A 56,838-nucleotide genomic window follows, 5' to 3' on the forward strand; every position below is an offset into this window, starting at 1 on the left:
TCCAAGGGCAATTTCCCCGGCCCGCTCTTCGCCGCCGTCCCCCCCGTGGAGATGGAATGGCCCGAGAAGCGCAAGCTCGCCGAGAACGCGCCCGAGCGGCCGGTTGAGTATCGCGACCTGCTCGCCTCCGCCGCCTCCGGCAAGTTCCGCCCCTGGCATGAGCGCTTCCTGTTCGGCTCGGTGGCGGACCGCCTCGCCGACAAGTTCGGCACGCAGGGCCAGCCCATCTCCCTGTCCACCGCCTGCGCCTCCGGCGCCACGGCCATCCAGCTCGGCGTGGAGGCCATCCGGCGCGGGGAGTGCGAGGTCGCCCTCTCGCTCGGCACGGACGGCTCGGTGCACCCGGAAGCGCTCATCCGCTTCTCGCTGCTCTCGGCGCTGACCACAGCCAATGACAAGCCGGAGGAGGCCGCGCGCCCCTTCGCCAAGAACCGCGACGGCTTCGTCATGGCCGAGGGCGCGGGCGCCCTGGTGCTGGAGAGCCTCGACCATGCGCTGGCGCGCGGCGCGCGCATTCTCGGCGTGCTGGAAGGCTGCGGCGAGATGGCGGACAATTTCCACCGCACCCGCTCCAGCCCGGACGGCAAGCCCATCATCGGCTGCATGAACAACGCCATGGCGGATGCGGGCGTGACCCCCGGGGACATCGACTACATCAACGCCCACGGCACCTCCACGCCCGAGAATGACCGCATGGAATATGTGGGCCTGAAGGCGGTGTTCGGCGAAGAGGTGCTGGCGGGCATCCCCTGCTCGTCCAACAAGTCCATGATCGGCCACACCCTGACGGCGGCGGGCGCCATCGAGGCGGCGGTCTCGCTGCTCACCATCGCAAACGGCCGCATTCCGCCCACCATCAACTACCATGTGCCCGACCCGGCCATTCCTTTGGACGTGGTGCCCAACGTCGCCCGCGACGCGCAGGTGCGCCGGGTGATCTCCAACTCGTTCGGCTTCGGCGGCCAGAATGTCAGCCTCGTCATGGCGGGGGAGCCGGCGTGAGGGATGTGTCCGCCGCGGCGTTCATCTCTTCGGGCGATAGTCCGCTTAAAGCGGGACGCGCCCCCTCTCCCCTCGCGGGAGAGGGATGGGGTGAGGGGGCCACGTCGCTTGGTATGACCTCTCAGGATGACGCCAAGCGGTGCCTAACCCCTCACCCGCCTCGCTCCGCTCAGCACCCTCTCCCGCAAGGGGAGAGGGGAAGGCTGCACCCATGAGCCGCCGCGTTCTCGTCACCGGCGGCGGGCGCGGGCTGGGCGCGGCCATCGTGCGGGCGCTCAGTGCCGCGGGCTTCGACGTGACCTTCACCTATCGCAGCGCCCGCGCGGAAGCCGAGGCGCTGCTGGAGGAACTGAAGGCCCGCCCCGGCGCGTCTCCGCTCGCCGTGGAACTGGATCTCGCCGACCGCGCGGCGGTGGACGCCTTCGCCGAGGGCCTGGAGGCCGAGGACGGTCCCTATTTCGGCTTCTGCCACAATGCCGGCCTGTCCTACGACACGCTGGCCGCCATGGTGGACCAGGACAAGGCCGAGGCGGTGATGCAGGTGAATCACTTCGCCTTCGTGCGCATCACCCGCGCGCTGGTTCGCCCCATGACGCGGGCGAGGGAGGGGCGCATCGTCGCCATCGGCTCGGTGGCGGCGCTGCTCGCCAACCAGGGCAATGTGGCCTATGCGGCCTCCAAGGCGGCGCTGCTGGCCCATGTGCGCGGCCTCGCCATCGAGACCGCCCGGCGCGGCGTGACGGTGAATTACATCGCCCCCGGCTTCATCGACACCGCCATGCTCGCCAAGTTCGCCGACCACCGCGAGCGCATGGCCGCGCAGATCCCGGCCGGGCGCTTCGCGCAGCCGGATGACGTGGCGCAGGTGGCAGCGTTTCTTTTCTCCCCTGGCGCGGGCTATATCACCGGCGCCGTGATCCCGGTGGATGGCGGCCTCTCGGCCCAGCTCGCCGCCCATCGCTGAGTTTCAAGGACAATCATGCGCGCCCTCCAGCTCGTCACCGACCGCAAGCTCGAAATCGTGGACATGCCCGAGCCCGACGCCCCCGGCGCTGGCGAGGTGCAGGTGCGGGTGAAGGCCCTGGCCCTCAACCATATCGACGTGTGGGGCTGGCGCGGCATGGCCTTCGCCAAGCGCAAGATGCCCCTCGTGGTGGGCGCGGAAGCCGCCGGCGAGATCGTGGCGCTGGGCGCGGACGTGCGCGGGCTGAAAGTGGGCCAGACGGTCGCCATGTACGGCGCGCTGACCTGCGGCCATTGCCGCAACTGCATGAAGGGCCGCGACAATCTCTGCGAGAATGTGGGCGGCGTTCTGGGCTTCCATATCGACGGCTTCGCCCGCGACGTGATCAACATGCCCGAGCGGCTGGTGATCCCCGCCCCCGAGGGCGTCTCCTTCGAGGACGCCGCCTGCGCGGGCATCACCTTCTCCACGGTCGAGCACATGCTGTTCGACAACGCCCTGCTTGAGAAGGGCGAGACCGTGCTCGTCCATGCGGGCGGCTCGGGCATCGGCTCCGCCGCCATCCGCCTCGCCAAGGATGTGGGCGCCACCGTCATCACCACCGTGGGCGACGACGACAAGGCCATCAAGGCGGAAGTGCTGGGCGCCGACCACGTCATCAATTACCGCGAGGAGCGCTTCGAGCACATGGTCCGCAAGATCACCAAGAAGGTGGGCGTGGACGTGGTGTTCGAGCATGTGGGCGCGGACACCTGGAACGGCTCGCTGCTCTCCATGAAGCCGGGCGGACGGCTGGTGACCTGCGGGTCCACCTCCGGCGTGTCGGTGAACATGAACCTCATGCAGCTGTTCCAGCGGCAATATCGCATCCTCGGCTCGTTCGGCGCCACCATCCGCAACGTGGCGGACGGGCTGCAGAAGATGGGTCGCGGCGTGCTGCCGGTGATCGACAGCGTGGTGACGCTGGAGAATTTCAACGAGGGCCTGGAGCGCCTGGAAAGCCGGAAAGTGTTCGGCAAGATCGTCGTGCGCTTCTGAAACCGGGCGGGCTGGGACAAGAGACGTGTCGCCATTGAAGGCCATATGGGTGCGCATTGCGCGGCGCCTGCGCGCGCTGCTGGCGCCGGTGTGGGAGACCATCGTGGTCGGCACGCTGCGCGGCCTCGTCTGGTGGTCGCGCCTGTTCCCGGTCTCCTGGTCATCCACCATCATCTCCACCCTCGCCAAGCTGTGCGGGCCGTTCTTCGTGGTGAGCGGCACGGCGCGGCGGAACCTGCGCACCGCCTTCCCGGAGAAGAGCGACTGGGAGATCTGGTGGCTGGTGGTGGGCGTGTGGGACAATCTCGGGCGCATGGCGGCCGAGTTCGCCCATCTCGACCGCATCTGGGACTATGACCCGGTCCATCCCAACAGGGGCCGCATCGAGATCGTCGGCGCCGACATCATGGAGCGCCTGCGCGACGACGGGCGCCCGGCCCTGTTCTTCACCGCCCATACCGGCAATTGGGAGCTGAACGCCATTACCGGCGCGAAGCTGGACGTGCCGGGCGGCGTGCTCTACCGCGCCCCCAACATCAAGAAGGCCGCCGACCTCATCGCGGAAATGCGCGCGCAGACCATGCCCGGCCTCGTGAAGGCGAGCCGCAATGCGGGGCGCCAGATGGCCCGCATGCTGGAGGATGGCGAGCATATCGGCATGCTGGTGGACCAGTATTGGGGCCAGGGCGTGGTGGTGGACTTCTTCGGCCGCCCCGCCGCCACCAATCCCACCCTCGCCCGCCTCGCCCGGCAGTTCGACTGCCCGGTCCACGGCATGCGCGTCATCCGCCTGCCGCGCGGGCGCTTCCGCATCGAGATCACCGAGGAAGTGCCGCTGCCCCGCGACGCGGACGGCCGCATCGAGGTGGACGGCGCCATGCAGGCGGTGACGAAGGTGATCGAGGACTGGGTGCGGGAATATCCGAGCCAGTGGCTCTGGCTGCACCGCCGCTGGCGCTGAGCGGCGGCAGGCGGCTCAGCGCTGCTGCCGCTTGTGGTCGTTCCCCCTCTTCAGCCCATCGGGTCGATGAATACAAGCTGGGCGGATTCGTCATCCTCGATCGCGGCGGCGCGCTCGAGGATGACGCGGCCATTGTAGAGGCCGGCCAGTTCGTCGGTGGTCGAGCCCGGTAGCCTCGTGGCGAGTCGCCCCGTAATTGCCGATGGCGCCCACGGGGTCTCGGGTGCGGATGGGCACCATGACGAGGCTCTTCACGAAGGTGGGACGATAGCCAGGGCGGGACTGCGCGCATCCGCATAGATGTCCGGTATCGCCACGGACGTGCGGTTGCGCATCAGCGGCTATTCCTCATCTGGAGGGAGCCTGTTGTTAAAGCAGCCGAGAATCTGGAATGCCCCGCTCGCCCGCGCGCGGAATCGTCCCGGAGGTGAAATATTCTACACCCTCAGAAATTGAAGAACTTTACTTAGATCAATATTTTTGCTTTTCAGCACGCTAGACTGACCGCCCTAAGGGAACCGAAGGCCGCCTTGATGCGCGTAGTTTTGGTGGAGCCGGGCAAGGTCGGCTTGAAACTCATGTCGCGCATGATTGAGGAGATGGGGCACGTTGTGAGCCCCTTCACCGACGGCACGGGCGCCCTCGCCTATCTCCACAGCGGCGCCGATATCGACGTGCTCATGACGAGCTTCGAGATCGAGGGCGTTTCGGGCATCCAGCTCTGCTGGGAAGCGCGCACCATCGCCGATGGCGGGCGGCCCATCTATGTGATCGCCATGTCCTCCAGCAATGACAGCGCCCATCTGGTGGAGGCGCTGGACAGCGGGGCGGACGACTTCATCCGCAAGCCTCCGGACCGCATCGAGCTGGACGCGCGCCTGCGCGCCGCCGCGCGCCTCGTGCAGGCGCGGCGCGATCTGGTGCGGCTCGCCACGCGCGATTCCCTCACCGGCCTGCTCAACCGCCGCGCCTATTTCACCGAAGCCGAGGCGCTCATCCGCGCGGGCGGACCGGCATCGGTCCTGCTGTTCGACATCGACTATTTCAAGCGGATCAACGACACGTTCGGCCATGACGGTGGCGACGCCGTTCTGGTGGCCGTGGCCCGCGCGGCAGCGGACCTGCTGGGCTGCACCGCCCGCATCGGCGGCGAGGAATTCGCCGCCTTGCTTCCCGGCCGGTCGGAAGACGACGCCTTCGCGGAGGCCGAGCGCCTGCGCGCCCTCATTGCGGGCATGACTGTCGGCCTGCCGGACGGGCGGATGACATCCGTCACCGTGTCCCTGGGCGTGGCGCAGAACCGGCCCGGCCAGAATGCGGACGCCTGGCTGAAGCAGGCGGACATCGCCCTTTATGCCGCCAAGACGGGCGGACGCGACCGAGCGGTGAAAGCCCGGCAGGCGGTGACCGCAGGCGCACCCGGCACGGCAAGCGGGATCGTACGCGCGGAAAGCCGGGCCGCGCGCCCCACCTGAAGGAAATCGGACGCGAGACCTTAAGCCATATAAGCGCAGATAAGCGTTGCCCAGGAGGCACCCACTGCTTGACAACGAGCACTCGCACCTCCCCTGATTGCATTAATCGGGCTTGGAGTGCGTGTTGTGATAGCCGCCAATCAGATTGCTATCATTGTTGCTCTCGCAGAAGGGCGTGACCCATTCACGGGCGAAGCAATACCGCCGGAAGGTCTTCTAAACGATGCCCGTGTCGCAAGAGCACTTTTGTACGCCGTCCAAAAACTGAAACCCGAAGCATCTACTCCATTACGTGAAGCGGAGAACGTTGGTGCTCGCTGGGATGCAGTCCAAGAAGTGGAGCTGCTTAAACTCTTTGACGCGGGCATATCTCTCGATGAAATCGCTCGGACCATGGGGCGGAACCGTGGGGGCATTCGCGCCCGGCTTGTTCGTTTGGGGAGGCTGGAGCAAGAAACGTAGACACTCAAGCCTTGCTCTCCAGCCATCGATCCTTTAAAGCCGCGCTTTCCTTTGGCGCATAAGGATCACGACGATGGGTTCGCGGCCGGTGGCCGTCATCATGGGCAGCCAGTCCGACTGGGAAACGATGCGCCATGCCGTCGAGATGCTCGACGCGCTGGAAATCCCCTGCGACGTTCGGATCGTCTCGGCCCATCGCACGCCTGAGCGCATGTTCGCCTTCGCGCAAGGCGCCAAGGATGCGGGCTTCAAGGTGATCATCGCCGGTGCCGGCGGGGCCGCCCATCTGCCGGGCATGGTCGCCGCCCTCACCTGCCTGCCGGTGTTCGGCGTGCCGGTGGAATCCAAGGCCCTGTCGGGCGTGGACAGCCTGCATTCCATCGTCCAGATGCCCGCGGGCGTGCCCGTGGGCTGCCTCGCCATCGGCAAGGCGGGCGCGGTCAATGCCGCGCTGCTGGCCGCGAGCGTCCTCGCCTTGTCCGACGAGCCGCTGGCCGACCGGCTGGAATCCTGGCGCCGCGCCCGGACCGAGAGCGTGGCGGAGCGCCCGTCCTGAGCCTCATGATCAAGCCCGGCGCCACCATCGGCATCCTCGGCGGCGGCCAGCTCGGCCGCATGATCGCGCTGTCCTGCGCGCAGCTCGGGCTGAAGACGCACATCCTCTGCCCCGATGCGGACAGCCCGGCCTTCCAGGTCTCCGACGGCCATATCTGCGCCGCCTATGACGACGAGGCCGCGCTGGCGGAGCTTGCGTCCATCAGCGACGTGGTGACCTACGAATTCGAGAATGTGCCGCTGGCGACCGCCCAGTTCCTGCAGGCGCGGGTTCCCGTGCGCCCCGGCCCGCGCGCGCTGGCGGTCTCGCAGGACCGTCTGGCGGAGAAGACCTTCGTGCGCGATCTCGGCATCGAGACCGCCCCCTTCGCCCCGGTGGACAGCCTGGACGACCTGATCGCCGCCGCCGCCGCCATCGGCCTGCCCGCCGTGCTCAAGACCCGGCGCTTCGGCTATGACGGCAAGGGACAGGTGACCATCCGCCCCGGCGACGACCTTGCCGCCGCCTTCGAGACCATCGGCCGCCAGAGCGCCATTCTGGAAGGCTTCGTGAGCTTCCGGCGCGAAGTGTCGGTGGTGGCCGCGCGGCGCGAGGACGGCGCCTTCGCCGCCTATGACGTGACCGAGAACGTCCACCGCAACCATATCCTCCACACCTCCACCGCCCCCGCCAACGTGACGGCGGAGACCGCCCGCTCCGCGCGCGGCATTGCCTGCCGCATCGCCGGGGCGCTGGAATATGTGGGCGTGTTCGCGGTGGAGCTGTTCGTGGCCGACCAGGGCCTGTCCGAACGGCTGATCGTCAACGAGATCGCCCCGCGCGTGCACAATTCCGGCCATTGGACCATGGATGGCGCGGTCACCAGCCAGTTCGAGCAGCATGTGCGGGCCATCGCCGGCTGGCCTTTGGGCGACACGGCGTGCCTGGGGCGCGTGGAGATGCTGAACCTCATCGGCGACGATGTGGACGACTGGCAGCGTTTCCTCGCCGATCCCGCCGCCCACCTGCACCTCTACGGCAAGCAGGAAGCCCGCGCCGGCCGCAAGATGGGCCATGTGAACCGCCTGCTGGATCGCGACCCCGAAGGCTGCTGACGCCGGGCGGCTTTCCGCGCTGTCTTCTCTTCTCCCCTGACTACCATTTCAGTCCCTTGACAGGACCGGCCTGCCTCCATTCAAATCGTTTTAAACCGGCACGCCAAATTCAAAGCCGGACCTGGGAGGACACCAATGGCCATTACCCGTCGCGGCCTTGCGGCCGCGTTCGCCCTGAGCGTTGCGCTTTCCCTCGGTGGCGGCGTCGCGCAGGCCCAGACCAAGCTGAAATGGGCCCATGTCTATGAGCCCGCCGAGCCGTTCCACACCGCCTCGGTCTGGGCGGCGGCCGAGATCGCCAAGCGCACCAACGGGCGCTACACCATCGATGTCTATCCCTCCTCGCAGCTCGGCAAGGAAAGCGACATCAACCAGGGCCTGACGCTGGGCACCGTGGACATGATCATTTCCGGGTCCAGCTTCGCGGCCAAGGCCTACCCGCCCATCGGCGTCACCTATTATCCCTATACCTTCCGCGACGCGAACCACCTGCTGGCCTATGCCAAGAGCGACGTGTTCAACGACCTCGCCAAGGGATACGCGGACAAGACCGGCAACCAGATCGTCGCCGTGACCTATTACGGCGTGCGCCAGGCCACCTCCAACAAGCTGTTCAAGACCTGCGCGGAGATGAAGGGCCTGAAGATCCGCGTGCCGGACGCCCCCGCTTATCTCGCCATGCCCAAGGCCTGCGGCGCCAATATCGCCCCCATCGCCTTCGCCGAGGTCTATCTGGCGCTCCAGAACGGCACCGTGGACGCGCAGGAAAACCCGCTCACCACCATCGAGGCCAAGAAGTTCTACGAGGTGCAGAAGAACATCATTCTCACCGGCCACATCGTGGACCATCTCAACACCATTCTCTCCAAGCAGCTCTGGGACAAGCTCTCGCCCGAGGACCGCAAGATCTTCCAGGAGGTGACCCAGGAAGCCGCCGCCAAGGCCAGCGGCGAGGTGGCAGCGCGCGAGAAGGAGCTGATCGAGATCTTCAAGAGCAAGGGCATCAACATCGTCGAGGTGAACACCACCGACTTCAAGGACGCGGTGATCAAGAACATCACCTTCGAGAGCCTCGGCTACCGCAAGGCGGACTGGGACAAGATCCAGGCGCTCAAGAGCACCATGTGATCGCGCCCCCTCTCCCGCGCCCGGCGCGGGAGAGGGTTGTCCTCCCCGTCCCCTCCATCGCGGGATCCCCCATGGCCGAGCAGCCTCACCCCGAAATCCATACGCGCATCACCGGCGAAGAACTGGCCGAGACCTTCGAGCAGGAAGCCCCCGTGGACCTCTCCACCTATGGGGTCGAGGACTGGCTGACGCTCATCATGTTCTGGGTCATGGCGGGCCTCGTCTTCCTCCAGTTCTTCACCCGCTACGTGCTGAACGACAGCTTCGCCTGGACCGAGGAGTTGGCGAGCTACGCGCTGGTGGTGGTGGTGTTCTGGGGCGCGTCCATGTGCGTGCGGCTGTCACGGCACATCCAGGTGGACCTGCTCTACCGCTTCCTGCCCCCGCGCGTCGGCCGGGTGCTGGCGCTGCTGGTGGACGTGCTGCGCACGGCCTTCTTCGCCTACGCCGTGTGGCTCATGTGGCGCTATGTGGGCCTCGTGGGCGACGAGCCCATGGTGATGGTGGAGGCCTCCAAGGGCCTCGTCTATATCGCCGTGCTCGCCGCCTTCGCCCTCATGCTGGTGCGCTCGGTCCAGGTGACCATCGCCAATGTCCGGCGCGGCTACGGGGTGCTGGAGCGCCCCGAAGCCTTCGACGCCCTGGAGGCGTGACATGTGGCTGCTCATCGGATCCTTCCTCGGGCTGATGCTCATCGGCGTGCCCGTGGCGCTGGCGCTGGCGGGCGCCTCGCTGCTCTATATCCTCGTCACCGGCACGGCGCCGGACGTGGTGATCGCCCAGCGCATGATCGCGGGCGTGGAGAGCTTCCCGCTGCTGGCGGTGCCGTTCTTCATCCTGGCCGGCAACCTCATGAACATCGCCGGCGTGACCGGGCGCATCTATGCCTTCGCGGTAGCCCTGGTGGGCTGGATGCGCGGGGGCCTCGGGCAGGTGAACATCATCGGCTCGGTGATCTTCTCCGGCATGTCCGGCACCGCCATCGCCGATGCCGCCGGGCTCGGCACCATCGAGATCAAGGCCATGAAGGACCATGGCTATTCCACCGAATTCTCGGTGGGCGTCACCGCCGCCTCGGCGACGCTGGGGCCGATCATCCCGCCGTCCTTGCCGTTCGTCATCTACGGCATGCTGGCCAATGTCTCCATCGGCGCGCTGTTCCTGGGCGGGCTCATCCCCGGCGCGGTGATGACGCTGCTGATGATGGGGACGGTGGCCTATTTCGCCCGTCGCAACAATTGGGGCAGCGACGCCAAATTCTCCTGGCGCCAGCTCGGCGGGGCGGCGCTGGAAGTGGCCGTGGTGGCCTGCTTCCCGCTGGGCGTCTATGTGCTGACCGCGCTCGGCCTCTCCTCCAACGCCGCCGTGCTCATCGCGCTGGCGGTGCTGATCGCGGCGGACTGGTATTTCGACTTCTCCGCCGTCATGGCGCTGATGACCCCCGTCATCCTCATCGGCGGCATGACGCTCGGCTGGTTCACGCCCACGGAGGCGGCGGTGGCGGCGGTGATCTGGTCGCTGTTCCTCGGCCTCGTGCGCTATCGGTCCATGACCATGCGCACGCTGGCCAAGGCCACGTTCGACACCATCGAGACCACCGCCTCGGTGCTGTTCATCGTCACCGCGGCCTCCATCTTCGCGTGGCTGCTCACCGCCAGCCAGGCGGCGCAGGCGCTCTCCGACGCCATCCTCTCGCTCACCGACAACAAATGGGTGTTCCTGCTGCTGGCGAACCTGCTCATCCTGTTCGTCGGCTGCTTCATCGACACCATCGCGGCCATCACCATCCTGGTGCCCATCCTGCTGCCCATCGTGCTGAAGCTCGGCATCGACCCCATTCATTTCGGGCTGGTGATGACGCTGAACCTGATGATCGGCCTGCTGCATCCACCATTGGGCATGGTGCTGTTCGTGCTGGCGCGGGTGGCGAAGCTCTCGGTGGAGCGTACCACCATCGCCATCCTGCCCTGGTTGGTGCCCCTGATGCTGGCGCTGATCGCCATCACCTACATTCCGGAGCTGACCCTCTGGCTGCCGCGCATGGCGGGGATGGGGCGGTAGGGGGCTCTCCAACCGCTCCTCTTATGGGCCATCGCCTTGCCCCCTCCCAACCCTCCCCCGCAAGCGGGAGAGGGCTTTTGGGGCCCAAGCAACGCTGGGTTCTACCCCGGTGGGAGGGCGCGCTTTCCCATCCGCAACGCTCAGCCCCCTCTCCCGCTTGCGGGGGAGGGCCGGGGAGGGGGAAATCGGGAAGAGCTGTGGCGGGAAGGGATGGAGCCTGCCCGCCCCGCCTCACACTTCCAGCGAGGCGCGTACCAGGGCGCTCACCATCCAGCGCACGGTCTCTTCCGTGTCCTCGCTGGAGAGTTCGCAGACATCGCGCAGCACCACCACCGTCTCGATGCCGGCGAGCACGCTGAGCGCGGTCAGCAGCCGCTCGAAGCGCGCCTGGGGCATGGCCTGCGCCAGGGGGGCGAAGGCCGCGCGGAGCCAGCGCAGGCGGCGGCTGCCCAAAGCGGAGGCCCCGTCGCCGCGCGCCGCCAGCGCCATATAGGCCCGGAACAGCGGCTCGTTGCGCATCACCATGGAGAGATAGCGAGCCATGGCCTCGGCTGCCGCCTGCTCGGCATCGCTGTCCCGGCCAAGATCGGCGGCGATGGTCTCCATCTCCGTGGAGAGGCGGTCGAGGGCCGCCTCCTGCGCCAGGGTCTCGGGGGTGGAGAAATAGCGATAGGCGGTTGCGCGCGAGATGCCCGCATAGTCCGCCGCCTCGGTGACGCTCGGCGAATGGCCGAGGTCGAGGAAGTAACGGGCCGCATCCAGGAGAGCCTGACGGGTCTTCTGCTTCTGCGCGACCCGGCCCCGGCGCATGTAATTCATCCCGCGCCCCACGCGATCGTGATCGTTTGTCAGACGCTCGTATCACGGTGCAACCGGTCCCACAACGCGGCCGCGCCGGCCAGCGCGAGATGCGGCGATTTCGCCCGCCAGCGTTAACGATGTGCGCAAGTCATGGGGCGCGGGGCACTGCGATGACGGGGAGCGTCTGATAGTCTCGGGGGTGTCCGGCACAGTGTCTGGCCGGACGGGCGAGGCGCCGATGTTCTTCCTGCTGCGACTGGCATTCTGGCTCGGCATCGTGCTGCTGCTGCTGCCGCTCTCCACTTCGGAGGACGGCACGCGGCAGATCGGCGCGTGGCAGGCACTCAGCGCCGCCCAGTCCGCCATCGCCGATGCCAGCGGCTTCTGCGAGCGCCAGCCTCAGGCTTGCGCCGTGGGCGGGCAATTGCTGTCCCATCTGGGCGACAAGGCCCAGGCGGCCGCGGAATGGCTGTTCGCCAATGTCAGCATCGGCGAAGGCGCGCACGCGCCCGCCACCGCCGACAAGACCGGCGGCCATGCTCTCACCCCGCAGGATCTGGTCCCGGCCTGGGGCGGGGACGCCGCCGATGCGCCCAAGGCCACCGGCTCCATACCCACCGGCGCCGCGCCCGCCGCTCCCGCGCCGGGCTCCATCCCCCTGCCCCCGCGCCGCCCGGCCTGAGACCGGCCGCCCGCGCGCAGGCTGCATGTGCGTGCGGCGATTGACCGTGCGGAGATCGCTGCGCACGAACCGCGCCTCTTGGTATAATGAAGCTTCGCATGCGGCCCCTGTGCCGCATGACATCCTCGCCCCGTTGCGCGGATTTTCCCTTCATGCCGGACCTGCGGCGGCGCCGAGCGCCCGCACCGGTCCGCGCCGAGACCCGGTAGACCCATGGACGTCGATGCGCTGATCGCCGATTTCGAATTGCTGGACGACTGGGAGGACCGGTACCGCTTCGTGATCGAACTGGGACGCGCTTTGCCGCCCTTCCCGGACGCCGAGCGGACGGAAGAGAACAAGGTCCAGGGCTGCGCGAGCCAGGTGTGGCTCGTGTCCCATCGCCGGGACGAACCAAGCGGAACCATCCTGGAATTCGAGGGGGATTCCGACGCCCATATCGTGCGCGGCCTCGTGGCGGTTCTGCTGGCGCTGCTCTCGGGCCGCAGCCCGAAGGAGATCCTGGCCACCGATGCGCTGGCCATCTTCCGCCGCATCGGCCTGGAAGGGCATCTGACCCCCCAGCGCTCCAACGGCCTCAATTCCATGATCAACCGCATCCGCGCGGACGCGCAGGCGGCGCTCTGAGGGCGGATCGCCCTTCTGAGCGATGGATGGCTGGCGGTTTGTCAGGTCCGGCAAGGTCGTTGCCTGCTTGCAAAGCCGTCCGGGCCGCTTGAATGCCCAACCGTGCAGACCTAACGGCCATCCACGCGGTTCCGCTGGGTGCCCGTTCGGCAGAGAGGCGTGGATACCCGGGACACGCCGAGGCAGACCGCTGGAAAAGCGTTATCGGGCTCTCAATCATCGGGAGAGTACGATCCGGGCAGGGAGGCGCCCTGCCTGGATCTCGCGCGCCTCAGGCGGGCGCGTAGGTGCGCGGATCGGGGCCGAAGCGGTTCGGCCCCTGCGTGCCGGGCAGTACGTTGAAGATGAAAAGCACGATCATGCCGATGCCGGTGAAAGCGATGAGCAGCCACCAGCCGGTGCGGTCGATGTCGTGCAGCCGCCGCACGCCGATGGCAATGCCGGGAATGAGGTGGACAAGCGAGGCGATGGCCGAAATGGGCCCGCCATCGGCCGCATTCATGCCGAACAGCGCCGCATCCAGCACGCCCGCCACCAGCAGGATCACAAAATAGATGAGGATATAGAGCCAGAGCCCCGCGCGGCTGGTGCGTCCCGTGAAGGTCGCATAATGGCGCATGGCATCGAGATAGGCGTTCATGTCCCCAAGCCCCCGGTGAAAAGGAATCCCCGGCCGATCATCGCCCGGCCGGGGCTGCGCGTCACTCCCCGTAAGCGTGCCAGGATCACGCGCAAGGATCACGCGCCGGGTTCGCGCGCCGCAACGTGGCCTTGGTGTCTTTGCTGTTTTGATTGAACAGCACGGCGGTCTTCCCTCCCCTCTTGCGGGAGAGGGTGCCGAGCGACAGCGAGGCGGGTGAGGGGTTGGGCATCGCTTGGCGCCTCCAGTCCGGCGTTCGCGCGAGTGCCCCTCACCCCACCCCTCTCCCGCATCGAAGCCGGATGTTTCCGACTTCGGCACGTCAGCCATCCGAACTCGGCACCAGCCGCGTTCGGGCGGGAGGGGGAGGAACGGTGAGCCCCGCAGGGACAGGCCTGTGCGGTTCCATCAAGCACTCCCCCTAGACCTGCGCGCGCCAGGATTGGGTTCGCGCCCGCTCGCGCCCGCGCGCCTCGCTGGACAGGCCGTAATGGGCCGCGAGCCGGTCCAGGGCGAGGCCCAGCACCACCTTGCCCGCGCGCGGCGGCCAGCCGCGCTCCTGCTCCACAAGCTCGATCCCCTTGAGGAAGCAGCAGACATCCAGCAGCGCGCCGGACAGTTCCGGCCCCACCGCCGCCAGCGCCGCCTGGACCCGGCTGCGGGCGGCGATCACCGCATCGGTGAAGCTTTCGGGGCCACCCGTGCCTTGCCCGGCCGGGGACCAGTTGGTGGTGACGCGCGGGGTCAAGCCCGCGCGGGTGAAATCGAGCCGCAGCCGCTCGCCCGCCAGCAATTGGGGGGCGCTGATCAAGGCGCGCCCGTCGCGGCCCTTGCGGGTGGCGAGCCAGCCGAGCGGGCTTTCCGCCAGATCCAGCTCCACGAGCCCATGCGCCCCTTCCACCATCACGCGCGAGGCGGACACCGCCCGGCGGGCCTGTTCGCGGGCGGCCCCGGCCGGGCGCGCCTTGGATCCCCTCTCCCTCACCATTGCCCGGCGCTCCATTGGTCCCCAGCCCCCTTGCACATGTGCCGCACCTGCGCCTCGGCCCGCTCCATGAGCGTGTCGAAGGCCGAACTCTCCCGCGCCGCCTCGATGCGGCGGACGGCATAGGCCACCGATGCGGGATGGAGGCCGTCGAGCCGCGCCACCTGCCGCAGCCCCAGCCCGCACGCCACATGGGCGAGATAAAGGGCCACATGGCGGGCGAAGGCGGGCTGACGGCCAAGGCCGCGTGCCGCGCCGGCGGCGGGAGCGGCGGCGGCACAGCCCCCGACCTCCCGGCAGAGCGCGGCGAGCGCCCCAGCCGGCTGGCGTGGCGCGGCACGGGGCATGCCCCCCGCCGGACGCGGGGAGAGAGAAGAAGGATGAAGGGACATTGGCGGCTCCGTTTAGGATTTAAATCCTACAACCATGCCGAAGCATTTGACAATAGCGGTAACCCAAGAGGACGCGCTCCTTCAATCGGAAATTTTTCTTAGGACACTTATCCGACACCCCATGCCCCGGCCGCATACTGACGGGCGAAACCGGGAGACAGGACATGACCAGACGAACACGGCCCCAAACGACGGGGCGCGGCGGGCGCATCCGGGGTTTCTCAGCGGGCGGACGCCATACGGACATCGCCGCGCGCATGACCGCCCTCGCCGTCTTTACCGGCGACGATCCGGCGGCGCTCCGCAGTGCCCTGCGGGCCTGTCGAAGGGCGAGCCTCCAGACCCCGCAGGCTTATGACGCGGCCCGGCACGCCGCGCTGCTGAGGCTGCTGCGGCAAGGTTCGGCACCCCTGCGGGACGATGCGGGACGGGCCCGGAACGGCAGGGCAGAAAAGGAAACGGCGCCGTCCGGGGGACGGCGCCGTTGAAGGCGGAAGCAATGCTGTGCCTGAGCGGGGTCGGCCGCCCTGCGGCGGCCCACCCTGCCAAGGACCGCTGAACGCTCAGCGGCGGCGGCGACGCTGCTGGCCGAGGCCCATCTGCTTGGCAAGCTCGGAGCGGGCAGCCGCATAGTTGGGCGCCACCATCGGATAGTCGGCCGGCAGGCCCCACTTCTCGCGATACTGCTCGGGGCTCATATTGTACTGCGTGCGCAGGTGCCGCTTCAGCGACTTGAACTTCTTGCCGTCTTCCAGGCAGATGATGTAGTCGGGCGTCACCGACTTCTTCAGGGGAACCGCCGGCTTCAGCGGCTCGGGGGCCGGCTCGGCCTCACCCTTGGACACGCGCTGCAGAGCGGCATGCACATCACTGATGAGGCTCGGCAGATCGGCCGCCGCGACCGAATTGTTGCTGACGTACGCAGAGACGATGTCCGCGGCCAGTTCGATATAGGTGGTCGATTCCATTGTTTCGCTCATGACACTTTCTTTTGGTTCGGAACGAAATTCGCAGTGGCCGACTGATTGAAGCCAGCATTCGACGACGAACGCTGCAACCTCACCCTGTCGCCATCGGCGCAGCGATTCGATGTCCACACCGTATTTGCTAGTTATGTTGTTCAGATATGAATTGCAAGTTCATTTTCGAGTTAAGCGCGCCTCTTCTTCCATCATATTTTCGTCTGGATTGCGAAAGCGCACGCTGGACTAACAGACGCAAGTGCAGTGAAACTTCTGACAGGTATGCCGCATATGCCCCTCGGGCGCCCCGCGCCTTGCGCGAAGCCGCATCCATACTTACCTCACTGCAAATCAGGCGGGCCCGGCGGGCCCGCCATGCCGGACCGGGAGGTTGTTCGATGGCTGATGAAACCCTGCCAGAGAAGATCGTGAAGACCGAGACCGAGTGGCAAAGCTGCCTCACACCCGAGCAGTTTCGCATTGCCCGGCAGGCCGGCACGGAGCGCGCCTTCACCGGCCCCTATTGGGACGAGAAGCGGGACGGCCTTTATTCCTGTGTCGCCTGCGGCGCGCCTTTGTTCCGCTCCGAGGCGAAGTTCGACAGCGGCACCGGCTGGCCGAGCTTTTTCGCCCCGGTCTCCGCGGACGCCATTTCCAGCCATGAGGATGTCTCCCACGGCATGCGGCGCGTGGAGATCCGCTGCGCGCGCTGCGAGAGCCATCTGGGCCACGTCTTCCCGGACGGCCCGCGCCCCACGGGCCTGCGCTTCTGCATGAACGGCACGGCGCTCGCCCTCGCGACGGATGCGGGCGAGGACGGCCAATGACCGCTGAGCCGCCCCGCGCCCAGCGCCGCCCCACCACGCGCAATGTCCACGGGGTCACCCTCGCCGACGATTATGCCTGGCTCCGGGCCGAGAACTGGCGCGAGGTGATGCGCGATCCCACCGTTCTGGACGCGGACATCCGCGCCTATCTGGAAGCCGAGAATACCTATAGCGACGCCTATTTCGCGCCCGAGGCGGAGCTGAAGACGCAGCTTCTCACGGAAATGCGCGGGCGCATCAAGGAAGACGATGCGGGCGTGCCCTCCCCCGACGGGCCGTTCGCCTACTACACCCGCCACCGCACCGGCGGGCAGCATCCGCTCATCTGCCGCAAGCCTTTGCCCGAGGGCGAGGAAGCCATCCTGCTGGACGGCGACCGCATGGCGGAAGGACGGGCCTATTTCCATCTCGGCCATGTGCGCCACAGCCCGGACCATGCGCGGCTTGCCTATGCGGTGGACGAGCAGGGATCGGAACTGCATGTCATCGGCGTGCGCGACCTTACGACCGGCGCCGACCTGCCGGACCGCATCGAGGAGACCACCGGCGACCTGCTCTGGTCGCAAGACGGCGCCTTCCTCTATTACATCCGCCGCGATGCCGAGCACCGCCCCTCCAAGGTCTACCGCCACCGGCTGGGCGACAATGCGTCCGAAGACGAGTTGATCTATGCGGAGGCGGACAAGGGTTTCTTCGTCTCCCTCGCCGAGACCCAGTCGCACCGCTTCGGCCTCATCGCCTGCGGCGATCATGAGACCTCGGAAGTCCATCTCCTCGACCTCATGGCGCCGGAAGCGCCGCCCCGCGTGGTGGCGCCGCGCAGCCCTGGCGTGCGCTACGAGGTGGAGCACCATCCCGACCTCGGCGGGGAGGACCAGCTCGTCATCCTCACCAATGCGGACGAGGCCGAGGACTTCAAGATCGTCATGGCGCCCAGCGCCACGCCCGGCCGCGACTTCTGGCGCGACCTCGTGCCCCACAGGCCCGGCCGCATGATCCTGAGCCAGGTGGCCTATCGCGGCTTCCTGGTGCGCCTGGAGCGCGAGGACGGGCTGCCGCGCATCGTCATCCGCACGGTGTTTTCCTCCGAAGAGCATTCCATCGCCTTCGCGGAAGAAGCCTATGCGCTGGGCATCGACGACGGCTACCAGTTCGACACGGCACAACTGCGCTTCAGCTACGCCTCCATGACCACGCCCGCGGAATTGTGGGCCTATGACATGCACAGCCGCGGGCGCACCCTGCTGAAGCGCCAGGAGGTGCCGAGCGGCCATGAGCCGGCCGACTATGTCACCCGCCGCCTGTTCGCCCCCGCCGGTGACGGCGAGAGCGTGCCCGTCACCCTGCTCTACCGCGCCGGGACGGCGCTGGATGGGTCGGCGCCCTGCCTGCTCTACGGCTACGGCGCCTACGGCATCGCCATGCCCGCCAATTTCTCCACGAACCGCCTGAGCCTGGTGGATCGCGGCTTCGTCTATGCCATCGCCCATGTGCGCGGCGGCACGGACAAAGGCTGGCGCTGGTATGCGGACGGCAAGCTGGACAAGAAGACCAACACCTTCACGGACTTCATCGCCGCCGCCGAGCATCTGGTGCGCGAGAAGATCACCACGGCGGACCGCATCGTCGCCCATGGCGGCTCGGCGGGCGGCATGCTCATGGGCGCCATCTCCAACCTGCGGCCGGACCTGTTCACCGGGATCGTGGCGGAGGTGCCGTTCGTGGACGTGCTCGCCACCATGCTGGACGACACCTTGCCCCTCACCCCGCCCGAATGGCCGGAATGGGGCAATCCCATCGCCAGCGAGGAGGCGTTCCTGCGCATCCGCGCCTATTCCCCCGTGGACAATGTGGCCCCCCGTGCCTACCCCGCCATCTTCGCCTTGGCGGGCCTCACGGACCCCCGCGTCACCTATTGGGAGCCCGCCCGCTGGATGGCGCGGCTGCGGGAGGCGAATACGGGTTCAGGCCCGCTTCTGCTGCGCACCAACATGGATGCGGGCCATGGCGGCGCCGCCGGCCGCTTCGACCGGCTGGAAGAAGTTGCCCTCATCTATGCCTTCGCCCTGAAGGTGGCCGGAGGAATAGGCGCCGGTCGCGGTTCGTGAAAAGAGTCCTTTAGCGGTCCCCCGTCCCCGACTATAAATCCCGCAGGACATCGTATCCAAAGGGACGGGGGACCCTATGGCTATCGCAGAGATCGCGAATTCGTCTTATCTCGACTTCACCGGATACGGGGTGGTCGCGCCGGGCGTCACCACCGTCACGCAGGCCTGGGACCTGACCGCGGGCGAAATCACCACGCCGGATGCGAGCTGGAAGATCAATGTGGCGCTGATCCTGGATCGGGCCACGGATCCGGCGGCGCTGCTGGCCGCAGACTGGGCCACCCGCCAGCAGATCCTGGGCTCCATGACCCAGGACGAAATCTTCGCCATGTATGGGGCGGACCAGGACCAGTATAATGAGGTCCTGGACTATCTGGGCGGGAGCAATCCCGCTTCGCGCACCTATACCGTTCTCGGCCTGAGCGGCAGCGACGCGAACGGGGACTATGTGTCCTCCGCCGCCTCCCGCACCATCTGGGTGGAGCTGGACGCCGCCAGCTTCAAGGACCTGTTCGGCACCGACCTCTATCTCGCCAATTCCCCCACCGAGGGCCAGTTCCTGTTCTGGAACGGCAATCTCAGCCTGCCGGAAGAGGCCGGCGTGGTGGGCCTGTGGCTGGACACGGAAAATATTCCCCCGGCCGACAATCTCGCGCCGGGCGTCTCCGTGACACTGCCGGACGGCAGCCAGAGCATCGGCAACCAGTTGGGCACGCTCGGCCAGAACGCCGCCCAGAACCCGCAGGTGGCCGCCAGCGACTATTACAATTTCCCGCTGGCCAACTTCTCGGACGTACAGACGGGTGCCATCGGCCTGATCGAGCCGGGCATCGGCACCGCCCTGCGGGCCTCGGCCGAGCACGACTTCCAGTATTACCTGGAGCGCTATTACGAGAAGATGGGCGTCATCGGCACCGGCACCGCCTACACGCAGGGCGCCTCGGGCCAGGAATATGGCAGCGGCGCGGAAGGCGAGCGCTCGCTGGACGTGGGGATGGTCAGCGCCATCAACCCCAACAGCGACATCGCCCTCTATGTGGGCTCCGGCTATAACGGCGCCGCCGATGCCAGCACCTTCACCGCCTATCAGAGCGCCATCTGGCAGACGCCGGCCGGGGTTCCCGCCGGCTGGATCAATCCGGCCGTCCTGTCCTCCTCCTTCGGCGACCTCCAGGCCCCCTCCCCGGATTCGCCCTTCTACGCCGCCTATTGGCAGTTGATGATCGACGCCGTGCTCATGAACAAGAGCGTGTTCACGGCCCTGGGCGACGGCGGCTCGGGCAATGAGCTGGGCAACGGCCTCACCAATCTGGAATACAATTATGCCAGCCCCTACACGGTGCTGGTGGGCGGCACCTCCATCTCCACCACCCAGCAGGCGGAGCTGGACAGCACGCTGACCTGGATGCTCCAGCTGGCCGAGCAGAGCGACCGCGCGGTGCTCTGGCGCCTCGTCCAGGGCGGCCTCACCACCCTGCCGCAGGACGCCACGGACGCGAACACCTTCCTTGAGGCGGTGTGGAACGAATATTACGTGGACGGCAACAGCCGCACCATCATCGAGGGCGGCTACCAGCAGAACAACACGTCCTCCGGCGGCGTGGACACCACCCAGCCGACACCCTCCTACCAGTTGGCCTACGGCCTCACCCCCACCGCCGCGAACACGCCGTTTCCCGGCCAGGGGCGCGGCCTGCCGGACGTGTCGGCCAATGCGGGCGGCAATCTCTATTACTGGACGCCGGACGGCTCCATGGAGGGCCTGACGGAGGAAGGCGGCACCAGCGCCGCGACACCGCTCTGGGCTTCGCTGGCGGTGCAGATCAACACCATCTTCGCGGACCAGGGCCTGCCGCAGCTCGGCTATATGACCGACCTGCTCTATATCGCCTCGGCCATCGCGCCCGCCGCGTTCAACGACATCCAGTTCGGCAACAACATATCGAGCTTCTCCCAGGGCGGGGACTATACGAGCAACGGCGAGGCCATCACGCCCACGGGCTACGGCTTCGAGGCGGCCCCCGGCTATGACCTCGTGTCGGGCCTGGGCACGCCCAACGGCACGGTGCTGGCGCGCGCGCTGCTCTCCATCGCCCATGCGCAGATGTCGTTCGCGGACCAGCCGGACGTGCTGATCGCCCAGCCGGTGGACCCGAGCGATCCCTCCTCCCCCACATTCAATGTGAGCGGGGCGAGCCAGAGCCTGCTGTTCCAGCCCATCTTCGCCTCCGACACCGCCTGGGCGCTGGAACTGGGCACGTCCACTGTGAGCTTCTCCGGCCTCCAGTCCGCCGCCTATGCCTGGACCAACCAGCTCGCCCAGCAGGTTGTGCAGGCGGACTTCTCCAACGATCTCGTGACCCTGTTCGACGGCTTCTCCCAGGGGTCGCTCTATCAGGCGCAGGTGGCGGTGGGCACCAGCGTGGGCATCTCCATCGGCGGGGCCGATGCGGGCCAGCCGCAGATGAGCCTCACCAGCCAGTTCGGCTTCGTGGACTATGTGAACGACGCCCAGGACAGCGCCGTCCAGGTGGCCCGCCCCATCGCCATCGCCGAGACGGCGAACGCCGCGGACGACCAGATGGCCGTGGTGCGCATGCGCCAGAGCGGCGTGAATGACAGCGCCATTACCTTCTACAAGGTGGACGACTTCAACGGCACCATCGGCGGCATCGATCCCGGCGAGGCGGGCTATGCGGCCGCCGTGCAGGCCCGCGCCTATTCCACCACGGACGGCGACACCGCGATTTCCGGCCAGGGCTTCGGCGTGCAGAGCCAGGCCTTCCTGACCAATGTGGATGCGGGCGACCTCATCGCCATGATGCTCACCAGCGCAGGCCACACCTATTACGCCTTCGCCCAGGCGAACGAGCAGGTGAACGGCGAATATGTAGGCCATCTATGGAATTACGGCCTCAACACCTGGGGCTGGGAAGACCTCTATGGCGGCGGCGACCAGGACTATAACGACCTGGTGGTGCAGCTCGACTTCACCAGCGCGGCGGGCAGCGGCTGGCTGATCTGACGCGCGGCCTCCACGACCCGGCGGCCCGGCCTCTCGACCGGGGCCGCCGGACACGCCTGACGTCGCCATTTCGACCCAGACTGCCCTGACCTGAACCTTCGCCGGAGACCGGCCCGCCCGCCGCATGACCGCAGGTTTTCCGTGGCGGAGAACGACGCGGAAATTGTACAGTCGCGTTTACAACCACATGACCTTTGCGCATTTTCAGTCTTGGGAGGGCCTGCATTCTTCCGCAGGCACGGTCGGGACAAGCCCCCGGCTCACCAGTCTCCGACAAGACGAGACAGACCAAGGACGCCGCAATGACCGGATCAGAGTTGAGGCTCTTGAGGCAATCGCTCAGGCTCTCGCAGCACGAAATGGCTGATGGCATGGGCGTTTCGCTCCGGGACTACACGGCTCTCGAATCCAGCCCCTCCGACTCGATCCGGCGCAGCCATGTGCTGGCCGCATCGGTCCTGTCGCTTGAGCAGGCCATCGCCCGGCAGGACATCAGCCTCGCACGGCCGCGCATTCGCGAACTGGCGCTGCAATACGCCACCCTGGTGAATACCGGGGCCGTGGATATGGGCGATTGAGAGACGCGCGCCCGGCCCGGGCGCGACGATGGATGCCCGGCCCTATTGCGCGGGACGGGGCGGCGCGGGACCGTCGCAATGAACCTCAAAGGCCTTGACCGCCTTTTCCTCGAACACCGCCTTGCCCGTGCAGCCCGCCGCCTTCAGCGCGTCCATGAGCTGGACTTCCTGATAGGGGAAGATCTCCACGGTGGCGATGAGCGTGACGGCGTTGCGGGTCACGCGGCGCACCACCCAGTCCACATAGGTGCGGAAATCCTCTTCCCGCTTCAGCACGGACCAGAGCTGGTTGGGGATGTCGTCGTCATCCGCCTCCAGCCGCCGCTTCAGTTCCGCGACCGAGAGATTGGGGGCGGAGGCCGGGTTGAGCAGGCCCTTCACCTCGAACGACTTGTCCGTGTCATCCCGGTAGAAGACATGGATGGTGGGATCGAACACCACCCATGAGACGACGTGCTTGTATCCGTTCTTCTTGATGAACTGATAGAGGTCCCACACGTCGGTCTTCACGTAGGACGTGCGCTCCGCCTCCACGAGATTGTAGAGCATGCCGGGGGCGATCATCACGCCCAGCGCCAGGATGCGCGCCGGGGCCGAGAGGCCGAACGCCTTCAGCATGCGCACCGTCAGCCAGCCCAGGAACAGGGCGATGACCGGCGACACATAGAGCAATTGCCGCGTGGTGGAGAAGGGATAGATGCCCGCCAGATTGAGCGCGCCGAGCCCGCCGCAGACATACAGCAGCAGCCGGGCGGGCGCATGCCGCGCCGCCAGCGCCTCGCTCAGAGGCGGCCAGATGCGGTCCTTCAGGGGCTTGGGCGCGCGCCACCAGAGCAGCAGCAGGACCGGGACGGCTACCACCAGGAACAGATGGGGGCCGATGCCCCGCACCTCCCGCAGCATGATTGAGAGGGACGTCATGTCCCGGTTCATCAGCACGTTCAGGAGGGTGAGCCCCCCATATTCCTTGCCGTAATTGATGAACTGGAGCGCGACGAGCGGCTTCACCAGGGTGAGATAGGTGGCGACCCAGACCAGGCAGAAGAGCGCGGCGCCGCCGATCCACAGAAGCCGCCGCCCCTTATTCTCCCGGCAGATGATGATGTCGAACATCACCGGCACCACGATGAACATGCTGGAGAAGGAGAACAGGATGGAGACCAGGGCCACCGCCAGGAAGGCGGCGAGGTAGCCCGGCGAATAATCCCGTCCGCGCGCCCAATGCATCAGGATGAGGGCGACGGCGAACATCACCTCGAAGATATATTGCTTCAGCTCGGTGGCATTGAGCAGCACCGGGCGGATGGCGAGCAGGATCAGCAGGCCGTAGACCATCCCGAGATCGCGCCGCCGCAGCGCCACGAGCAGGGTTCCGGCGAAGAAGGCCATGCTGAGAACGAGCAGGCCCACGCGGGTAAGATCGAGATTGCCGCCCACCAGATGGTAGATGGCCGACAGCACCGCCATGGAGAGCGGGGGTGCGGCCTGATCGTAATAGGGCAGCGGCGAGAAGAAGCCCCAGAAGCCCACCGCGAAATTGAGGACGACGGCGCCCTCGTCCTGGAAGATGGAGCGGCGGCACGCGAACAGCCCGGCGGCGAAGGCCAGCGCGAAGCCCAACAGGGCCAGGGCACGGGGGCCGAAATGGGCCACGGCCATGCGGAGCTTCAATGACGTCATGGCCGACCTGTTCGCCCCCGCTTAGAGCGTTTCCGAGCGAAGTGTGAAGCGGTTCGCGTGAAGGAAACGCGGAAAAATAAAGAGATAGAGCGCTTCGGCGTTTCCATGAAAGGCTGAAGCGCTCTAGCCCTCCGCGCGTGGGCGCCCGTTCGCGGAGCGCGAATGTGACCACGCACGGTCCTGTCCGTCATCGGCATCCAGACATGCCACGGCCGGCCACTCTGGAGAGAGAGGCCGGCCGTGTTCGGGATATCAGCCCTGCTGGGAGCGCGCGACGTGCTCGCGCAGTTCCTGGAGCGAAGCGAAGCGCAGCGCGCCGTCGGGCAGCTCCGCCTGGATCGAGCCGTCGGAATAGAGGGTGTAGGCCATGCCGCCCACCACGCCGGACTTGAGCACGGTCGGCTCGGCCGCCGAGACCGGAGCCGGAGGCGCGGGCGGCGCATAAGGCGCAGGCGGTGTGAAAGCCGGAGCCGAAGGCGCCGGAGCCGCGGGCGGCACCGGGGCGACGCCCTGGTCGGGCCGGCGGGACGGCGGGGTGAAGGGGCGCGTCACCATGGGCGCGCGCTCCACCGGACGCTCCGGCGCGCGTTCCACCGGAGCCTCGGGCTCCGGGGCGGGCGGCACGAAGGCGGGTTGGGGACGCATGCGGTCGGCGAAATGCTCGCCTTCCGGGGTGCGGCCGAGCACCCGGCCGCGCTGGAGCGCCTCCGGCATGCGGGTCTGCTCGGTGCGGGGCATCTCGGCACGGGACGGCTCGGGACGCGCCGGCTCGGGACGGGCGAATTCGGAGCGCGGCGGCTCGGGGCGATAGGGCTCCGGCGGCGCGACCGGGCGCTCCGGCGCAGGGGCCGGCTGGCGCGCGAAGGACGGCGGCACATAGGAGCGGGGCGGCTGCGCGGGCGCCGGCGCGGGCTCCTCTTCCTCCTCCTCGTAATATTCCTCGGCTTCGTCCTGCAGATCGCTTTCCGCGCTGGAGGCGAAGTCCTCATCGGCCGCGTCCAGCGGCCGGGCGGCCGCCAGCGTGCCGCCGGCAAGGGCCGCGTCGAGCCGCTCGGACATGTCCAGCAGCTGCTTCATCACCAGGCCGACGGCGGCGAGCGTGATGCCCCCCGAAAGGAAGACCGCCCCGGCGGCGATCAGCGTGTTGCCGAAGGAGGAGACGAAAATCGCCACTCCCAGCGCCACGACCACGAGGCCCGCGAGCGCGAGCAGCAAACCGAGACCCACCATGAACCGCCACATCGTCTCACTCCACGCAGGACCAGCCCCCGCCGGTCCGGGTCCAGGCCAAAGAGCCACGCCTGATTTTGCCGTGGCCACTGTTGTTTGACGCCTGCGCCCGGCCTATCTAGGTCGCAGGGAAGGCGGCTCAACCGTTCCTGGATGAAGCCCCAGCCCCCTCCCGGACCGAACGCGGAGACGCCCAATGTCCTTCACGCTGCCTGATCTTCCGTATGCCTACGACGCCCTCGGGCCCTATATGTCCCGTGAGACGCTCGAATACCATCACGACAAGCATCATCTCGCTTACGTGAATAACGGTAACAATCTCCTAAAGGGAACCGAATTCGAGGGAAAATCCCTGGAAGAGATTGTGAAGGGCTCCTACGGCAAGAATGCCGGGCTCTTCAACAATGCCGCCCAGCACTACAACCATGTCCTGTTCTGGAACTGGATGAAGCCGAACGGTGGCGGTGCCATCCCCGGTGAGATCGAGAAGAAGATCATCGAGGACATCGGCTCTGTCGATAAGTTCAAGGAAGACTTCGTTGCCGCCGGCATCGGCCAGTTCGGCTCCGGCTGGGCGTGGCTCACGCTCAAGGATGGCAAGTTCTCCATCACCAAGACCCCCAATGGCGAGAATCCTCTCGTCCATGGCGGCGTTCCGCTGCTGGGCGTGGATGTGTGGGAGCATTCCTACTATATCGATTACCGCAACCGTCGCCCCGATTACCTCAAGGCCTTTGTGGATAATCTGGTGAACTGGGACTACGTCGCCGAGCTTTACAGCAAGGCGGCCTGAGGATCGGCGCTGACGGCGCGATCCGAATTGCAAACAGAGTTAACGCCGGCCGGGCCCGTCCCGACCGGCGTTTTTCTTGGGCGCCGAAGGAATCGGCACACCCATAACCTGCACAGTTTTTGAACTATACATCCCTAGATGGAGATGAGGGGGCAGTGCAAAACGCCTTGCGCTGCATCGCAGTGTATAAAATTCTTGCAAAGATCCAGTTTAACGGGATGATAAAGAAGCTCACGGATATGTGACCGACGGCGGCCGTCAAGCTGCCGTTCAGGGGACATGTTTTCCGGGCTGATGCACAGCGTCTCAGTTGGGTCCCGGAACCTATGCGTGTCCCCCGCCTTTCCTTGCCGCAATCCCTGGCGGATCGCCTCGCCCTGATCGTCTTCGCGGCGGCGAGCCTCGTCAGCCTCTTCACATTCAACGATTACGGCCTGGGATGGGATGACTTCACCCATTCCCAATATGGCGACCTGCTCTATTCCTATTTCGCCTCCGGCCTGACCCACACGAGGGTCTTCTCCTTCGTGAACCTCTATTATTACGGCGGCGGCTTCGACCTCGCGGCCTCGGCGCTCTCCAAGATGCTGCCGGTTGACGTGTTCGACGTGCGCCGCCTGCTGGGCGCCGTGGTGGGCCTGGGCGGCGTGCTCATCGTGTGGCGCCTGGCGCGCCGGGTGGGCGGGCCGGTCTGCGGGTTTGTCGCCCTCTGCCTCCTGCTCATCTGCCCACTCTATTACGGGCACATGTTCATGAACGCGAAGGACGCGCCCTTCGCCGTGGCCGTGGCCCTGCTGATCTATTCCATGGCCCGCGCCCTGGACGAATATCCCTCCCCCTCCTGGCGCACGGCGGCCATTTTCGGCATCAGCCTGGGTCTTGCGGTGGGAACGCGCGTGCTCGGCGTCATCACGGTGGCCTATGCCGGCTTCGCGCTGATGCTGCTGGCCACCCTCGAATGGCGGCGCCTGGGCTTCAAGGCCATGGCCGGCCGTCTCGGCCAGTGCCTCGCGCTCATGGCGCTGGGCCTGCCGCTCGCCTATTTCACCCTGGGCATCGTCTGGCCCTGGGCGGTGGTGGACCCGCTGAACCCCATGAAGGCGCTCGCCTATTACGCCCATTTCTGGGAAGTGCCGTGGCGCGAGCTGTATGAGGGGCGGCCCATCCTGGTGCCGGACATGCCGCGCACCTATGTGCCCACCCTGTTCGCCGTGCAGATGCCGGAACTGTTCCTGGCCCTGGGCGTGGCCGGCACGGCGGGCGCGCTGGTGGGCGCGCTGTTCGGCTCGGCGGCGCCCACGCGCCGTGCCCAATATATGCTGCTGGCGGCGGCGGCCCTGTTCCCCATCCTGCTCACCGTGGTGGAACGCCCGGTGATGTATAACGGCATCCGCCACTTCGTCTTCATCACGCCCGCCTTCGCGGTGCTGGGCGGGCTCGCGGCCAGCTGGGCCTGGACCTGGCTCGCCCGCCAGCATCGCGCGGTGCGCGCCGCGGCGGCGGCCGTCTTTGTGGGCGGCATCGCGGTGCCCGCCTTCGAGCTGGCCCAGCTCCACCCCTATCAATATACCTACTACAATCACATCGTCGGCGGCGTGAAGGGCGCGGACGAGAAGTTCATGCTCGATTACTGGGGCCTCGCCTTCAAGCAGGCCGCCGCCGAGCTGGACGAATATGTGGACGAGCACCGCCGGTCCCTGCCCCAGGGCCGCAAGTTCCGGGTGGCCGTGTGCGGCCCGCACCGCGCGGCGGCGGTGGAGCTGGGGCCGCGCTTCGAGACCACCTATGAGACGCTCGGCGCCGACTTCGCGCTCATGCTGGGCGAGTTCTATTGCGCCGATGTCCAGGCGCCGGTGATTGCCAAGGTGGAGCGCGACGGCGTGGTCTATGCCCGTGTCTATGACACGCGCGGCCGCTCCTTCCCCTCGGTCTTCGCGGGCGGCCAGTAAACCCGCCGGCACACGGCTCAAAAAAAGACGGGGCGGCCTCACAGCCGCCCCGCTTTTTTATATCGACGGCCGAAGCCTCACTTCGCCTTCAGCAACTCGCCCACTTCCAGAAGGACGAACTCGTTGTCATCCGCCTTCTGCGGCGCGCGGCCGGCGGAGAAGGGCAGATTGTTGTCATTGCCCACCACGATATGGGTGGGGTCCACCATCACCACGTCCTCGATGGTGAAGAAGGGGAAGCCGAGCGTGCCGTTGGCGGCGGTGCCCGGCCGGGACTTGCCGTTGGGATCCTTCATGGCCAGCAGGTCGATATGGCCCACCTTGCGCATGAGCCCTCCAGCCATTTCGGGCGTGAACTCCACCTTGTAGACGCGCTTGAAGGCCGCCGGCTTATGGAAGCAGGTGGGGTCCACCTTGCCCTCGGCGCAGGCCGCAGCCTTCGTGCCTTCGAGGCTGTCGCGCTCGATGACCAGGGCCGTGGTGGCGTCGATCATGTTGAAGTCGCCGATGGCATTGCCCGCCACCGCCAGGGGATATTTCCAGGAGCGGCCGGTCCACTGGCGGCTGGGAATGTCGAACTCCAGCACGCGCAGCACTTCCTTGCCGCCCTCGGTCTCCTTCGCGCCGTCGGCGGTGGCGATGGGCCCCTCCAGCATGGCGTAGAGCTTGGTCTTGTCGGGCGAGATGGCCATGCCCTCGAAGCCCTTGGAGCGGAACACCTCGAACGCCACCTTGCCGCCCGGCGCGCCGGGCGTGGTCACGCTGGGATGGTCGGGCGAGCGCACGGTCTTGCCGTCCACCTTGGTCTCGTAGATGGCCTTCACCTTGCCGGTGGCGTCGGCCTCGATGAGATAGGGGCCGAACTCCTCGCCAAACCACACGCTGTCACCGGCCACCTGGATGGATTCCGGGTCGAAGTCCGCGCCGGTGAGATAGCGCGTGGTGGTGCTTTCCGTGGCGATGGGGAACGGCACCTTCTTGTCGGGATCGCGCAGGAAGAAGGTGTCGGTGCGGGTGATGGTGCCCGCCTTGAAGTCCATGGCGACGCGATGGAACATCAGCATGGCGTCGCTGGAATTGGCCTTGGAGCCATAGCCGTTGTCGGTGAGGATCAGGAAGCGTCCGCCGCCCTCATCCACGATGCCCGAGAAGCCCTGGACCGGCTGGCCCTGGAACGGCCGGCTGAGGCCGGTGGGGCGTGGCGCCTCCTTGTCGGAGAGCACGCTGGTGGCGGGCACGGAGCCCACCTTGTCGTTCCGCGCCCGCTCGGGGCCGGCATATTTGCCGGACACCTGCAGATCCACGGGCGCATCGGCGGGCGGCGGCACGAAGGTGGCCGCGGGCAGCGCCACATGGCCTTCCACCGTGGCCGGATAGGCTGCGCCTTCGGAAGCCGCAGGCGCCGCCTGCTGGGCGAGCGCGGACACCGGCGAAAAAGCTGTGCTGGCTAAAATAATGGCGAGCAGGGAAGGAAGATGTCGCATGGCAGTCTCCTGATATCCCCGCGCCACTTACTTGCGGTCTGGAGGTGTCGGAGAGGAGACGGGCCAACGACAATTCAGTGACGCGAGATCAGATCCATCTGAGCCGGCGAAACAACCAGGACAGGCTCAAGGCAAACGCCACCAGAAGGAAGGAGATGAGCCAGAAGGATTCCGGATCATCCACGCCGGGAATGCCGCCCACATTCATGCCGAACAGGCCCGAGACGAAGGTGAGCGGGGCGAACACCACCGTCACCACCGCCAGAACCAGCATGGACTTGTTCATCTGCTCGGCGCGCCGGTCCACCATCTGGTCGCGGATTAGGGACGCGCGCTCGCGGATGGAATCCAGCTCTTCCGTGAAGCGCGCCACGCGGTCGGCGGCATCGCGGATGCGGGTGCGGTCCTTGGGGCCGAGCCAGGGATCGTCCTCGGTGGAGAAATGGTTCAGCGCCTCCCGCTGGGGGGCGATGTGGCGGCGCAGCTTGATGGAGACCCGCCGCAGAATGGCGAGCTTGGGCAGCAGGTCGCGGGATTCCGATGTCTCCACGGAATCCTCCAGTTCGTCCGCCTCGTCCATCAGGGCGGAGATGACCGTGTCCAGCCGGTCTACGAGACGCAGGCTGAGGTCCGCCACCATCTCCCCCTGGGTGCGTGGCTTCTTCGCGCGGGAGAGGGCGTCCACATAATCGCCGATGGCGGAGATGGGCTCGTGCTGCAGCGTGATGATGCGCCGCGCCTCCACCCAGAGATGCAGGCCCAGCAGATCCTCGGGGAGGGAATTGCGCTGGAGATTGACCGCGCGGAGCACCAGGAAGGCGCTGTCATTGAACAGGGAGCAGCGCGGGCGGCTCTCGTCGTCCAGCATGCCTTCCAGGATGATGCGGTCGATGCCGCTATGCTCGCGCAGCCAGTCCTGCGGCTGTTTGGGCAGGCAGCGGAAATGCAGCCAGACGAAGCCCTCGTCCATCGCCTCCTGGGCCTGCACCTCATCCCAGGCGATGCGGCGCCCGCCGCCCTCGCCATCGAAGTACCATGCCTCCAGGAGGCCCTCATTGTGCTGGTCCGCCATCCTCGCCCCCACCGGCTAGAGCGCGATCGCCCGACCTCGAAGCACCGGGATGCGCCGAGGCATGTGATGAATCGCTCTCCATCCAGGATTGAGAGGCCGATTCACCAATCAGGTTGCGTCAACCTGATCGGATCAGGCTCTGGCGCCTTCCTGCCAGAAAGCCGGGCGCGGGAAAAGCGGCGAGAGCGGCGCGCGCCCCTGCCGCCGCCCCTGCCCTCACGCCAGCGCGTCGAGGATGCGCACCCAGCTGCGGGTGCCCTTGCGGAAGCATTTGAGGTCGTACTTCTCATTGGGCGAATGCACGCGGTCATCGTCCAGGCCGAAGCCGATGAGCAGCGTGTCCAGGCCGATCACCGCCTTGAACTGGCCGAGAATGGGAATGGAGCCGCCGGAGCCGATCTCCACCGGCGGCTTGTCCCATTCCTGCTCCAGCGCGTGGGCCGCTTTCTTGAGGTCGGGATTATCCGCCGGCACCATGAGCGCGCTCGCGCCCTCGCCGAAATGCAGGTCGAGCTTGCAATCGCCCGGCAGGCGCGCGGCCACGAATTCCGCGAACGCGGCCTTGATGGCGGCGGGGTCCTGGTCCGCCACCAGGCGGAAGGAGATCTTGGCGGTGGCGGCGGACGGGACGATGGTCTTGCTCCCCTTCCCCGTATAGCCGCCGAACATGCCGTTCACCTCGGCGGTGGGGCGCGACTGGATCATCTCGATGAGCATCCGGTCCTGCTCGCCCGAGGGGATGGAGAGCCCCACGGGGCCGAGGAAGGTGTCGGCCGTGAAGCCCAGCGCCTCCCATTGCGCCCGCACCTCGGCGGTGGGCTCGCGCACCGCATCGTAGAAGCCGGGAATGGTCACGCGCCCGTTCGCGTCGTGCATGTCCGCGATGATCTGCGCCACCACATGGGTGGGATTGCGGGCGGCACCGCCGAACAGGCCGGAATGCAAATCACGGTCGGCGCCGGTGATGGTCAGTTCGCAATGCAGGATGCCGCGCAGGGCGGTGGTGATGGCGGGCGTATCGCGATCCCACATGCCCGTGTCGCACACCAGCGCCACGTCGGCGGCCAGTTCCGGCGCATTGGCGGCGAGGAAGGCGGGCAGGCTCGGGGAGCCGCACTCCTCCTCCCCTTCCAGCAGGATGGTGACATCCACCGGCAGGCGGCCATTCACGTCGCGATGGGCGCGCAGCGCTTCGATGAAGGTGAGGGCCTGACCCTTGTCGTCGGCCGCGCCGCGCCCGACGATGCGTTGCGCGCCCGCGTCGCCCAGCAGCGCCGGCTCGAACGGCGGGGTGTTCCACAGCTCCAGCGGGTCCACCGGCTGCACGTCATAATGGCCGTAGAACAGGACGCGGCGGGCGGCACCCGTATCCGTGCGGCCGAGCACCACGGGATGTCCCGTCGTGTCGCGCACGGTGGTGGCGACACCCAACTCGTTCAGCACGCCCGCCACCCATTCCGCCGCGCGGCGGCAATCGCCGGCATAGGCGGGATCGGTGGAGATGCTCGGGATCCTGAGGAAGGTGAACAGCCTGTCGAGGCTGCCCTCCAGCTGAGCGTCTACCTTGTTCAGAACGTCTTCCAGCGCAGCCATGCCATCCTCGATGCCATCGGATCATCCGGGGGTATCGGGGAACACCTGAAGGCCGCCGTCAAGGGGGCGAACAGCGGTAGCCGGCGCGGGACGGTGCTTTACAGGCAAGGCTCACGCCGCCCCGCCCGCATGGGGCGAGGCGATGGAGGCATTTCAATTTGCGGTAGGCGTAGCGGTGGTCGCGGCGACGCCTTCGCCAGCAACTGTTCCCGGACGCTGGCTGCGGCGGGCACGCTGGAGCACGGAGCCGATGCGCCGGTAGAGCAGGCGCGGCAGCAGGGGCATGCCCACCGCGGCGTCATAGCCGTGGCGACCGGCGGCACGGGCGAGCGCATGGGCACTGCCTTCCGCCACCATCACGGCGGGAATGGCGTCCCCGGTATCCTTGAAGGGGTGATCGGGGACATCGTCCACCGAGGCGGCCTGGACCACCACCACGTCGAACTGGCGCGGCAGGTCGAGCGCTTCCGCCACGGCGGCGGCTTCGGTGACGGTTCCCACGCCCAGGGCGGTCAGGCCGAGACGGGTGGTCTCGCGGCGGTCCGCATCGGCATCGATGATGAGAATGCGGGCAATCGGCAACACCTTCATCGGGCGCTCCTCATTAGAGGCGACTCCGACCGATTTCTTCGGCCGGGCCGCCATTCAGCGACTCCGGCCGAACGTATTCCCCGCGCTACGTTCGACTCGTTCTGAATATACAAGCAGCCCGCTACCGAGGCAACCACTACCCGGCTCCGGCATAGTGTGCCGCCGAAAAAGGCGCCCGGTATCAGGAGGAGGAACGCTGCCGCCTCACGAACGGCTGCGCCCGCCCAGAATTCCGCGCAGGATCGCCCGTCCGATCTGGGTGCCCACCTGGGTCGCCACAGAACGCGCGACCTGGCGCACCACCAGCTCCGTGGTGGACATGCGGGTGGTGGCGCGGGGCGTCTTCGGGGCGGTCGTCTTGGCGGCGGGCTCCCTCGGCGTGGTCGTCCTCGATGTCGTCGTCCTGGTCGTGGTCGTTCTGGCCGTGGTGGTTCTGGGCGCGGGCACCTCGGGCGCGGGGGCGGTGGGCGCGGGCCACGGCGAACCGCCGGTGCGGGGCACCGACGTGGTGCGGGGCACGGAGGTGGAGCGCCCGGCGGGTTCAGCCGGCGGCGGGCTCGACCAGGGGCCCGGCGTCGGCGGCGCCTGGGGCCGCTCGCCGCGATCATGCAGCATCTCGAAGGCGGAGACCCGGTCGAGCGGGGTGTCGTAGCGGTGCCCCAGCGGGCTCTGGGCCAGGATCGCCTGCCGTTCCTGCGGGCTGATGGGCCCGACGCGGGCGGCGGGCGGGGCGATGAGCGTGCGCTCCACCATGGAGGGAATGCCGTTGCCCTCCAGCGTGGAGACCAGCGCCTCGCCCTTGCCCAGTTCGGTGATGGCGGCGGCGGTGTTCAAGGCGGGATTGGGCCGGAAGGTCTCGGCCGCCGCCTTCACCGCCTTCTGGTCGCGCGGCGTGAAGGCGCGCAAGGCGTGCTGCACCCGGTTGCCCAATTGGGCGAGCACCGTCTCCGGCACATCCAGCGGGTTCTGGGTGACGAAATAGACACCCACGCCCTTGGAGCGGATGAGCCGCACCACCTGCTCCACCTTCTCCAGCAACGCCTTCGGGGCGTCGTTGAACAGGAGATGGGCCTCGTCGAAGAAGAAGACGAGGCGCGGCTTGTCCGGGTCGCCCACCTCGGGAAGCTCCTCGAACAGTTCGGAGAGCAACCAAAGCAGGAAGCATCCATAGAGGCGCGGCGCGCCCATCAGCTTGTCCGCCGCCAGGATGTTCACCACCCCGCGCCCCGACGCATCCACCCGCATGAGGTCGCGAATATCCAAAGCGGGCTCACCGAAAAAGGAATCCGCGCCCTGGTTCTCCAGCACCAGCAATTGCCGCTGGATGGCGCCCACCGTCGCGGTGGAGACGTTGCCATAGGTGCGCGAGAGGGTCTGGGCGTTTTCCGCCACGTAAGTGAGGATCGCCCGCAAATCCTTCAGGTCCAGCAGCAGCAGGCCGTCCTCGTCCGCCACGCGGAAGGCGATGTTCAGCACGCCTTCCTGGGTATCGTTGAGGCCCATGAGGCGGGCCAGAAGCAGCGGCCCCAGTTCCGAGACCGTGGCGCGCACGGGGTGCCCCTGCTCCCCGAACAAATCCCAGAAGGCCACGGGGAATCGCTCCGGCCGATACTCGATCCCCACGTCCTGCGCGCGGCGCAGCAGGAAATCACGCGGCTCACCCTCGGCAGCGATTCCCGAAAGGTCGCCCTTGATGTCGGCGGCGAACACGGGAACCCCGGCGCGGGAAAAGCCTTCCGCCAGCACCTGGAGCGTCACGGTCTTGCCGGTTCCGGTGGCCCCGGTAATGAGGCCGTGACGGTTCGCGAGGCGCAGCACGAGTGCCTCGTCCTTGCTCGTTCCGCCCTTCAGGAAACTGCGGCCCACAAAAATCCGCGCGTCGGACTTTTCGTTCGCCATGGCGCCCTCTGCTGGTTTTCGTGACCAGTTTTGCCCCGGCGCGGGGGCAATGCACAAGGGCGCGTGCTTGCCTCCGGGCCGGGGGACGGTCAATATCCCGCGCCCAACCAGCGGAGGTGCGCATGGAGGAGTTGATCGACCGCTTGCAGCGCAAGGTCGGCATCAGCGAGCAGGCGGCGCACCGGGCGGTGGAGGTGGTGATGGAATTCATCTCCCGCGAAGCGCCCGCAGACACGGTGGCCGAACTGGCCGCCGCCATTCCCGGCCTCGGCGACCTCGCCGGTCCCTTGCCGGACGAGACCACGGTGCTGGCCGGCACGCGCCATTTCGGCGGCATGGCCCGCCTCATGGTGGTGGCCGACAAGATGATGGCCGCCGGCCTCACCATGCCGCAGGTGCAGGAAGCCACCCACGAAGTGGTCGCCTTCGCCCGTGAGCGGGCAGGCGCGGATCTCGTGGACCGCATCGTGCGGGCGATTCCCGGCCTGCGCCAGATCGCCTGACGGGGCTTTTCGCTCTGCGGGCGGCGGATCTTCCGCCCGCAACGGCTTGCCTTACGCCCGCGGCAGCTTGCCTCCGCGCGGGTTTTGTACCATCCCACGGCCATGTCCCTAGCGCCCTTCACCCCGCCCCCGGCCCGCCTGCTGAAGGCGCGCGGGCATGTCCTCACGCTCGGCCCGCGCACCCTCGTCATGGGGGTGCTGAACGTGACCCCCGATTCCTTCTCCGACGGCGGCCGCAGCGCCGCGCCGGAGGATGCCCTCGCCAATGCCCAAGCCATGATCGCCGAGGGTGCGGACATTCTGGATGTGGGCGGCGAATCCACCCGGCCCGGCCACACGCCTTTGTCTGCAGATGAGGAATGGGCGCGCATCGCGCCCGTGCTTAGCGGACTCGCCGCCCTGGAGACGGCCCCGCCCGTCTCCGTGGACACCTTCAAGGCCGAGGTGGCCCGCAGGGCGCTGGCGGCGGGGGCGGCCATCGTCAACGACATCTGGGGCTTCGCGCGCGACCCAGACATGGCCCGCGCCACGGCGGATTTCGATGCAGCCGCAGTAGTGATGCACAATCGCGAGACCCTGGACCCCGCCATCGACATCGTCGCCGACATGATCGCCTTCTTTGAGCGCGCCCTAGAGCGCGCGGCGGCGGCGGGGCTTGCGGCGGAGCGCATCGTGCTCGATCCCGGCATCGGCTTCGGCAAGACGCCGGAGCAGAACCTCACCGCCTTGCGCCGCATGGGCGAATTGCGCGTGCTGGGCCTGCCCATCCTGTTGGGCACGTCGCGCAAATCCTTCATCGGTCGCATCCATCCCAGCACGCCCACGGAACGGCTGCCGGGCACGCTGGCCTCCCATGCGCTGGGCATATTGTGCGGCGCGGAGATCGTGCGCGCCCATGACGTGGCCGCCCATGTGCAAGCGGTGCGGGTGCTCGACGCCATCCGGGCCGCGCCGTGAGCACGCGCGCCTTCCTGTGCCTGGGGGGAAACTGGGACGCGCCGGAGCGCACCCTGCCCCGCGCTTTGGTGCTCCTGGAAGAAACGGGGCTGCGCATCGGCGCGCGCTCGGCCCTCTATCGCACCCCGCCCTGGGGGCCGGTGGCCCAGCCGGACTATGTGAACCAGGTGGTGGAAGTGTTCACCGACGGCACGCCCGAGGCGCTTCTTGCCTTGGCGCTGGACGTGGAGCGACGGCTCGGGCGCGACCGCACGCGGGAGGAGCGGTTCGGCCCGCGCCGCATCGACATCGACATCCTGCTGTTCGGCGAGGAGGTGCGCACCGGCGAGACCCTCGCTCTGCCCCATCCCCGCCTTCTGGAGCGCGCCTTCGCGCTGGTGCCGCTGGCGGAGATCGCGCCGGACCTGGAGATTTCGGGCATTGAGGTGCGCGACGCGCTCCGGGCCCTCGACCGCTCCGGCATCGTGCGCCTGAACTGAAACTGAAAAGGGCCCCCGCGAGGGAGCCCTTCTCGTCTGACCGATGATCAGCACATCACATGATGCGCATCACATGCGCTTCACGCCCTCAGCCCAGGTATTCACCTGCTTGGCGACTTCATCCTTGGCGAGGCCGTAGCGCTCCTGGATTTTTCCTTCCAGGACCTCCCGGTTGCCCTTGATCTGGGTCAGGTCATCGTCCGTGAGCTTGCCCCACTGGGCCTTCACGTTGCCGGAAACCTGCTTCCAGTTACCTTCAATGCGATCCCAATTCATCCCATGTCTCCTTGTGATGAGGAGTGAATTACATCGCTACAACGTCCAGGCTCGGGAGAGGTTCCAGCACGAATGGAGCCGTTGAGGCGAAGGGACGATCGCGGCATTCTGGCGGGGCCCGACTCGGCGGGCCGGGCGTGGGGGACTTTATGAGCGAGATGGCGTGGGCCGAGGCGGACGAAGCTCTGGCCCAGGCGGTGCTGCGCGGCGAGCGCGCGGCCCTGGCGCGGGCCATCACCCTGGTGGAATCCCGCCGCCCCGACCATCGCCGCCGCGCGCAGGCTTTGCTCCAGGGTCTGCTGCCCCACACAGGGGGCGCATTCCGCGTGGGCATTACGGGCGTGCCGGGCGTGGGCAAGTCCACCACCATCGATGCCCTCGGCTCCTATCTCACCGCCGAGGGCCACAAGGTGGCGGTTCTGGCGGTGGACCCCTCCTCCACCCGCACCGGCGGCTCCATCCTGGGCGACAAGACGCGCATGCAGCGCCTCTCCGTGGACCCGGCCGCCTTCGTGCGCCCCTCCCCCTCCAGCGGCACCCTGGGCGGCATCGCCGCCAAGACGCGCGAGACCATGCTTCTGTGCGAAGCGGCGGGCTTCGACGTGGTGCTGGTGGAAACGGTGGGCGTCGGCCAGTCGGAAACCGCCGTATCGGACCTCACCGACACCTTCCTCGTCCTCATGCTGCCCGGCGCGGGCGATGAATTGCAGGGCATCAAGAAGGGCGTGCTGGAACTGGCCGACATCGTGGCCGTGAACAAGGCGGACGGCGACAATGTGAACCGCGCCCGTGCGGCGGCGGGCGAATACAAGACGGCGCTGCATCTGCTGGGCGCGCGGGCCGCCCATTGGTCGCCGCCGGTTCTCACCTATTCCGGGCTGACCGGAGCGGGCGTGCCGGAAGTGTGGGAGCAGGTGCGCGCGCACCGGGCGCGCTGCGAGGCGGCCGGCGCCTTCGCCGCCACCCGCCGCACCCAGCAGATACGCTGGATGTGGACCCTGCTGCAGGAGCGCCTCGCGGAGCGCGTGCGCACCGACCCCGCCATCAAGGCCCGCCTGCCCGCCTTGGAAGGCGCGGTGGCGGACGGCACCCTCGCCCCCACCCTCGCGGCCAACGAGATCGCCGCCTTGCTGGGGCTCTGAACAGCCATGCGGTCGGTCCTCATCACCGGATTCGGCCCGTTTCCCGGCATGCCGCGCAATCCCACGGCTGACATGGCGCGGCGCCTTGCCGCCCTGCGTCTGCCGGGCCTTGAAGGAATGCGACGCACGGCATTGATCCTGCCCACCGAATGGTCCGCGCTGGAGCGGCTGGCGCGCGATCTCGCCGCCAATCCGCCGGACGCGATGCTGATGCTGGGCGTCGCGGGACGGCGCACGCGCATCAATGTGGAGACACGGGCGGTGAATGACGCGCGCGGGCTCGATGCGACCCGCCACCGCCCGGCCCGGCGGCTCAGCAAAAGCGGCACCTCCGAACGGCGGGCGGCGGCATCGGTGCCGCGCCTGCGCCATGCTTTGACCCAGGCGGGCCTTTCCGCCCGCGCCTCGCGCGATGCCGGGCGCTATCTCTGTAACGGCGCCTATTACATCGCCCTGGAGGCGCTGGCGCCCGCCCGCGTGCCCGTGGTCTTCATCCACCTGCCCGGCCGCGGCCCCGACAGCCGCCGTCCTGCGGCACGCACAGCGGTGGCGCTCTCCCTCGTCCTGAGGGCCCTGCTGCGGGGCTGAGGCGAAAGACTCGAGACAATGAGGCCCAGCGCCTGGGCTGCCGTTGAACGCGCCCTCACCGCGCGGAGGGTCGATGACATCGGCTGTGCAGGAATAGGCTTTTTTATTTGGCGCCGTGCCCCCATCCCGCTATACGGGTCCGCCTGGAGACATCCGGCGGGTGTGGCGGAACCGGTAGACGCGGCGGACTCAAAATCCGTTTCTGGTGACAGAGTGTCGGTTCGAGTCCGACCACCCGCACCATTTCCACTTGCGCGAGACATCTTACTCTGTCGCGCGCGTTCAAATCCCTCCCTCTCCGTTAGACGCAATTCTTACGCAACGCCCGCTGGTGCGAAGCGCCGCGCGTCTGCCTCCCAAACAGATCTCCCCGTCCACCCTAGTTGGGCTTCCATCCGTCGCAGCACATCAAGGCTCATGCGGGCGCTCCAGTGGGAAAGCCAGTACATTGCCAATTTGTACCGATCAGTTTAATTTAAACCAATCGGTACAAACAAGGATCTCCCCATGTCGCCTGTGCCTCCCGCCCCTCTCGTTCCGCCCTTCACCCGCGAGACCGCCATCGCCAAGGTGCGCCTTGCGGAGGATGGCTGGAACAGCCGCGATCCCGAGCGGGTCTCGAAGGTCTATACGCCCGACAGCAAGTGGCGGAACCGCGCCGAGTTTCCGCAGGGGACGGCCGAGATCATCGCCTTCCTCACCCACAAATGGGCGCGGGAGCTGGACTATCGGCTCATCAAGGAACTCTGGGCCTTCGAGGGAAACCGCATCGCCGTGCGCTTTGCCTATGAGTGGCACGATGACAGCGGGCAGTGGTATCGCTCCTATGGGAACGAGAATTGGGAATTCGCCCCGGACGGCCTGATGCAGCGGCGCTTCGCCTCCATCAATGACCGGCCCATCCGCCCCGAGGAGCGCCTGTTCCACTGGCCGCTGGGGCGGCGGCCGGATGACCATCCGGGCCTGTCCGATCTCGGATTGTGAGCGAAACGGGGAGATATTCCGCTGATGGCGCGGACGGTGTTCGAGAGGGAGGACGTTGTCCCGCTTCTGGCGGAGGTGTTCCGCGCCCTCGGCTATGAGGGCGCCTCGCTGAGCGCCCTCACCGCCCGCACCGGCCTCTCCAAGGGCAGCCTCTACAACTTCTTCCCCGGCGGGAAGGCGGAGATGGCCGCCGCCGTGCTGGCTCATGTGGATGGTTGGTTCGAGCGGGAGATCTTCACGCCCCTGGCGCAGGACGAGCCCCGGGCGGCCATCGCGCACATGTGGGCGGCGAGCGACGCCTATTTCCGCTCCGGCCGCCGGGTCTGCCTCGTAGGCGCCTTCGCCCTGGAGGAGACCCGCGACCGCTTCGCGCTGGCCATCCAGGGCTATTTCCGGCGCTGGATCGAGACCCTGGCGAGCGCCCTCACCCGCGCCGGGTCGGATCCGGGCCAGGCGGCGGCGCTTGCGGAATATGCTGTGGGCGGCATCCAGGGCGCGCTCGTGCTGGCGCGGGCGCTGAATGACGAGACCGCGTTCGGGCGCACCCTAGCGCGGCTTGAACAGGAAATGGCGGCGTCATTGCCGCCCGCGCGGACACCGTGAAGGGCCCCTTTGAGGGCTCTTGGATGGCCGGGACACGCCCGGCTATGACGGCCTTCGGATGTGATCGCGGTCGATCCCCGCTTTAGTCCTTCACCTCGCTCAGCACCGACAGGTCCGCGGTGATCTGGAGCGCATAAGGCTGGGTCGCGTCCGGCTGACTGGTGGCGGGCGTCGCTTGCGTGGCGGTCTTCGCCGCCTGGGCGGCAAGGCGCGCGGTCAGTTCGGCGATCTGCTGGGCCACTGCCTTCAGGCTTTGCTCCAGCGTCTTGACGGTCTCTTCGGTGCTCTCCCCGGAAGCGCTCGCGGAGGTGCCGGACTGGGCCTCCTCCAACTGCTTCTGGAGATCATCCTTCTGCCCCTTGAGCCGGGCGATCTGGCCCTGGAGGTCGCTGCCGCCGGAACTGGAGCTGGTGGAGGTGCTGCCGCCCACGAGCGTGGTGGCACTGGAGATGGATGTCATGATGCTCTCCCTTGCCCCCGCAAGATGGAGGTATCATGGACACGCCAGCTTGTGCGAAGCTGCCGCGTTTTTCAGGTCAGGGATCCCCAAGGGGCGCTCGAAGGCGCCCTGCCCGGCTCAGTGCGGGCGGCGCGGCTCGCGCGGCGGGGTCACGTCGATCATGTCGAAGCCGCCGGGCGAGCGCTGGATGTCCTCGAACTTCGGCATCTTTCCCCGTCCGAAGATGAGGAAGTGGAGGCCGCCGGCCACGGCGGCGACGACCACGAAGATGCTCACCGCCACCAGCAGGCTGCCGAGAAGCGTGAACAGGAGGATGGCCGCGATGCCGCCCACGATCAGGATGGTGGCGGTGCGGAAGGTATTCAGGAGCCGGTTCATGATGTGATGATGCCGTGCCTGTTTGGCCGGTTTGTGGCGGATTTCCCCACGGTCAGTAGCCGCGCGCCGCGTCCACCCGCTGGGCGATGGGCTCACCCGCCCGGATGCGGCGGATATTGGCGGCCACCTGGGCGCAGGCGGATTTCGGAATGGCCATGGAGGCGAGATGCGGCGTGATCAGCACCCCGTCCATGCCCCAGAGCGGGCTTTCCTGCGGCAGCGGCTCGGTCTCGAACACATCCAGCGTCGCCTCGGCCACATGGCCGGAGCGGAGCGCCTCCACCAGCGCTGCCTCATCGATGATGGGCCCGCGCGCCACATTCACCAGCTTGGCCCCGCGCGGCAAAGCGGCGAGGCGGCGGGCATCCAGCAGATGGCGCGTCTGCGGGGTGAGCGGCAGCATCACCACCAGGATCTCGTTGGCGGCGAGGAAGCCGTCCAGCGCCTCCATTCCGTTCACGCAGGCGATGCCCGGCAGGTCCTTGGGGCTGCGCGACCAACCGCTGACCCGGAAACCCTGCCGCGCCAGTTCCAGCGCAGCGGTGCTGCCCAATTCCCCGAGCCCCAGCACCCCCACCGAGATCTCGCCAGCGGTGCGCGGAGTGATGAAATGCCAGCGCCGCTCCCGCTGGGCGCGCTCGAAGGCGGGAATGTCGCGGGCATGGCGCAGCACCGCGAACAGCACGAAGGACGCCATCATGCGCGACATTTCCGGATCGGAGATGCGGGCGATGGGCACCTCCGGCAGATCGGGCCGGGCCAGCAGCGCATCCACCCCCGCCCCCAGATTGGTCACCAGCTCCAGATTGGGAAAGCGGGAGAAGAAGCCGAGCGGCGGCCTCCAGACCAGGGCATAGCGCACGTCACGGTCATCGCCCGGCGCGTTCGACAGGCGTATCTCCAGCCACGGCAGCTCGGCCTTGAGCGCCGCGATCCAGGGCTCGGGCGAATCGAGGTCGGAATGAAAGACGAGAGCTTCTGCCATGGGGACGGACCTGAAGGGACAGGACCCGCACGGGACGGGCCTGAAACGCGGACAATGGAAGGGCGCGGCCAGAGGTGCCGCTGCGGCGGGTTCACCGCATTCAGCCGCAGAGACCTGTTCCATTCAAGCGGGGTTGCCCGTTCCGGTCGGGCAGGATCCCCATTTCGCTGAAGCGGGGTGCAGAGATGTTCGGCAATACATGTCGTTGCGGAAGCAGCCCGAGGTCAGGCGCAAAACGGCCACCGGCTGAATGAAAAGCGGGACCGATCAAAGATCGGTCCCGCCAAAGCGCATGAACACATGGATGAAATCTACATGCGCACCAAAAGAACCAGACCAGCCCTCAAATCCGGGGTGCGCTGCCAACATTGCTTATGTTCATACGGCCCACTTACAAAAAAGACAACTCCTTTGATACCAAGCGAGAGCGCTGATATCATGGCTGTAATCTCCAACTCATGTGAAACACAATGATTGATGGACGGAAGGCGGCAAATCTTGTCATCGAAAAGCTTGAGCAAAAGGCTCAGAAATCTGTCGAGGAAGAAATCGATTTTATGAGGATGTCGGAGGCATTCATCCGTGATGCCCTCATCTTCATAGAAACTCTCGATGAAACTCTCCGTTCCAAGTCCCTCGGTTCCGTCGAGCGCACCCAGAGAGTGCTGCGCGAAACCAAGGTTCTTGAAGTTCTTCTTCGCGTAACCGTCCTGGAAAAGAAGAAGGTTCTGAAGTTCGGCGTCCATCGCACCAAGATCGTGGTGGGCGGACAGCGCGAATCGGACCAGGTCAGCCCCTCCGGGCCGGTCTATAGCCAGGAGCAGCTCATCGAATGGCTTTCGAGCCAGATCACGTCGATGCTCTAGGCACTTAATCGGTCCGCCCCGGCGGCGGCGGCGGACGGTATATCGCGGCGTCATGCCGCGCATGGCTTGCCCCTCTGGCAAGCCCCCTTTCGGGGGATCGGCCTGCAGGCGACGGCTTTGTCGCCCGGCACGCCGCTGATTCTGCCTCTGCCCTGCCAGACCTACCATATGTAGCGACTTGTTCCTGATTTGTTCCTATGGAATCCATAGAGCCCATTTCAGGAGACGGTTCATGCCCGACGCCCTCACTTCCGGCGCTCCCCAGCCCGGCCCCTCCGGGGCCCTGGATGCGCGTCCCTTCGATGTCTCCGAAACCGACATCGACGAGGCCCTGGCCGCCTGCGACGGCGATGCCCGCGCCACCATACGGGCGCTCCTCATCGGGCAAGCCTATCTGGAGCACGAAATGTCGCGCCGCGCCTCGCGGGCGGGCTTGGGTCCGGAATGCGCTCGCCCAGGGGTGTGAAAGACGGTCGGGCTGGGCGGAGACGAACCCGCCGGACGGCTGGAAAATGGTGCTCCGGAGTGTTTCAGCCTTTCATGGAAACGCTGAAACACTCACTCTCTTTTTTACGCATTTCCTTCACGCGAACCGCGTCACACTTCGCTTGGAAATGCTCACTCTCTTTTTTACGCATTTCCTTCACGCGAACCGCGTCACACTTCGCTTGGAAATGCTTTAGCGCCCCCTCCCCCTTCCCCGCCGCGTGCCCGAGCCTCAAGTCCGGACACAGGTGGCCCTTCGCCTTGGTCCGAAGGACCGGATTGTCCGGCGGGGACGCCATCGGGAAACCGGGAGGGAAGACCCGGACGGCATCGGCTCCCAATCCCACCAGCCCAATGTCCTTTCTTGCACCCTCGCTTTAACGTCTCTGGTCCCCATCCCGACCTCATCGTGCGCCATCGCCATCCCGTCGCCATGGGATGAAACAGTCGGAATCGGGAGCCAAAGGGCGTTCGGTCGAAACGCCCTTTGGACCGTTCTCGTGAAGCCTTCTCTCAGTGCCTTTTCTTCAGGCGCTCAGCCGGGGCGGGGTCGCGGAGCGGCTCGATGGCGGGAGGCAACGAGGCCGCCGGCGCGGTCAATGAAAGTCCCGCGATTTCGGCAGGATGCGGACCTGGCGTGGATGGCCCTGGCCGGAACGGCGCCCTGCCAGCATATGGCCCTGGCGCGGCTCCGCGCGCGCGCGCTCGTCAATCCCCGGATCCACTCTCGGACGGGCAATGGCGGCGGCGGTGTTGTGCTCCGGATCGTCGAACAGGCGGGCCAGTTCGCCGGAGCGGTCGTGGAGCCTCTCGGCCATCAGGTGGATGACGCCTTCCTTGCTCCGCTGCACGCGGCCTTCCACGAGGACGAGGCGCGCGCCCATCACCTGCGCCCGGAAGCGCTCGAACAGCCGGGCCCAGATCACCACATTGACGATGCCGGTCTCGTCTTCCAGCGTCATGAAGATGGCGTTCCCCTTGCCCGGCCGCTGACGCACCAGGACGATGCCGGCGGTGCGCACGAAGCTGCCGTCGCGCCTGGCCGCCGTCTCGGCGCTGCTGGCGATGCCTTCCCCCTGGAAGAGATCGCGCAGCATGCCCATGGGATGCCCCTTCAGCGACAGTCGCGTGGTCTGGTAGTCCACCGCGATCTGCTCGGGCAGGGGCATGAGGGGAAGCTGCGCATCCGGCTCCGCGCCGAGTTCGCGGGCCTGCGCCGCCGCAAACAGGGGCAAGGGCACGTCGTCCGGCAGGCGCCGGACCATCCAGGCCGCCTCGCGCCGATCCAATCCGAGGGAGCCGAAGGCATCGGCATCCGCCAGGCGTCGCAACGCATCGACGGGCAGCCGGGCGCGCATGGACAGCGCTTCCACATCGGGATAGCCCGCGCCCCGCGCGGCGGTGAGCTTTTCCGCCCACGCCGGACCGAACCCGTCGATCTGCCGCAGGCCGATGCGCAACGCGAGAGCCCCGTCGGGGCGGCGCTCCAGCGTGTTGTCATGGAAGCTGTGATTGATGTCGGCGGGCAAGATCTCCACGCCGTGCTCGCGGGCATCGCGCACGATCTGCGCCGGGGCATAGAAGCCCATGGGCTGCGCGTTCAGCAAGGCCGCGGCGAACACGGCAGGGTGGCGGCATTTGATGAAGGCGGAGATGTAGACCAGCTTGGCGAAGGAGGCGGCATGGCTTTCCGGGAAGCCATATTCGCCGAACCCCTTGATCTGCTCGAAGCAGCGCGCCGCGAAGGCCGGGTCGTAGCCGCGTGCGCTCATGCGTTCGATCAGCAGGGTCTGGAACCGCCCGATGGTGCCCAGATTGCGAAAGGTGGCCATGGCCCGGCGCAGCTTGTTGGCCTCCACGTCCGTGAATTCCGCCGCCACCATGGCCAGCTTCATGGCCTGCTCCTGGAACAGCGGCACGCCCTTCGTGCGCTCCAGCACACCGATGAGTTCATTGGGATCGTGCGGCGGCTTCGGCGAGGGATATGTCACCTTCTCGCTCCCCTCGCGGCGGCGCAGATAGGGATGCACCATGTTGCCCTGGATGGGCCCCGGCCGGACGATGGCCACCTGGATGACGAGGTCATAGAGCCGTCGCGGCTTCAGGCGCGGCAGCATGTTGATCTGTGCCCGGCTTTCCACCTGGAAAACCCCGATGGAATCGCCTCGGCAGAGCATGTCGTAGACATCGCTCTGCTCGCCCGGCACGTCGGCCAGGGCATAGTCCACGCCCTCATGCGTGCGGATCAGGTCGAACGCCTTGCGGATGCAGGTGAGCATGCCGAGCGCCAGCACATCCACCTTCATCAAGGCGAGCGTGTCGATATCGTCCTTGTTCCATTCGATGAAGGTGCGATCCTCCATGGCGGCATTGCCGATGGGCACCATTTCGTCGAGCCGGCCCTGGGTCAGCACGAAGCCGCCCACATGCTGCGAGAGATGGCGCGGGAAGCCGATCAGCCGGTTCGCGAACCACACCGCACGCCGGATGGAGGGATTGGAGGGATCAAGCCCGGCCTGTCCGATCTGGCCTTGCTCCAGCATGTCGCCCCAGCTTCCCCAGACCATGCCGGAGAGGCGCGCGGTGACATCCTCGGTCAGGCCCAGCGCCTTTCCTACATCGCGGATGGCGCTGCGCGGACGATAGGAGATGACCGTGGCGGCGATGCCGGCGCGGGCGCGGCCATAGCGCTCGTAAATGTATTGGATGACCTCCTCGCGCCGCTCATGCTCGAAATCGACATCGATATCGGGCGGCTCCCGGCGCTCGCGGGAGATGAAGCGGGCGAACAGCAGGTCGCTCTCGGCCGGATCCACGGCGGTGATGCCGAGCACGTAGCACACGGCGGAATTGGCCGCCGAACCGCGCCCCTGGCAGAGGATGCCCTTTTTCTCCGCGAAGCCGACGAGATCGTGGACGGTGAGGAAATAGGGCGCGTACTTCAGCTCGGAGATCAGCGCCAGCTCGTCCTGAAGCTGGCACTCCACCTTGGCGGGCACGCCCTTGGGATAGCGGATGGCGGCCCGTCGCCACACCATCTCTTCCAGCCAGCCCTCGGCCGTATAGCCGGGCGGGATGGGCTCCTCGGGATATTCATATCTGAGCTGCCCCAGCGAGAAGTCGATGCGGGCGAGGAAGTGCCCGGTCTCCGCCACGGCCTCCGGCGCGTCGCGGAACAGCCGGGCCATTTCCACGGGCGATTTAAGGTGGCGCTCCGCATTGGCCTCCAGGCGGCGGCCCGCGGCCTCGATGGTCGTGCCCTCCCGGATGCAGGTCAGCACATCCTGCAGGTCGCGCTGGGCGGGGTGGTGATAGAGCACGTCGTTCATGGCCAGCAGCGGCACGCCGGCGGCCGCGGCCAGCCCCTTCAGCTCCGCCAGCCGGCGATGGTCGTCGCCCCGTCGCGGCATGTCGGCGCCGAGCCAGAGGGAGCCGGGCGCCGCCTCCGCGAGCCGGGCGAGCGGTGGCGCAAGCCCCTCCATCGGGCGTGGCGGCATGAGGATGAGCGAGAGGCCGCCGGCATCGCTGAGCAGGTCGTCGAGAGTGAGGAGGCATGCGCCCTTGGCCGCACGCATATTGCCGATGGTGAGCAGCCGGCACAGCCGCCCCCAGCCCGCGCGGCTCTGCGCATAGGCCAGCACATCCGGCGTCCCGTCCGCGAAGACGAGACGCGCGCCCACCGCCAGATGGAAGGGCAGCGTCGCATCGGGGATGCCGATCTGCGTCCGCCACGCCTCTTCCGCCTCCTTCACCGCCGCATAGGCCCGCACCACGCCCGAGACGGTGTTGCGGTCGGCGATGCCCATGCCCGCATGACCGAGCCTGAGCGCCTCAGCCACCAGATTCCCGGCGGAAGACGCGCCCCGCAGGAACGAGAAGTTCGTCGTCACCGCCAGTTCGGCATAGAAGACGCCGCTCATGGAAAAAGCCCGTGCAGGAACCAGGCGGGCGGGCCGGGCTCGCGGTCATAGAGGCCGAGGCGGAACAGCCAGAAGCGGCGGCCCTGATGGTTTTCCACCCGGTAGTAATCGCGTGTCGGCGTGCCCTTCTCGCTTTGCCACCACTCCGCGGCGATACGCTCCGGCCCCTCGGCATGGACCACTTCATGCAGCACCCGGCGCCAGCGGAAGCGCAAGGGCGGGCCGTCCGGCACCTCGGCCAGCGCCTCGATGGGGTGCGGCGGGTCGAACATCATGAGGGGGCGGGCCAGCGGCGGGGCCGGCATCGGGCAGGCGGGTGGCGGCGGGGCGGTGGCCGATAAGAAACCGGCGGCGCGCTCGGGATCATGGCTGTCGCGCATCATGAAGCGCAGCACGCGATCCCGCCCCAGCCGGGCCACCAGCCGATCCACCAGATCGGCCACCTCTTCCTCCGCCACGGCACGGCCGTCCAGGCTCACCTGCGCCGGTGCCAGGGGTTCCAGGCGGAGCACGGCGAGCCGGATCAGATCGAAACCGAAGCCGGGGTCGAGCGGATCGGAGAGGGCGTCGAGCTTTTCCCGAAACAGCCGGGCCAGGGATAAGGGATCGCGGGAGGGCCGCGCGGTCTCGATGAGGATGCGCCGGACCGCACCGTCCGCCCGGAAAAACGCCGCCTCGAACACCCGGCCGCCCGCGCCGCGCGCCTCAAGCATGGACGAGAGGTCGTCGATCAGCAGGCCGAACGCGCCCTGTACGTCCTCGGCGCGTCCGATCGGCTCCGCGAAACGCCGCTCGGCGATGCAGGCCGGAAGGATGCGGCGTGGCACGATGCGCACATCCTCGTGCCCCAGCGTGCGGCGCAGCCGGGTCAGGAGGTCTTCGCCGAAGCGCGCGGCCAAGGGCGTGCCGGGGCGTGCGGCGAGATCGCCGATGGTCTTGAGCCCCGCGCGCGACAACCCGGTCACGCTCTCCCGCGACAGGCCAAGCGCGGAAATGGGCAGCGGCGCAACATGGTCCGCCTCTCGCCCGCACGGCACAACGCCGCCCTTGCCGAAGCGGGCGAGGGCGCGGGCCGCGTCCGGCGTACCGGCCACAACCGCGCGGAGCGTCAGCCCGTGTCCCTGGAGGTGGGTCGCCAGCCGCGCGCGCATCATCGCCTCGCCGCCGAACAGGTGCGCACAGCCGGTAATGTCGAGCACGAGCCCGTCCGGGCCGTCCAGGGCCACCAGCGGGGTCCAGCGGTCGCAATCATCGGCGATCCGCTCCAGCAAGGCGGCATCGGCGGCGGGATCATGATCGGCCACCACGAGGTCGGGAATACGGGCGCGGGCATCGGCCAGCGTCAGCCCCGGCGCGAGGCCGATGGCCTGCGCGCGCGGGGAGACGGCGGACACGCGCTGCGCGCCCTTCACCCGTTCCACAAAGACCAGTGGCGGCTCATCCGGCGCGGCGGAAGGGCCGGACGTCGGTGTGCCCCCCGCCTTGCGCCACCGTTCGGCCGGAAGGAACGGGAACCACAGCGCGAGATAGCGGGGCGAAGTCGCGGAAGGAACGGCTCTCATGGTCCCACTCCAGTTTCCAGGTGCGGCCCTGGAGGCCGCCGCGATGGCGCAGCAAGGTGGCGGCAAAGGCCGGGGCTCCGGGCGCGCCGGCTGCCAGCGGGGCGGAGACCAGGGGCCTCACCTGCCAGCGGGTCAGGGCAACGCTCGCCATGGGCCTGTCCGTCATGCGCAGCAGGAGCATGGTGACGCCGGATTCGCGCGCCCGGAGCGCCAGCCGCCGCGTCGCCGTGAGATCCAGCGCCTTCGGCTCCCCCCACGGCTCCAGCAGCACGGCACCCAGGGCCGGGCAGCGTGCCGCGTCACCGGCCGCGCGCAATGCCTGCTCGGCGTCGCGCACCCGCACCAGGATGATCTGCGCGGGATCGAGGCCGAGGCCGGCCACGCCCGGGGCATGAAGCGCCCCTGTTTCGGAATCGAGCATGTCCTGCCGCACCCAGAGGATGGGTTGCGCCATGTTTGCGTGCCTCACGCTGGCCCGCAGCGCCAAGGCCAGCGCGAAGCCGGACGCGGCCGGAATGTCGGCTCCGGCTGCAGCATGGACCTCGTGCAGGACACCTCGCGGCAGCCCATCGGCCAACTGGCCGTCCGCGCCCGCAGCCCCCAGGGTGAAAGTGGATGAAGCGCCGGGCAAATGCTCTGCCTCCAGCCCGGCAAGCACCCGCCTCAGCGCGGAAACGTCCTGTTCCACGGCCATATATGTTCCTGTTTTGTTCCTTTAAAAACGACTCAAACCAAGGGCAGAGTCAAGCGAACCATCGGAGCACGGAGGACAACAGGCGCAGCGCGATCCCGGCCGCCGGGTTGGCCGGCCGGCCGGTATGCCCGGCATGGCGATCGCACGGCTGGGAAAAGAGATGGCTGGGGCGCCTGGATTCGAACCAGGGGATGGCGGAATCAAAATCCGCTGCCTTACCACTTGGCTACGCCCCAACGCGGGCGCGGACCATAGGCGGGGCGCCGCGAAGACGCAACGCCCCCGTCCGCCGCGTCCTCAGTTTCCGGCAAAGCGCGGCGCGCGCTTCTCGGCGAAGGCGAGGCGGCCCTCGCGATAGTCGGAACTGGCATTGGCCAGCTGCGTGAGATGGCGCGCCTCGGTGAGGATGCCGCCCCCCACGCCTTCCGCCGCATGGATGGAGAGCTTGGCCGCCCGCAGGGTCAGCGGGGCATTCTCGGCGATGCGCGCAATGATCCGGTCGGCCAGCGCGTCCACTTCGTCGAGGCCCGCAATGTGGTCAATGCCGCCCAACTCATAGACGCGCCGCGCCGTGAGGCGTTCCGCCGTGAAGAACAATTGCCGGGCCGCATGGGGACCATAGGCGCGCACCAGACGGGCGACGCCGCGAGGATCGTAGCCGAGCCCGAGGCGGGCCGCAGGAACCGCCAGGAAGGCATCCTCCGCAGCCACCCGGATGTCGCAGGCGGCCGCCAACGCCGCGCCCGCACCCACGCAGGCGCCGCGCACCAGCGCCACCACGGGGCAGCCGAGCCCCTCGATGGCCGCGCAGGCGGCTTCCACCAGTTCGTCATAGGTCTGTGCGCCGGAGGCATCGGAGCGGGCCGCGCTGAAATCGGAAATGTCGGCGCCGCCCGAGAAGGCCAGGGTCCCCTCCCCCCGGATCAGGGTCACGCGCACGTCGCCCCGCCGGCCCGCTTCCGCCGCGAACTCGGACAAGGCGCGCCACATGGCGCTGGAAATGGCGTTGCGCCGCTCCGGATTGGACAGAACGAGACGGGCGATTCCGCCCTCAATGGTCACAGACACGTCGCCGGAAGACATGGTCCCTCCCTGGAGCGCGCGGACCAGACTGACTGCAACCTGATACGGCACCCTCCGCCGAGGCTTATAGGCGCAAGGCCGTGCGGAGAAAACATGGCAGATGCGCGAGATCCCGCGCGGCGGACGACGCAGGCGCCCTGGCCGGGCCGCTTTGGAGGGAGAGCGGAGCGATGCCGATCGGCACCGCCCCGCCTCCGCCAGGTGCCGGTCAGGGCATGGCACCTGGAGGACGGCGCATCCGGCGCCGGGCGGCCGGATGCGAAAGACATGAATGGCGGGAGCACCGCCTGCGCCGTCCTGTTTCCAGCGCGGGACGCGAAAACCTACGCGCGCGGGAAGCGGGACGGCGCACCGCCCCAAAGCGGCGGGCCTCTGCCTTCCCCAAGGGCCGCCCTCCCCGGCAGGGGACGCGGCCCGTTCGGAAAAACAGATCCGGCTCAATTGATACTTAACATTGCGCGAAATTGCAATTTTTCCGCGCATTTTCTGGATCCAAGATGTGGAAAACCCTTGACGTAACGGAATGATCCTCGGCTTTTGTCAGTCTTGCGACACTGGAACAGTCGCCTGCCCCACCGGCAGGAGGGGCGCGCGCGGCCGTATCCCAGGGCTCAGTCGCGGCGCAGGAGCATGTTGGCGCAGAAGCCCACCGCCAGCGCTCCGAAGGCGACGGCAAGGCCGTAGAGCCAGCCGTGCTCCTCGGAGAAAGTGGCCAGTTGCTGGCCGTAGCCGTCCTTGCGCACGGTCACGACCGTGGATGCCTCGGCGCGCATCTGCCCGTCCTCGAACAGCTTCACCGTCACCTCATAAGTGCCCACCGGCGCGCTGGCGGGAAGGTGGAAGGAGGTGCGGAACACGGACGGGGCCAGCAGGCTCACTCCGTTGGGCTCCTCCACATAGAGGCCATCGGCGGTCTTGATGCGCAGGAAGGCGAGGCGGAAGGGATCGTCCGCCACCACGTCCGCGAAGTCCGATCCCACCCGCTGGAGGAAGATGTTCCGGCTGAGGCCGATCTGCTCGCGCCGCAGCACGGCGGCGTCCGCGATCTCGCCGGCGGGCCGGTTGGTGGCCACCGCCAGCACCGCCGGGCTGTCCACGAAGGTGCGGCTGTCCGTGTTCACATACAGCCCAAACACGCGGGACTTGCGCCAGGTGACGAAGGTCTCCTGGGGGCCGCGCACGGTCACGGCGAAGTCGTAGCGATGCTCGCCGGGCGGCCGGTCCTCCACCACGCCGAACAGGACGAGGTCGGCGCCGGTGAAATTGGAGGTGATGAGCACCTGCGGCTGAGAAACCGACAGGACCAGCGTCTCCGCCCGCGCAGCCCCGGCAACGCAGAGCGCGCCCGCCAGAAGCGCCGGAGCGAGGAAGCGGCCCACGGCTCAGGCCCCCCGCTGGGTGATGGCGAACGGATCCGCCGGCGGGCGGGCGAGGTCGTAGCCCACGCGCAGGCCCACCGCCAGCACCAGCAACGCCAGGAGCAGGCGCAGATATTCCGCCTTCAGCCGCTGCCCCGCCCGCGCGCCGAACTGCGCCCCCACCGTGCCGCCCAGCATGAGGATGAGCGCCAGGACGGCATCCACGGTGCCGTTGAAGGCGGCGTGCAGGATGGTGGCCGCCGTCATGGTCACGAGGGTCATCACCAGCGAGGTGCCCACCGACATCTGGGTGGGCACGCGCAGCAGATAGATGAGGGCAGGCACCAGCAGGAAGCCGCCGCCGATGCCGAGCAGCGCGCCCAGGAAGCCGATGCCGAGGCCGATGGCCAGGATGGGGATGACCGAGACATAGATGCGCGAGCGGCGGAAGCGCACCTTCAGCGGCAGGCGCAGGAACCAGCCATGGGTACCGGGGCGGCGCACCGAAGTCTTCTTGCCGCCCCAGGCGCGCAGGATGAAGCGCAGGCTCTCCACCAGCATGAGCCCGCCCACGCCCGTGAGCAGCACCACATAGGCGACGCCGATGACCAGATCCACCTGCCCCCACAGGCGCAGCAGCGCGAACGCCCCCACCCCCGCCGCCGTGCCGGTGAGGCCGCCCGCCAGCAGGAAGCCGGACAAGGGCAGGTCGATAAGCCCCTTGCGCAGGTAGGAGAGCGCGCCGGAAAAGGAGGAAGCGGCCATATGGGCGGACACGCTCGCCACCGCCACCGCCGCCGGAACGCCGGTGAAGATGAGCAGCGGGGTCATGAGGAAGCCGCCGCCCACGCCGAACATGCCGGAGATGAAGCCCACGGCGAGGCCCATGGCGAAGATCGTGAAGATCGCCACCGGAATCTCGGCGATGGGCAGATAGATGGTCACGCGGAAGGCCGTTCGCGGATGAAGGCGTCTGGCATGTGTGGGGAGCACAGGCGCCCCACCAAGGCAAGCCAATTCCGCGCCCGCGCCCTCACCGCACGAAGCGCCAGAGGTCTGCGTCGCTCTCCTCGCGCAGGTCTCCGCGCGCCACCAGATGGCGCAGATGGGCCAGCGCCTCGCTGAGGCCGAAGCCGATCTGGTCGGCGGGCAGATTGCGGAACAGGACCTGCGTGGTCTCCATGACCGTGCGCGGGGTGGCGCAGAAGTCCATCAGCCGCCCGAGCCGCTCCTCGTGATGATCGCGCAGCGCCGTGATGCGGGCATCGGGGCCCGTGAAGGGATCGCCATGGGAGGGCAGGACGAGGGTATCGTCGGGCAGGCCCTCGAACTTGCCGAGGCTGGTGAGATAGGCGCCCAGCGGATCGGCCTCCGCATCGGCGGGATGGACGCCGATATGGGGCGTGATGCGGGCGAGGATCTGGTCGGCGGCGATCAGGATGCCGCGCTCGGCGCTGTAGAGGCACACCATTTCCGGCGCATGCCCCTCCCCCGTGATCACCCGCCAGGACGTGCCCGCCATCTGGAAGGTGTCGCCCTCGCGGATGGCGGTGTAGCTATAAGGCAGCGCGCCCACCCATTTGCGATAAAGCAGGCCGCGCTGGCGCAGGAAGGTGAGGAAGCTCTCCGGCGCGCCGGAGCGGACATATTGGGCGAAATAGGCATCGAGCGCCCGTTCGGGCGGGTCCGCCAGGATGAGGCGGGCCTGAAGCCATTCGACCCGGCTCATATGGATGGGCACGCCGATGCGCTCCGCGATCCAGCCGGCAAGACCCACATGGTCGGGGTGGAAATGGGTGATGAGGAGGCGTGTGACCGGCCGCCCCTCCAGCAGGGGATCGGTGAACACCGCCTCGAACAGAGCGCGGGTGCGCGCATCGTCCACACCGCAATCGATGAGGGTCCAGCCCTCCGCGTCCCGCAGCAGCCAGGCATTCACTTCCGTGGGCGGAAACGGCAGCGCGATCCTGATCCGAAGCAGTCCCGGCACAACCTCGGTGAGCCGGGGTGCATCCTCCACGCTGTCCGCCATCATCTAAGCCTTCCTTACGATCCATCCCGCTATAAAGCGGGACGCACCGCCGCGCCACCGTCCGGCAGCGTTTTCGAGGCGCGGGCTTTTCAGGCGCGGATCCTTCAGGCGAAAGCGCCTGCGAAAACCGTGGCGCCACCATCCGCCGCACCCACCGCCGCGCGGAACGGCGCGAACAGCTCGCGGCCCACGCCGTGATGGGAGGTGGAGAGGTCCACCGCGGCGGGCACGCGCCGGGCCCATTCATGGGCGTCCACCAGCACTTCCAGGTCGCCGGTGACCGCATCCACGCGGATCATGTCGCCATCGCGCACCTTGGCGATGGCCCCGCCGCGCGCCGCTTCGGGCGTCACATGGATGGCCGAGAGCACCTTGCCGGAGGCGCCGGACAGCCGCCCGTCCGTCACCAGCGCCACCTTCTGCCCGCGATCCTGCAGCACGCCCAGCGGCGGCATGAGCTTGTGCAGTTCCGGCATGCCGTTGGCGGCCGGCCCCTGGAAGCGCACCACGCAGATGAAGTCCCCGTCCAGCTCCTTCGCCTTGAAGGCGGCCTGCACCTCTTCCTGGGAATTGAACACCCGGGCCGGGGCGACGATGACATGGCGCTCGGGCGCAACGGCGGAACTCTTCACCACCGCCCGGCCGAGATTGCCGCCCATCACCTTGAGCCCGCCGGTCGCCTGGAAGGGCTCGGCCGCGCCGCGCAGGATGGCCGTGTCGCCGCTTTCGGACGCCCCCTCCCGCCACACGAGGCGGTCGCCCTCCTCCACGCCCGGCTCCTTCAGATAACCGTCGAGGCCGGTGCCCCAGACGGTCTGCACGTCATTGTGCAGCAGCCCCGCGCCCAGCAGTTCGCGGATCACATAGGCCATGCCGCCCGCCGCGTGGAACTGGTTCACGTCCGACTTGCCGTTGGGATAGACACGGGCGAGCAGCGGCACCTTCTCCGCGAGGTCCGAGAAATCGTCCCAGGTGAGCGTGATGCCCGCCGCCGCCGCCATGGCCACCATATGGAGCGTGTGGTTGGTGGAGCCGCCCGTGGCGTGCAGGCCCACCACCGCATTCACGAAAGCCTTCTCGTCCAGCATGCGCCCCACGGGCGTGTAGTGGTTGCCCAGCGCCGTGATGGCCAGCGCCCGCCGCGCCCCTTCGCGGGTCAGCGCGTCGCGCAGCGGCGTGTTGGGATTGACGAAGGAGGCGCCGGGCAGATGCAGGCCCATGATCTCCATCATCATCTGGTTGGTATTGGCGGTGCCGTAGAAGGTGCAGGTGCCCGGCCCGTGATAGGAGAGCGATTCCGCCTCCAGCAGCGCGGCACGGTCCACCTTGCCTTCCGCATAAAGCTGGCGGATGCGCGTCTTCTCGTCATTGGGCAGGCCGGACGTCATGGGCCCGGCGGGAATGAACACCGCCGGCAAATGCCCGAAGGCCAGCGCGCCGATGACGAGGCCGGGCACGATCTTGTCGCAGATGCCGAGGAAGACGGCGGCATCGAAGGTCTGGTGGGACAGCGCCACGGCGGTGGAGAGGGCGATGACCTCGCGGGAGAAGAGGCTCAGCTCCATGCCCGCCTCGCCTTGTGTGACGCCGTCGCACATGGCGGGCACCCCGCCCGCCACCTGGGCGGTGCCCCCCGCCTCGCGGGCGGCGGCGCGGATCAGCTCCGGATAGCGCTCATAGGGCTGGTGGGCCGAGAGCATGTCGTTATAGGCGGTGACGATGGCGAGGTTGGGCGTCGCCTCCTCCCGCAGGCGCTCCTTGTCCAGCGGGCCGCAGGCGGCAAAGCCATGGGCCTGGTTGGCGCAGCCCAGGCGCTGGCGCGGCGGCGTGTTCTGGCGCGCGGCCTCGATGCGCTCCAGATACCGGCTCCGCCCAGCCGCGCTCCGGCGCGCGATCCGCTCCGTGACCTCGCCGATACGGGCGTTCAAGCTGCCGAAATTGCTCATTAAAGCCTCCGCTCTGGCCGAACTGCCCCTCACGGGTGCATGTGGTGATGGATTCGCCGATGAAAAGGCACGTTATGGTCAGGAATAATCACTATTCGTGACGCCAATTGCGCCTTGAGCTATGCTCATTAGCCGAAGATAGTTCCACCGAACGGGGTCGGAGACGGCGCGAGGCGCCAAACAAGGTTGCGCATTCATCATGTCGTCGCATCCGGATGCTTTCTCTCGAGGCCAAATCCTGCGGTCCATGAACATCTTGGACACGCTTCCGGAAGAAATGTTCGACCGGATTACACGCATCGCCTGCGCGGCCCTTGATGTTCCCATCGCCATCGTCAGCCTGCAAGACGACGACCGATACTGGTTCAAGTCCGTGCAGGGATTCAGCGTCTGCGAAACGTCCGTCGAGGAATCCTTGTGCCAATATTCCATGTCGGCGCCCGGAGCCTTTGAAATTCCCGACACCGCCCTCGACCCGCGCCTGAAGGGCAATCTCTTCGTGGATGGGCCGGAGCGTATCCGCTTCTATGCGGGGGTTCCGCTCAATTCGGTGGAGGGGGTGCGCATCGGCACATTGTGCGTGCTGGACCGAACGCCCCGTGTCATCACCGAGGCGCACCGGCAGATCCTGCGCGACCTTGCCGCCGTAGCCGCCCATGAACTGGAGCTGCGCCGCATCGCCTCGACGGACGCGCTGACGGGCGCCTGGAACCGGCGCATGCTGGAGATCGTCGCCGCCAACGAATTCCATCGCGCCGAGCGCGTGAAGCATCCTTTCTCCATCGCCGTGCTGGACATCGACCATTTCAAGCGGGTCAATGACAGGTTCGGGCACGAGGCCGGCAACGATGCGCTGCACGGCTTCGCCTCCACCTTC

52 protein-coding genes and 2 tRNA genes (2 of these 54 cut by a window edge) are annotated in these 56,838 nt (G+C 67.5%); 29 read left to right on the plus strand and 25 right to left on the minus strand.

What is annotated here, in order from left to right; all coding sequences use genetic code 11:
* The 10 genes from EJJ38_RS09975 to EJJ38_RS10020 form a co-directional block, all read left to right on the plus strand.
* Positions 1–1,002, plus strand: the 3' portion of a protein-coding gene (locus EJJ38_RS09975) for a beta-ketoacyl-ACP synthase (protein WP_127089915.1). Its footprint begins 276 nt before the window's first position; the window shows 1,002 of its 1,278 coding nt (coding positions 277–1,278); its start codon lies off the left edge, out of view; its stop codon occupies positions 1,000–1,002.
* Between the two features lie 211 nt (positions 1,003–1,213).
* Entirely contained in the window at positions 1,214–1,966 is a 753-nt protein-coding gene (locus EJJ38_RS09980; protein ID WP_127089916.1) for an SDR family oxidoreductase, read from the plus strand.
* 15 nt (positions 1,967–1,981) lie between these two features.
* A complete protein-coding gene (locus EJJ38_RS09985; RefSeq protein ID WP_127089917.1) occupies positions 1,982–3,004 on the plus strand; it encodes a zinc-binding dehydrogenase in 1,023 nt (340 codons plus the stop codon).
* 25 nt (positions 3,005–3,029) lie between these two features.
* Positions 3,030–3,965, plus strand: coding sequence for a lipid A biosynthesis lauroyl acyltransferase (locus EJJ38_RS09990; protein ID WP_245454172.1), 936 nt, complete (start codon positions 3,030–3,032; stop codon positions 3,963–3,965).
* Between the two features lie 533 nt (positions 3,966–4,498).
* Complete coding sequence (locus EJJ38_RS09995) at positions 4,499–5,440, plus strand: diguanylate cyclase (RefSeq protein ID WP_127089918.1); 942 nt, start codon at positions 4,499–4,501, stop codon at positions 5,438–5,440.
* 535 nt (positions 5,441–5,975) lie between these two features.
* A complete protein-coding gene (purE, locus tag EJJ38_RS10000; protein WP_127089919.1) occupies positions 5,976–6,458 on the plus strand; it encodes a 5-(carboxyamino)imidazole ribonucleotide mutase in 483 nt (160 codons plus the stop codon).
* Positions 6,459–6,463: 5 nt separating this feature from the next.
* Positions 6,464–7,552 carry a 5-(carboxyamino)imidazole ribonucleotide synthase gene (locus EJJ38_RS10005; RefSeq protein WP_127089920.1) on the plus strand — a complete coding sequence of 363 codons (1,089 nt, stop codon included), beginning with the start codon at positions 6,464–6,466 and terminating at the stop codon, positions 7,550–7,552.
* A 135-nt stretch (positions 7,553–7,687) separates the two neighbouring features.
* Positions 7,688–8,680, plus strand: coding sequence for a sialic acid TRAP transporter substrate-binding protein SiaP (locus EJJ38_RS10010; RefSeq protein WP_127089921.1), 993 nt, complete (start codon positions 7,688–7,690; stop codon positions 8,678–8,680).
* 71 nt (positions 8,681–8,751) lie between these two features.
* Positions 8,752–9,333 (plus strand): TRAP transporter small permease, encoded by a 582-nt coding sequence (locus EJJ38_RS10015; protein ID WP_127089922.1) that lies wholly within the window; start codon positions 8,752–8,754, stop codon positions 9,331–9,333.
* A 1-nt stretch (position 9,334) separates the two neighbouring features.
* Positions 9,335–10,741, plus strand: coding sequence for a TRAP transporter large permease (locus EJJ38_RS10020; protein ID WP_127089923.1), 1,407 nt, complete (start codon positions 9,335–9,337; stop codon positions 10,739–10,741).
* A 231-nt stretch (positions 10,742–10,972) separates the two neighbouring features.
* On the opposite strand, the gene EJJ38_RS10025 is transcribed toward EJJ38_RS10020, so the two are convergent.
* Positions 10,973–11,551 carry a TetR/AcrR family transcriptional regulator gene (locus tag EJJ38_RS10025; protein ID WP_127089924.1) on the minus strand — a complete coding sequence of 193 codons (579 nt, stop codon included), beginning with the start codon at positions 11,549–11,551 and terminating at the stop codon, positions 10,973–10,975.
* Between the two features lie 229 nt (positions 11,552–11,780).
* Between EJJ38_RS10025 and EJJ38_RS10030 the strand changes: the two genes are divergently transcribed.
* Complete coding sequence (locus tag EJJ38_RS10030; protein ID WP_127089925.1) at positions 11,781–12,224, plus strand: DUF5330 domain-containing protein; 444 nt, start codon at positions 11,781–11,783, stop codon at positions 12,222–12,224.
* 213 nt (positions 12,225–12,437) lie between these two features.
* A complete protein-coding gene (locus EJJ38_RS10035) occupies positions 12,438–12,851 on the plus strand; it encodes a SufE family protein (protein WP_127089926.1) in 414 nt (137 codons plus the stop codon).
* Between the two features lie 271 nt (positions 12,852–13,122).
* On the opposite strand, the gene EJJ38_RS10040 is transcribed toward EJJ38_RS10035, so the two are convergent.
* From EJJ38_RS10040 to EJJ38_RS10055, 4 genes are all read right to left on the minus strand, one after another.
* Complete coding sequence (locus EJJ38_RS10040) at positions 13,123–13,491, minus strand: DUF805 domain-containing protein (protein ID WP_127089927.1); 369 nt, start codon at positions 13,489–13,491, stop codon at positions 13,123–13,125.
* 421 nt (positions 13,492–13,912) lie between these two features.
* Positions 13,913–14,479, minus strand: coding sequence for a DUF6456 domain-containing protein (locus tag EJJ38_RS10045; protein ID WP_420836873.1), 567 nt, complete (start codon positions 14,477–14,479; stop codon positions 13,913–13,915).
* Positions 14,473–14,823, minus strand: coding sequence for a hypothetical protein (locus tag EJJ38_RS10050; RefSeq protein WP_127089928.1), 351 nt, complete (start codon positions 14,821–14,823; stop codon positions 14,473–14,475). Before EJJ38_RS10050 ends, EJJ38_RS10045 begins: the two co-directional genes overlap by 7 nt.
* A 608-nt stretch (positions 14,824–15,431) precedes the next feature.
* Positions 15,432–15,848: a Ros/MucR family transcriptional regulator gene (locus tag EJJ38_RS10055; protein ID WP_127089929.1), complete on the minus strand. Its 417-nt coding sequence runs from the start codon at positions 15,846–15,848 to the stop codon at positions 15,432–15,434.
* 380 nt (positions 15,849–16,228) lie between these two features.
* Between EJJ38_RS10055 and msrB the strand changes: the two genes are divergently transcribed.
* The 4 genes from msrB to EJJ38_RS10075 all read left to right on the plus strand — a co-directional run bounded on the left by msrB (position 16,229) and on the right by EJJ38_RS10075 (position 22,368).
* Positions 16,229–16,657 carry a peptide-methionine (R)-S-oxide reductase MsrB gene (gene msrB / locus EJJ38_RS10060; protein WP_127089930.1) on the plus strand — a complete coding sequence of 143 codons (429 nt, stop codon included), beginning with the start codon at positions 16,229–16,231 and terminating at the stop codon, positions 16,655–16,657.
* A complete protein-coding gene (locus EJJ38_RS10065; protein WP_127089931.1) occupies positions 16,654–18,765 on the plus strand; it encodes a S9 family peptidase in 2,112 nt (703 codons plus the stop codon). The genes msrB and EJJ38_RS10065 overlap by 4 nt, the downstream gene beginning before the upstream one ends.
* A gap of 76 nt (positions 18,766–18,841) precedes the next feature.
* Complete coding sequence (locus EJJ38_RS10070) at positions 18,842–21,790, plus strand: DUF4114 domain-containing protein (RefSeq protein ID WP_127089932.1); 2,949 nt, start codon at positions 18,842–18,844, stop codon at positions 21,788–21,790.
* Positions 21,791–22,161: 371 nt separating this feature from the next.
* Positions 22,162–22,368, plus strand: a complete 207-nt coding sequence (locus tag EJJ38_RS10075; RefSeq protein WP_127089933.1) for a hypothetical protein — start codon at positions 22,162–22,164, stop codon at positions 22,366–22,368.
* Positions 22,369–22,410: 42 nt separating this feature from the next.
* On the opposite strand, the gene EJJ38_RS10080 is transcribed toward EJJ38_RS10075, so the two are convergent.
* Entirely contained in the window at positions 22,411–24,048 is a 1,638-nt protein-coding gene (locus tag EJJ38_RS10080) for a hypothetical protein (RefSeq protein ID WP_127089934.1), read from the minus strand.
* Positions 24,049–24,300: 252 nt separating this feature from the next.
* Complete coding sequence (locus EJJ38_RS10085) at positions 24,301–25,290, minus strand: hypothetical protein (RefSeq protein ID WP_127089935.1); 990 nt, start codon at positions 25,288–25,290, stop codon at positions 24,301–24,303.
* Positions 25,291–25,474: 184 nt separating this feature from the next.
* Here EJJ38_RS10085 and EJJ38_RS10090 point away from each other — a divergent pair, with 184 nt between their 5' ends.
* Both EJJ38_RS10090 and EJJ38_RS10095 read left to right on the plus strand, forming a co-directional pair.
* Positions 25,475–26,071, plus strand: a complete 597-nt coding sequence (locus tag EJJ38_RS10090) for a superoxide dismutase (protein ID WP_127089936.1) — start codon at positions 25,475–25,477, stop codon at positions 26,069–26,071.
* A gap of 326 nt (positions 26,072–26,397) precedes the next feature.
* Positions 26,398–28,020, plus strand: a complete 1,623-nt coding sequence (locus tag EJJ38_RS10095; protein ID WP_127089937.1) for an ArnT family glycosyltransferase — start codon at positions 26,398–26,400, stop codon at positions 28,018–28,020.
* Between the two features lie 77 nt (positions 28,021–28,097).
* On the opposite strand, the gene EJJ38_RS10100 is transcribed toward EJJ38_RS10095, so the two are convergent.
* From EJJ38_RS10100 to EJJ38_RS10120, 5 genes are all read right to left on the minus strand, one after another.
* Positions 28,098–29,504, minus strand: a complete 1,407-nt coding sequence (locus EJJ38_RS10100; protein WP_127089938.1) for an esterase-like activity of phytase family protein — start codon at positions 29,502–29,504, stop codon at positions 28,098–28,100.
* Between the two features lie 88 nt (positions 29,505–29,592).
* Complete coding sequence (locus EJJ38_RS10105; RefSeq protein ID WP_127089939.1) at positions 29,593–30,576, minus strand: zinc transporter ZntB; 984 nt, start codon at positions 30,574–30,576, stop codon at positions 29,593–29,595.
* Between the two features lie 216 nt (positions 30,577–30,792).
* Positions 30,793–32,169 carry a M20/M25/M40 family metallo-hydrolase gene (locus EJJ38_RS10110; RefSeq protein WP_127089940.1) on the minus strand — a complete coding sequence of 459 codons (1,377 nt, stop codon included), beginning with the start codon at positions 32,167–32,169 and terminating at the stop codon, positions 30,793–30,795.
* A 153-nt stretch (positions 32,170–32,322) separates the two neighbouring features.
* Positions 32,323–32,760, minus strand: a complete 438-nt coding sequence (locus EJJ38_RS10115) for an ANTAR domain-containing protein (protein WP_127089941.1) — start codon at positions 32,758–32,760, stop codon at positions 32,323–32,325.
* 204 nt (positions 32,761–32,964) lie between these two features.
* Complete coding sequence (locus EJJ38_RS10120; protein WP_127089942.1) at positions 32,965–34,659, minus strand: helicase HerA-like domain-containing protein; 1,695 nt, start codon at positions 34,657–34,659, stop codon at positions 32,965–32,967.
* Positions 34,660–34,781: 122 nt separating this feature from the next.
* On the opposite strand from EJJ38_RS10120, the gene EJJ38_RS10125 reads away from it, so the two are divergent.
* The 3 genes from EJJ38_RS10125 (at position 34,782) to folK (ending at position 36,598) form a co-directional block, all read left to right on the plus strand.
* Positions 34,782–35,162, plus strand: coding sequence for a DUF2267 domain-containing protein (locus EJJ38_RS10125; protein WP_127089943.1), 381 nt, complete (start codon positions 34,782–34,784; stop codon positions 35,160–35,162).
* Between the two features lie 102 nt (positions 35,163–35,264).
* Positions 35,265–36,119: a dihydropteroate synthase gene (gene folP, locus EJJ38_RS10130; RefSeq protein WP_127089944.1), complete on the plus strand. Its 855-nt coding sequence runs from the start codon at positions 35,265–35,267 to the stop codon at positions 36,117–36,119.
* Positions 36,116–36,598 carry a 2-amino-4-hydroxy-6-hydroxymethyldihydropteridine diphosphokinase gene (folK, locus tag EJJ38_RS10135; RefSeq protein WP_127089945.1) on the plus strand — a complete coding sequence of 161 codons (483 nt, stop codon included), beginning with the start codon at positions 36,116–36,118 and terminating at the stop codon, positions 36,596–36,598. Before folP ends, folK begins: the two co-directional genes overlap by 4 nt.
* A 69-nt stretch (positions 36,599–36,667) precedes the next feature.
* Here the strand turns inward: folK and EJJ38_RS10140 are convergent, their stop codons facing one another.
* The gene (locus EJJ38_RS10140; protein ID WP_127089946.1) at positions 36,668–36,874 is read right to left on the minus strand and encodes a CsbD family protein; all 207 of its coding nucleotides are present in this window, start codon (positions 36,872–36,874) and stop codon (positions 36,668–36,670) included.
* Between the two features lie 149 nt (positions 36,875–37,023).
* Here EJJ38_RS10140 and meaB point away from each other — a divergent pair, with 149 nt between their 5' ends.
* The 5 genes from meaB to EJJ38_RS10165 all read left to right on the plus strand — a co-directional run bounded on the left by meaB (position 37,024) and on the right by EJJ38_RS10165 (position 40,191).
* Positions 37,024–38,016 (plus strand): methylmalonyl Co-A mutase-associated GTPase MeaB, encoded by a 993-nt coding sequence (gene meaB / locus EJJ38_RS10145; RefSeq protein ID WP_127089947.1) that lies wholly within the window; start codon positions 37,024–37,026, stop codon positions 38,014–38,016.
* A gap of 6 nt (positions 38,017–38,022) precedes the next feature.
* Positions 38,023–38,604, plus strand: coding sequence for a pyroglutamyl-peptidase I (locus EJJ38_RS10150; protein ID WP_127089948.1), 582 nt, complete (start codon positions 38,023–38,025; stop codon positions 38,602–38,604).
* Between the two features lie 156 nt (positions 38,605–38,760).
* Positions 38,761–38,847, plus strand: a tRNA-Leu gene (locus EJJ38_RS10155).
* 264 nt (positions 38,848–39,111) lie between these two features.
* The gene (locus tag EJJ38_RS10160) at positions 39,112–39,588 is read left to right on the plus strand and encodes a nuclear transport factor 2 family protein (RefSeq protein WP_127089949.1); all 477 of its coding nucleotides are present in this window, start codon (positions 39,112–39,114) and stop codon (positions 39,586–39,588) included.
* Positions 39,589–39,612: 24 nt separating this feature from the next.
* Complete coding sequence (locus EJJ38_RS10165; RefSeq protein WP_127089950.1) at positions 39,613–40,191, plus strand: TetR/AcrR family transcriptional regulator; 579 nt, start codon at positions 39,613–39,615, stop codon at positions 40,189–40,191.
* An 82-nt stretch (positions 40,192–40,273) separates the two neighbouring features.
* Here the strand turns inward: EJJ38_RS10165 and EJJ38_RS10170 are convergent, their stop codons facing one another.
* The 3 genes from EJJ38_RS10170 to EJJ38_RS10180 form a co-directional block, all read right to left on the minus strand.
* A complete protein-coding gene (locus EJJ38_RS10170) occupies positions 40,274–40,651 on the minus strand; it encodes a FlxA-like family protein (RefSeq protein WP_127089951.1) in 378 nt (125 codons plus the stop codon).
* 117 nt (positions 40,652–40,768) lie between these two features.
* Positions 40,769–41,029 carry a hypothetical protein gene (locus EJJ38_RS10175; RefSeq protein WP_127089952.1) on the minus strand — a complete coding sequence of 87 codons (261 nt, stop codon included), beginning with the start codon at positions 41,027–41,029 and terminating at the stop codon, positions 40,769–40,771.
* Between the two features lie 52 nt (positions 41,030–41,081).
* Positions 41,082–42,014 carry a 2-hydroxyacid dehydrogenase gene (locus tag EJJ38_RS10180; protein WP_127089953.1) on the minus strand — a complete coding sequence of 311 codons (933 nt, stop codon included), beginning with the start codon at positions 42,012–42,014 and terminating at the stop codon, positions 41,082–41,084.
* 470 nt (positions 42,015–42,484) lie between these two features.
* Between EJJ38_RS10180 and EJJ38_RS10185 the strand changes: the two genes are divergently transcribed.
* Positions 42,485–42,880 carry a hypothetical protein gene (locus EJJ38_RS10185; protein WP_127089954.1) on the plus strand — a complete coding sequence of 132 codons (396 nt, stop codon included), beginning with the start codon at positions 42,485–42,487 and terminating at the stop codon, positions 42,878–42,880.
* 232 nt (positions 42,881–43,112) lie between these two features.
* Positions 43,113–43,346, plus strand: a complete 234-nt coding sequence (locus tag EJJ38_RS10190; protein ID WP_245454173.1) for a CUE domain-containing protein — start codon at positions 43,113–43,115, stop codon at positions 43,344–43,346.
* 616 nt (positions 43,347–43,962) lie between these two features.
* Here the strand turns inward: EJJ38_RS10190 and EJJ38_RS10195 are convergent.
* From EJJ38_RS10195 to edd, 9 genes are all read right to left on the minus strand, one after another.
* Positions 43,963–47,286, minus strand: coding sequence for an error-prone DNA polymerase (locus EJJ38_RS10195; RefSeq protein ID WP_127089955.1), 3,324 nt, complete (start codon positions 47,284–47,286; stop codon positions 43,963–43,965).
* A complete protein-coding gene (locus EJJ38_RS10200) occupies positions 47,283–48,707 on the minus strand; it encodes a Y-family DNA polymerase (RefSeq protein ID WP_338021865.1) in 1,425 nt (474 codons plus the stop codon). The genes EJJ38_RS10195 and EJJ38_RS10200 overlap by 4 nt, the downstream gene beginning before the upstream one ends.
* 16 nt (positions 48,708–48,723) lie before the next feature.
* Positions 48,724–49,542, minus strand: a complete 819-nt coding sequence (locus EJJ38_RS20615; protein ID WP_245454175.1) for an ImuA family protein — start codon at positions 49,540–49,542, stop codon at positions 48,724–48,726.
* A gap of 161 nt (positions 49,543–49,703) precedes the next feature.
* Positions 49,704–49,778 (minus strand) — tRNA-Gln (locus EJJ38_RS10205).
* Between the two features lie 61 nt (positions 49,779–49,839).
* Complete coding sequence (locus EJJ38_RS10210; RefSeq protein WP_127089957.1) at positions 49,840–50,625, minus strand: enoyl-CoA hydratase-related protein; 786 nt, start codon at positions 50,623–50,625, stop codon at positions 49,840–49,842.
* 611 nt (positions 50,626–51,236) lie between these two features.
* Positions 51,237–52,004 (minus strand): TIGR02186 family protein, encoded by a 768-nt coding sequence (locus tag EJJ38_RS10215; RefSeq protein ID WP_127089958.1) that lies wholly within the window; start codon positions 52,002–52,004, stop codon positions 51,237–51,239.
* Between the two features lie 3 nt (positions 52,005–52,007).
* Positions 52,008–52,928: a sulfite exporter TauE/SafE family protein gene (locus tag EJJ38_RS10220; RefSeq protein ID WP_127089959.1), complete on the minus strand. Its 921-nt coding sequence runs from the start codon at positions 52,926–52,928 to the stop codon at positions 52,008–52,010.
* A gap of 88 nt (positions 52,929–53,016) precedes the next feature.
* Positions 53,017–54,018 carry an MBL fold metallo-hydrolase gene (locus EJJ38_RS10225; RefSeq protein ID WP_127089960.1) on the minus strand — a complete coding sequence of 334 codons (1,002 nt, stop codon included), beginning with the start codon at positions 54,016–54,018 and terminating at the stop codon, positions 53,017–53,019.
* Positions 54,019–54,119: 101 nt separating this feature from the next.
* On the minus strand, positions 54,120–55,961 hold the full coding sequence (gene edd / locus EJJ38_RS10230; RefSeq protein ID WP_127089961.1) for a phosphogluconate dehydratase: 1,842 nt from the start codon (positions 55,959–55,961) through the stop codon (positions 54,120–54,122).
* 247 nt (positions 55,962–56,208) lie between these two features.
* On the opposite strand from edd, the gene EJJ38_RS10235 reads away from it, so the two are divergent.
* A protein-coding gene (locus EJJ38_RS10235) for a sensor domain-containing diguanylate cyclase (RefSeq protein ID WP_164738470.1) crosses the window boundary here: on the plus strand, positions 56,209–56,838 show its 5' portion. It continues 306 nt past the right edge of the window; only the first 630 of its 936 coding nucleotides appear in the window; the start codon lies at positions 56,209–56,211; its stop codon lies off the right edge, out of view.

This window comes from Aquabacter cavernae (assembly GCF_003993795.1).
GTDB classification, from domain to species: domain Bacteria; phylum Pseudomonadota; class Alphaproteobacteria; order Rhizobiales; family Xanthobacteraceae; genus Aquabacter; species Aquabacter cavernae.

Coding starts and splice junctions, on each gene's coding strand:
- meaB (WP_127089947.1), top strand. CDS start 37,024: ATGAGCGAGATGGCGTGGGCCGAGGCGGACGAAGCTCTGGCCCAGGCG.
- EJJ38_RS10010 (WP_127089921.1), top strand. CDS start 7,688: ATGGCCATTACCCGTCGCGGCCTTGCGGCCGCGTTCGCCCTGAGCGTT.
- EJJ38_RS10195 (WP_127089955.1), bottom strand. CDS start 47,286: ATGAGCGGCGTCTTCTATGCCGAACTGGCGGTGACGACGAACTTCTCG.
- EJJ38_RS10105 (WP_127089939.1), bottom strand. CDS start 30,576: ATGGCGGACCAGCACAATGAGGGCCTCCTGGAGGCATGGTACTTCGAT.
- EJJ38_RS10125 (WP_127089943.1), top strand. CDS start 34,782: ATGGAGGAGTTGATCGACCGCTTGCAGCGCAAGGTCGGCATCAGCGAG.
- EJJ38_RS10065 (WP_127089931.1), top strand. CDS start 16,654: ATGACCGCTGAGCCGCCCCGCGCCCAGCGCCGCCCCACCACGCGCAAT.
- EJJ38_RS10110 (WP_127089940.1), bottom strand. CDS start 32,169: ATGGCTGCGCTGGAAGACGTTCTGAACAAGGTAGACGCTCAGCTGGAG.
- msrB (WP_127089930.1), top strand. CDS start 16,229: ATGGCTGATGAAACCCTGCCAGAGAAGATCGTGAAGACCGAGACCGAG.
- EJJ38_RS09980 (WP_127089916.1), top strand. CDS start 1,214: ATGAGCCGCCGCGTTCTCGTCACCGGCGGCGGGCGCGGGCTGGGCGCG.
- EJJ38_RS10055 (WP_127089929.1), bottom strand. CDS start 15,848: ATGAGCGAAACAATGGAATCGACCACCTATATCGAACTGGCCGCGGAC.
- EJJ38_RS10045 (WP_420836873.1), bottom strand. CDS start 14,479: ATGGTGAGGGAGAGGGGATCCAAGGCGCGCCCGGCCGGGGCCGCCCGC.
- EJJ38_RS10020 (WP_127089923.1), top strand. CDS start 9,335: ATGTGGCTGCTCATCGGATCCTTCCTCGGGCTGATGCTCATCGGCGTG.
- EJJ38_RS10140 (WP_127089946.1), bottom strand. CDS start 36,874: ATGAATTGGGATCGCATTGAAGGTAACTGGAAGCAGGTTTCCGGCAAC.
- EJJ38_RS10070 (WP_127089932.1), top strand. CDS start 18,842: ATGGCTATCGCAGAGATCGCGAATTCGTCTTATCTCGACTTCACCGGA.
- EJJ38_RS10095 (WP_127089937.1), top strand. CDS start 26,398: ATGCGTGTCCCCCGCCTTTCCTTGCCGCAATCCCTGGCGGATCGCCTC.
- EJJ38_RS10190 (WP_245454173.1), top strand. CDS start 43,113: ATGCCCGACGCCCTCACTTCCGGCGCTCCCCAGCCCGGCCCCTCCGGG.
- EJJ38_RS09995 (WP_127089918.1), top strand. CDS start 4,499: ATGCGCGTAGTTTTGGTGGAGCCGGGCAAGGTCGGCTTGAAACTCATG.
- EJJ38_RS10080 (WP_127089934.1), bottom strand. CDS start 24,048: ATGACGTCATTGAAGCTCCGCATGGCCGTGGCCCATTTCGGCCCCCGT.
- EJJ38_RS10165 (WP_127089950.1), top strand. CDS start 39,613: ATGGCGCGGACGGTGTTCGAGAGGGAGGACGTTGTCCCGCTTCTGGCG.
- EJJ38_RS10120 (WP_127089942.1), bottom strand. CDS start 34,659: ATGGCGAACGAAAAGTCCGACGCGCGGATTTTTGTGGGCCGCAGTTTC.
- EJJ38_RS10050 (WP_127089928.1), bottom strand. CDS start 14,823: ATGCCCCGTGCCGCGCCACGCCAGCCGGCTGGGGCGCTCGCCGCGCTC.
- EJJ38_RS10075 (WP_127089933.1), top strand. CDS start 22,162: ATGGGCGTTTCGCTCCGGGACTACACGGCTCTCGAATCCAGCCCCTCC.
- EJJ38_RS10100 (WP_127089938.1), bottom strand. CDS start 29,504: ATGCGACATCTTCCTTCCCTGCTCGCCATTATTTTAGCCAGCACAGCT.
- EJJ38_RS10150 (WP_127089948.1), top strand. CDS start 38,023: ATGCGGTCGGTCCTCATCACCGGATTCGGCCCGTTTCCCGGCATGCCG.
- EJJ38_RS10005 (WP_127089920.1), top strand. CDS start 6,464: ATGATCAAGCCCGGCGCCACCATCGGCATCCTCGGCGGCGGCCAGCTC.
- EJJ38_RS10185 (WP_127089954.1), top strand. CDS start 42,485: ATGATTGATGGACGGAAGGCGGCAAATCTTGTCATCGAAAAGCTTGAG.
- EJJ38_RS10035 (WP_127089926.1), top strand. CDS start 12,438: ATGGACGTCGATGCGCTGATCGCCGATTTCGAATTGCTGGACGACTGG.
- EJJ38_RS10225 (WP_127089960.1), bottom strand. CDS start 54,018: ATGATGGCGGACAGCGTGGAGGATGCACCCCGGCTCACCGAGGTTGTG.
- EJJ38_RS10115 (WP_127089941.1), bottom strand. CDS start 32,760: ATGAAGGTGTTGCCGATTGCCCGCATTCTCATCATCGATGCCGATGCG.
- EJJ38_RS20615 (WP_245454175.1), bottom strand. CDS start 49,542: ATGGCCGTGGAACAGGACGTTTCCGCGCTGAGGCGGGTGCTTGCCGGG.
- EJJ38_RS10160 (WP_127089949.1), top strand. CDS start 39,112: ATGTCGCCTGTGCCTCCCGCCCCTCTCGTTCCGCCCTTCACCCGCGAG.
- EJJ38_RS10015 (WP_127089922.1), top strand. CDS start 8,752: ATGGCCGAGCAGCCTCACCCCGAAATCCATACGCGCATCACCGGCGAA.
- folP (WP_127089944.1), top strand. CDS start 35,265: ATGTCCCTAGCGCCCTTCACCCCGCCCCCGGCCCGCCTGCTGAAGGCG.
- EJJ38_RS10180 (WP_127089953.1), bottom strand. CDS start 42,014: ATGGCAGAAGCTCTCGTCTTTCATTCCGACCTCGATTCGCCCGAGCCC.
- purE (WP_127089919.1), top strand. CDS start 5,976: ATGGGTTCGCGGCCGGTGGCCGTCATCATGGGCAGCCAGTCCGACTGG.
- EJJ38_RS10040 (WP_127089927.1), bottom strand. CDS start 13,491: ATGAACGCCTATCTCGATGCCATGCGCCATTATGCGACCTTCACGGGA.
- EJJ38_RS10175 (WP_127089952.1), bottom strand. CDS start 41,029: ATGAACCGGCTCCTGAATACCTTCCGCACCGCCACCATCCTGATCGTG.
- EJJ38_RS10030 (WP_127089925.1), top strand. CDS start 11,781: ATGTTCTTCCTGCTGCGACTGGCATTCTGGCTCGGCATCGTGCTGCTG.
- edd (WP_127089961.1), bottom strand. CDS start 55,961: ATGAGCAATTTCGGCAGCTTGAACGCCCGTATCGGCGAGGTCACGGAG.
- EJJ38_RS10210 (WP_127089957.1), bottom strand. CDS start 50,625: ATGTCTTCCGGCGACGTGTCTGTGACCATTGAGGGCGGAATCGCCCGT.
- EJJ38_RS10025 (WP_127089924.1), bottom strand. CDS start 11,551: ATGCGCCGGGGCCGGGTCGCGCAGAAGCAGAAGACCCGTCAGGCTCTC.
- EJJ38_RS10170 (WP_127089951.1), bottom strand. CDS start 40,651: ATGACATCCATCTCCAGTGCCACCACGCTCGTGGGCGGCAGCACCTCC.
- EJJ38_RS09985 (WP_127089917.1), top strand. CDS start 1,982: ATGCGCGCCCTCCAGCTCGTCACCGACCGCAAGCTCGAAATCGTGGAC.
- EJJ38_RS10085 (WP_127089935.1), bottom strand. CDS start 25,290: ATGTGGCGGTTCATGGTGGGTCTCGGTTTGCTGCTCGCGCTCGCGGGC.
- EJJ38_RS10090 (WP_127089936.1), top strand. CDS start 25,475: ATGTCCTTCACGCTGCCTGATCTTCCGTATGCCTACGACGCCCTCGGG.